At 55.2% G+C, this 56,313-nt stretch carries 56 protein-coding genes and 1 tRNA gene (1 of these 57 only partly in view); 41 read left to right on the forward strand and 16 right to left on the reverse strand.

All coding sequences use genetic code 11. The features are described from left to right. The 4 genes from RRY12_05220 to RRY12_05235 all read left to right on the forward strand — a co-directional run. A partial coding sequence (locus tag RRY12_05220; GenBank protein ID MEG2184055.1) for a pyruvate:ferredoxin (flavodoxin) oxidoreductase occupies positions 1-522 on the forward strand: 522 nt, incomplete at its 5' end. An 8-nt stretch (positions 523-530) separates the two neighbouring features. Beyond that, positions 531-2,120: a pyruvate carboxylase subunit B gene (locus tag RRY12_05225; protein ID MEG2184056.1), complete on the forward strand. Its 1,590-nt coding sequence runs from the start codon at positions 531-533 to the stop codon at positions 2,118-2,120. Between the two features lie 154 nt (positions 2,121-2,274). Continuing rightward, a complete protein-coding gene (locus RRY12_05230) occupies positions 2,275-2,802 on the forward strand; it encodes a prepilin-type N-terminal cleavage/methylation domain-containing protein (protein ID MEG2184057.1) in 528 nt (175 codons plus the stop codon). Positions 2,803-2,828: 26 nt separating this feature from the next. Further along, positions 2,829-4,355 carry a catalase gene (locus RRY12_05235; GenBank protein ID MEG2184058.1) on the forward strand — a complete coding sequence of 509 codons (1,527 nt, stop codon included), beginning with the start codon at positions 2,829-2,831 and terminating at the stop codon, positions 4,353-4,355. Between the two features lie 72 nt (positions 4,356-4,427). Here RRY12_05235 and RRY12_05240 read toward each other — a convergent pair whose 3' ends face one another. Then, on the reverse strand, positions 4,428-4,853 hold the full coding sequence (locus RRY12_05240; GenBank protein MEG2184059.1) for a protease inhibitor I42 family protein: 426 nt from the start codon (positions 4,851-4,853) through the stop codon (positions 4,428-4,430). A gap of 120 nt (positions 4,854-4,973) precedes the next feature. On the opposite strand from RRY12_05240, the gene RRY12_05245 reads away from it, so the two are divergent. From RRY12_05245 to eamB, 5 genes are all read left to right on the forward strand, one after another. Continuing rightward, positions 4,974-5,291, forward strand: a complete 318-nt coding sequence (locus RRY12_05245) for a hypothetical protein (GenBank protein ID MEG2184060.1) — start codon at positions 4,974-4,976, stop codon at positions 5,289-5,291. Positions 5,292-5,310: 19 nt separating this feature from the next. Next, positions 5,311-6,312: a dihydroxyacetone kinase subunit DhaK gene (locus RRY12_05250; protein MEG2184061.1), complete on the forward strand. Its 1,002-nt coding sequence runs from the start codon at positions 5,311-5,313 to the stop codon at positions 6,310-6,312. 19 nt (positions 6,313-6,331) lie between these two features. Further along, a complete protein-coding gene (gene dhaL / locus RRY12_05255; protein MEG2184062.1) occupies positions 6,332-6,967 on the forward strand; it encodes a dihydroxyacetone kinase subunit DhaL in 636 nt (211 codons plus the stop codon). Between the two features lie 22 nt (positions 6,968-6,989). Beyond that, on the forward strand, positions 6,990-7,862 hold the full coding sequence (gene lsrF / locus RRY12_05260) for a 3-hydroxy-5-phosphonooxypentane-2,4-dione thiolase (GenBank protein ID MEG2184063.1): 873 nt from the start codon (positions 6,990-6,992) through the stop codon (positions 7,860-7,862). A 97-nt stretch (positions 7,863-7,959) separates the two neighbouring features. Further along, on the forward strand, positions 7,960-8,553 hold the full coding sequence (eamB, locus tag RRY12_05265) for a cysteine/O-acetylserine transporter (protein ID MEG2184064.1): 594 nt from the start codon (positions 7,960-7,962) through the stop codon (positions 8,551-8,553). A 21-nt stretch (positions 8,554-8,574) separates the two neighbouring features. Here the strand turns inward: eamB and RRY12_05270 are convergent, their stop codons facing one another. Continuing rightward, entirely contained in the window at positions 8,575-9,465 is an 891-nt protein-coding gene (locus tag RRY12_05270; GenBank protein ID MEG2184065.1) for a LysR family transcriptional regulator, read from the reverse strand. Between the two features lie 101 nt (positions 9,466-9,566). Between RRY12_05270 and RRY12_05275 the strand changes: the two genes are divergently transcribed. The 3 genes from RRY12_05275 (at position 9,567) to RRY12_05285 (ending at position 12,506) form a co-directional block, all read left to right on the forward strand. Beyond that, positions 9,567-11,735 carry a mechanosensitive ion channel gene (locus tag RRY12_05275; protein MEG2184066.1) on the forward strand — a complete coding sequence of 723 codons (2,169 nt, stop codon included), beginning with the start codon at positions 9,567-9,569 and terminating at the stop codon, positions 11,733-11,735. Between the two features lie 273 nt (positions 11,736-12,008). Then, positions 12,009-12,161, forward strand: coding sequence for a hypothetical protein (locus RRY12_05280; GenBank protein MEG2184067.1), 153 nt, complete (start codon positions 12,009-12,011; stop codon positions 12,159-12,161). A gap of 198 nt (positions 12,162-12,359) precedes the next feature. After that, positions 12,360-12,506: a hypothetical protein gene (locus RRY12_05285; GenBank protein ID MEG2184068.1), complete on the forward strand. Its 147-nt coding sequence runs from the start codon at positions 12,360-12,362 to the stop codon at positions 12,504-12,506. A gap of 135 nt (positions 12,507-12,641) precedes the next feature. On the opposite strand, the gene amrS is transcribed toward RRY12_05285, so the two are convergent. From amrS to RRY12_05305, 4 genes are all read right to left on the reverse strand, one after another. Next, positions 12,642-13,505 (reverse strand): AmmeMemoRadiSam system radical SAM enzyme, encoded by an 864-nt coding sequence (amrS, locus tag RRY12_05290; protein ID MEG2184069.1) that lies wholly within the window; start codon positions 13,503-13,505, stop codon positions 12,642-12,644. Continuing rightward, a complete protein-coding gene (gene amrA, locus RRY12_05295) occupies positions 13,474-14,865 on the reverse strand; it encodes an AmmeMemoRadiSam system protein A (GenBank protein MEG2184070.1) in 1,392 nt (463 codons plus the stop codon). The genes amrS and amrA overlap by 32 nt, the downstream gene beginning before the upstream one ends. Before the next feature lie 100 nt (positions 14,866-14,965). Then, positions 14,966-15,631 (reverse strand): 3-oxoacid CoA-transferase subunit B, encoded by a 666-nt coding sequence (locus RRY12_05300; protein ID MEG2184071.1) that lies wholly within the window; start codon positions 15,629-15,631, stop codon positions 14,966-14,968. Then, positions 15,615-16,322: a 3-oxoacid CoA-transferase subunit A gene (locus tag RRY12_05305; GenBank protein ID MEG2184072.1), complete on the reverse strand. Its 708-nt coding sequence runs from the start codon at positions 16,320-16,322 to the stop codon at positions 15,615-15,617. Before RRY12_05305 ends, RRY12_05300 begins: the two co-directional genes overlap by 17 nt. Positions 16,323-16,498: 176 nt before the next feature. Between RRY12_05305 and RRY12_05310 the strand changes: the two genes are divergently transcribed. From RRY12_05310 to RRY12_05330, 5 genes are all read left to right on the forward strand, one after another. Then, entirely contained in the window at positions 16,499-18,106 is a 1,608-nt protein-coding gene (locus tag RRY12_05310; GenBank protein ID MEG2184073.1) for a M20/M25/M40 family metallo-hydrolase, read from the forward strand. 94 nt (positions 18,107-18,200) lie between these two features. Further along, positions 18,201-18,671 carry a GNAT family N-acetyltransferase gene (locus RRY12_05315; GenBank protein ID MEG2184074.1) on the forward strand — a complete coding sequence of 157 codons (471 nt, stop codon included), beginning with the start codon at positions 18,201-18,203 and terminating at the stop codon, positions 18,669-18,671. Then, positions 18,671-20,227: a DEAD/DEAH box helicase gene (locus RRY12_05320; GenBank protein MEG2184075.1), complete on the forward strand. Its 1,557-nt coding sequence runs from the start codon at positions 18,671-18,673 to the stop codon at positions 20,225-20,227. Before RRY12_05315 ends, RRY12_05320 begins: the two co-directional genes overlap by 1 nt. Before the next feature lie 33 nt (positions 20,228-20,260). Continuing rightward, positions 20,261-20,662 carry a DUF3842 family protein gene (locus RRY12_05325; GenBank protein ID MEG2184076.1) on the forward strand — a complete coding sequence of 134 codons (402 nt, stop codon included), beginning with the start codon at positions 20,261-20,263 and terminating at the stop codon, positions 20,660-20,662. Between the two features lie 146 nt (positions 20,663-20,808). Next, positions 20,809-21,798, forward strand: a complete 990-nt coding sequence (locus RRY12_05330) for an energy-coupling factor ABC transporter permease (protein ID MEG2184077.1) — start codon at positions 20,809-20,811, stop codon at positions 21,796-21,798. Positions 21,799-21,875: 77 nt separating this feature from the next. Here RRY12_05330 and RRY12_05335 read toward each other — a convergent pair whose 3' ends face one another. Beyond that, positions 21,876-23,690: a M14 family metallopeptidase gene (locus RRY12_05335; protein MEG2184078.1), complete on the reverse strand. Its 1,815-nt coding sequence runs from the start codon at positions 23,688-23,690 to the stop codon at positions 21,876-21,878. A gap of 60 nt (positions 23,691-23,750) precedes the next feature. Next, positions 23,751-24,377 carry a hypothetical protein gene (locus RRY12_05340; GenBank protein MEG2184079.1) on the reverse strand — a complete coding sequence of 209 codons (627 nt, stop codon included), beginning with the start codon at positions 24,375-24,377 and terminating at the stop codon, positions 23,751-23,753. Between the two features lie 391 nt (positions 24,378-24,768). Between RRY12_05340 and RRY12_05345 the strand changes: the two genes are divergently transcribed. Beyond that, complete coding sequence (locus RRY12_05345) at positions 24,769-25,200, forward strand: Lrp/AsnC family transcriptional regulator (GenBank protein ID MEG2184080.1); 432 nt, start codon at positions 24,769-24,771, stop codon at positions 25,198-25,200. Between the two features lie 212 nt (positions 25,201-25,412). On the opposite strand, the gene RRY12_05350 is transcribed toward RRY12_05345, so the two are convergent. Continuing rightward, positions 25,413-26,507 carry an aromatic amino acid lyase gene (locus tag RRY12_05350; protein ID MEG2184081.1) on the reverse strand — a complete coding sequence of 365 codons (1,095 nt, stop codon included), beginning with the start codon at positions 26,505-26,507 and terminating at the stop codon, positions 25,413-25,415. Positions 26,508-26,520: 13 nt separating this feature from the next. After that, a complete protein-coding gene (locus RRY12_05355; protein MEG2184082.1) occupies positions 26,521-27,756 on the reverse strand; it encodes an aromatic amino acid lyase in 1,236 nt (411 codons plus the stop codon). Positions 27,757-28,059: 303 nt separating this feature from the next. Here RRY12_05355 and RRY12_05360 point away from each other — a divergent pair, with 303 nt between their 5' ends. Beyond that, the gene (locus RRY12_05360; protein ID MEG2184083.1) at positions 28,060-31,134 is read left to right on the forward strand and encodes an AAA family ATPase; all 3,075 of its coding nucleotides are present in this window, start codon (positions 28,060-28,062) and stop codon (positions 31,132-31,134) included. Between the two features lie 198 nt (positions 31,135-31,332). Continuing rightward, positions 31,333-33,657, forward strand: coding sequence for a diguanylate cyclase (locus RRY12_05365; GenBank protein ID MEG2184084.1), 2,325 nt, complete (start codon positions 31,333-31,335; stop codon positions 33,655-33,657). On the opposite strand, the gene RRY12_05370 is transcribed toward RRY12_05365, so the two are convergent. Continuing rightward, on the reverse strand, positions 33,654-33,890 hold the full coding sequence (locus RRY12_05370) for a hypothetical protein (protein MEG2184085.1): 237 nt from the start codon (positions 33,888-33,890) through the stop codon (positions 33,654-33,656). The genes RRY12_05365 and RRY12_05370 overlap by 4 nt on opposite strands. Positions 33,891-34,148: 258 nt before the next feature. Between RRY12_05370 and RRY12_05375 the strand changes: the two genes are divergently transcribed. The 7 genes from RRY12_05375 (at position 34,149) to RRY12_05405 (ending at position 41,044) form a co-directional block, all read left to right on the forward strand. Further along, positions 34,149-34,826 (forward strand): GntR family transcriptional regulator, encoded by a 678-nt coding sequence (locus tag RRY12_05375; protein MEG2184086.1) that lies wholly within the window; start codon positions 34,149-34,151, stop codon positions 34,824-34,826. Between the two features lie 15 nt (positions 34,827-34,841). Further along, positions 34,842-35,990, forward strand: a complete 1,149-nt coding sequence (locus RRY12_05380) for a DegT/DnrJ/EryC1/StrS family aminotransferase (GenBank protein MEG2184087.1) — start codon at positions 34,842-34,844, stop codon at positions 35,988-35,990. Between the two features lie 55 nt (positions 35,991-36,045). Next, positions 36,046-36,735 (forward strand): zinc metallopeptidase, encoded by a 690-nt coding sequence (locus RRY12_05385; protein ID MEG2184088.1) that lies wholly within the window; start codon positions 36,046-36,048, stop codon positions 36,733-36,735. Between the two features lie 66 nt (positions 36,736-36,801). After that, positions 36,802-38,121, forward strand: a complete 1,320-nt coding sequence (locus RRY12_05390; protein ID MEG2184089.1) for an RsmB/NOP family class I SAM-dependent RNA methyltransferase — start codon at positions 36,802-36,804, stop codon at positions 38,119-38,121. Positions 38,122-38,143: 22 nt separating this feature from the next. Beyond that, positions 38,144-39,358, forward strand: a complete 1,215-nt coding sequence (locus tag RRY12_05395) for a PASTA domain-containing protein (protein MEG2184090.1) — start codon at positions 38,144-38,146, stop codon at positions 39,356-39,358. Next, entirely contained in the window at positions 39,337-40,056 is a 720-nt protein-coding gene (gene rpe / locus RRY12_05400; protein ID MEG2184091.1) for a ribulose-phosphate 3-epimerase, read from the forward strand. Before RRY12_05395 ends, rpe begins: the two co-directional genes overlap by 22 nt. After that, complete coding sequence (locus tag RRY12_05405) at positions 40,046-41,044, forward strand: DUF4115 domain-containing protein (protein MEG2184092.1); 999 nt, start codon at positions 40,046-40,048, stop codon at positions 41,042-41,044. The genes rpe and RRY12_05405 overlap by 11 nt, the downstream gene beginning before the upstream one ends. 87 nt (positions 41,045-41,131) lie before the next feature. On the opposite strand, the gene RRY12_05410 is transcribed toward RRY12_05405, so the two are convergent. After that, positions 41,132-41,482, reverse strand: a complete 351-nt coding sequence (locus tag RRY12_05410; protein ID MEG2184093.1) for a hypothetical protein — start codon at positions 41,480-41,482, stop codon at positions 41,132-41,134. Between the two features lie 148 nt (positions 41,483-41,630). On the opposite strand from RRY12_05410, the gene RRY12_05415 reads away from it, so the two are divergent. The 9 genes from RRY12_05415 to RRY12_05455 all read left to right on the forward strand — a co-directional run bounded on the left by RRY12_05415 (position 41,631) and on the right by RRY12_05455 (position 50,216). Continuing rightward, complete coding sequence (locus RRY12_05415) at positions 41,631-42,638, forward strand: capsule biosynthesis protein CapB (protein ID MEG2184094.1); 1,008 nt, start codon at positions 41,631-41,633, stop codon at positions 42,636-42,638. Continuing rightward, a complete protein-coding gene (locus RRY12_05420) occupies positions 42,628-43,074 on the forward strand; it encodes a poly-gamma-glutamate biosynthesis protein PgsC/CapC (protein ID MEG2184095.1) in 447 nt (148 codons plus the stop codon). The genes RRY12_05415 and RRY12_05420 overlap by 11 nt, the downstream gene beginning before the upstream one ends. Continuing rightward, entirely contained in the window at positions 43,065-44,114 is a 1,050-nt protein-coding gene (gene pgsW, locus RRY12_05425) for a poly-gamma-glutamate system protein (protein MEG2184096.1), read from the forward strand. Before RRY12_05420 ends, pgsW begins: the two co-directional genes overlap by 10 nt. 39 nt (positions 44,115-44,153) lie before the next feature. Continuing rightward, complete coding sequence (locus RRY12_05430) at positions 44,154-44,801, forward strand: lactate utilization protein (protein ID MEG2184097.1); 648 nt, start codon at positions 44,154-44,156, stop codon at positions 44,799-44,801. Positions 44,802-45,272: 471 nt separating this feature from the next. Beyond that, positions 45,273-45,824, forward strand: coding sequence for a DUF6305 family protein (locus RRY12_05435; protein MEG2184098.1), 552 nt, complete (start codon positions 45,273-45,275; stop codon positions 45,822-45,824). 6 nt (positions 45,825-45,830) lie between these two features. After that, positions 45,831-47,132: a C4-dicarboxylate ABC transporter gene (locus RRY12_05440; protein ID MEG2184099.1), complete on the forward strand. Its 1,302-nt coding sequence runs from the start codon at positions 45,831-45,833 to the stop codon at positions 47,130-47,132. Positions 47,133-47,149: 17 nt separating this feature from the next. Next, positions 47,150-47,314: a hypothetical protein gene (locus RRY12_05445; GenBank protein MEG2184100.1), complete on the forward strand. Its 165-nt coding sequence runs from the start codon at positions 47,150-47,152 to the stop codon at positions 47,312-47,314. 10 nt (positions 47,315-47,324) lie between these two features. Continuing rightward, complete coding sequence (locus tag RRY12_05450) at positions 47,325-48,488, forward strand: succinylglutamate desuccinylase (GenBank protein ID MEG2184101.1); 1,164 nt, start codon at positions 47,325-47,327, stop codon at positions 48,486-48,488. Positions 48,489-48,572: 84 nt separating this feature from the next. Continuing rightward, a complete protein-coding gene (locus RRY12_05455) occupies positions 48,573-50,216 on the forward strand; it encodes a C69 family dipeptidase (GenBank protein MEG2184102.1) in 1,644 nt (547 codons plus the stop codon). 101 nt (positions 50,217-50,317) lie between these two features. Here the strand turns inward: RRY12_05455 and RRY12_05460 are convergent, their stop codons facing one another. The 4 genes from RRY12_05460 to RRY12_05475 all read right to left on the reverse strand — a co-directional run bounded on the left by RRY12_05460 (position 50,318) and on the right by RRY12_05475 (position 53,572). Next, positions 50,318-50,665: an XRE family transcriptional regulator gene (locus RRY12_05460; protein MEG2184103.1), complete on the reverse strand. Its 348-nt coding sequence runs from the start codon at positions 50,663-50,665 to the stop codon at positions 50,318-50,320. Next, entirely contained in the window at positions 50,666-51,022 is a 357-nt protein-coding gene (locus tag RRY12_05465; GenBank protein ID MEG2184104.1) for a type II toxin-antitoxin system RelE/ParE family toxin, read from the reverse strand. A 119-nt stretch (positions 51,023-51,141) separates the two neighbouring features. Then, positions 51,142-51,342, reverse strand: coding sequence for a heavy-metal-associated domain-containing protein (locus tag RRY12_05470; GenBank protein MEG2184105.1), 201 nt, complete (start codon positions 51,340-51,342; stop codon positions 51,142-51,144). 16 nt (positions 51,343-51,358) lie between these two features. After that, positions 51,359-53,572, reverse strand: coding sequence for a cation-translocating P-type ATPase (locus RRY12_05475; GenBank protein MEG2184106.1), 2,214 nt, complete (start codon positions 53,570-53,572; stop codon positions 51,359-51,361). Positions 53,573-53,657: 85 nt separating this feature from the next. Between RRY12_05475 and RRY12_05480 the strand changes: the two genes are divergently transcribed. The 5 genes from RRY12_05480 to RRY12_05500 form a co-directional block, all read left to right on the forward strand. Beyond that, positions 53,658-53,744, forward strand: a tRNA-Ser gene (locus tag RRY12_05480). Between the two features lie 171 nt (positions 53,745-53,915). Further along, positions 53,916-54,281, forward strand: a complete 366-nt coding sequence (locus RRY12_05485) for a hypothetical protein (protein MEG2184107.1) — start codon at positions 53,916-53,918, stop codon at positions 54,279-54,281. 5 nt (positions 54,282-54,286) lie between these two features. Then, the gene (gene kdsB, locus RRY12_05490) at positions 54,287-55,024 is read left to right on the forward strand and encodes a 3-deoxy-manno-octulosonate cytidylyltransferase (GenBank protein MEG2184108.1); all 738 of its coding nucleotides are present in this window, start codon (positions 54,287-54,289) and stop codon (positions 55,022-55,024) included. 79 nt (positions 55,025-55,103) lie between these two features. Then, entirely contained in the window at positions 55,104-56,219 is a 1,116-nt protein-coding gene (locus tag RRY12_05495) for an iron-containing alcohol dehydrogenase (protein MEG2184109.1), read from the forward strand. Between the two features lie 6 nt (positions 56,220-56,225). After that, positions 56,226-56,313, forward strand: the 5' portion of a protein-coding gene (locus RRY12_05500) for a DegT/DnrJ/EryC1/StrS family aminotransferase (protein ID MEG2184110.1). It continues 1,076 nt past the right edge of the window; the window shows 88 of its 1,164 coding nt (coding positions 1-88); the start codon lies at positions 56,226-56,228; its stop codon lies off the right edge, out of view.

Below are 56,313 nucleotides of genomic sequence, written 5' to 3' on the forward strand. Positions count from 1 at the left end.
GGCCAGGCCTCCAAATCCACCCCGCGCGGCGCCGTCGCCAAATTCGCAGCCGCCGGCAAAAAAATGGGCAAAAAAGATTTGGCCCTCATGGCCATAAGCTACGGCAACGTCTACGTAGGGCGCGTAGCGCTTGGCGCAAACGACGCCCAGACCATAAAAGTATTCAAAGAAGCCGAAGCCTACGACGGCCCCTCCCTCATCATCGCCTACAGCCACTGCATAGCGCACGGCATAGACATGGTAAAAGGACTTGAGCAGCAGAAAAAAGCCGTAGAATCCGGCCACTGGGTGCTCCTCAGATACAACCCGGACCTGGCGGCCCAGGGCAAAAACCCCCTCGTCATAGACAGCAAAGAGCCCACCCTGCCGCTTGAAGACTACATCTACAGCGAAGTAAGATACAAGAGCCTTAAAGCCGCGGCCCCCGAAGAGGCGGCGCTGCTGCTTGAAGAAGAGAAAAAAACACTAAAAGACAAGTGGCGCTACTACAAACACATGGCCGCTATGCAGATGGAGGATTAAGTTTAAAAATGTCCGAAATTGAAATCAAGCAAGAGATCAAAGACAGCTGCGGAAACGTAATCGCGACGAAGATCACGAAAAGCTCTGAGGCCGGCGCCTCAAAGTCTGAGCAGCGCCCGGCGGCAAAAGCCGCGCGCGCGTCGGAAAGTATGCCCAAACAGCAGGTGACCGTCACCGAGGCCAAAAAGCCCGAAGCGCCGAAGAAAAAGGCGCGCGTCGGCATCATGGAGACCGCCTTCCGCGACGCGCACCAGTCGATAATGGCGACGCGTCTTCGCACCGACGACATGCTCCCTATCTGCGAAGCTATGGACGAAGTCGGCTACCACGCTATTGAGATGTGGGGCGGAGCGACCTTCGACTCAGCGATGCGTTTTCTCAACGAAGACCCGTGGGAAAGGCTGCGCCAGATCAAAAAACGTCTTAAGAACACAAAGACGCAGATGCTCCTTCGCGGACAGAACATCGTCGGCTACCGCCACTATTCCGACGAAGTGGTGCGCGAGTTCGTAAAGCGCGCCATCGGAAACGGCATCGACATCGTTCGCGTCTTTGACGCTCTCAACGACCTCCGCAACATGTCCATCGCGGCTGAGGCCGTCAAAAAAGAGGGCGGCGAGCTCCAGATGACGATCTCCTACACCATCTCGCCCGTCCACACCCTCGACCTCTTTGCGAAGCAGGCTCAGGAGATGGCCGACATGGGCGCGGACTCCATAGCGATAAAGGACATGGCGGGGCTTCTTTCGCCCGTCGCCGCAGCCTCACTGGTCAAAGCCATCAAGAGCAAGGTAAACCTCCCCGTCCAGCTCCACAGCCACTACACCAGCGGCATGGCGGCAATGAGCTACATGGCCGGCCTCGAAGCTGGAGCTGACGTAATAGACTGCGCCATCTCGCCCTTTGCGATGGGCACCAGCCAGCCCGCCACAGAAACGATGGTGGCTGCTCTTGCAGGAGGGCCGCTCGACACGGGCCTCTCGCTCGAAAAGTTGCTGCCGGTAGCCAACCACTACCAGATGCTGCACGACAAATATAAAGACATAATCATGGGCGTAAGCGGCGTCAACATCAACATCCTGCTCTACCAGATACCGGGCGGCATGTATTCCAACCTCCAGAGCCAGCTCAAAGAGGGCGGATGCCTCAACAAGTTCAAAGAGGTGATGGAAGAGGTGCCGCGCGTGCGCAAAGAGATGGGCTATCCGCCGCTCGTGACCCCGACAAGCCAGATAGTCGGCACGCAGGCCGCGATGAACGTCATCTCAGGCAAACGCTGGAAGATGGTGCCAAACGAAGTGCGTCAGTATTTCCGCGGCTATTACGGAAAGACGCCCGCGCCCGTCGACCCAGAGATACAGAAGCTCGTGCTCGGCGAAGAAGAGCCGATCACCTGCCGTCCCGGCGAGAAGATAGCGCCGGAGATCGAACAGGCGACGAAAGAGATCGGCATGTGGGCGACGCAGCCGGAGGACATCTTGAGCTACATCCTCTTCCCGCAGGTCGCGAAAGATTTCCTGCCAAACAAGTTTGCGCGCGAGAACTTCGTGAACATCGGACAGGAGCCGCAGGAGGATCCCGAGGCCTACGCTATCTAGCCAGAACGCGGCATAAAAACAAAAAAGCAATATCAACGGTCCCGAAAGCTAAAATTTGCTTTCGGGATTTTTTTGAAATTTCTTGCTTTATAAACTAGAAAGATTATAATGTCCTTAATGTTGTTATCAATGTTTTACCAAAAGGAGGCCTAAAATGGCAAAGAGAAACTTTAAATCCCGCAGAAGGGCGTTTACCCTCGTTGAGTTATTGATAGTCATAATCATTATTGGCATACTTGCCGGCATGATGATGCTGTCGGCGGGCGCCGCAACGGACAAGGCGACGGCGACGAGGATAATTTCAGATACACGCACAATGAAGGCGGCGGCTGTAATGTACAAGGCTGACTACGGCAGCTGGCCGTTATGGATTTATGATGTAGACAAGTATGTGAACAAGGATGCCTCCGGCGACACGTCGGTGCTGCCGGGAAAATATTTTGACGTGGACCCGGTAGGCGACGGCTACTGGATAGGGGCCATGAAATTACCGGACGGCGGAGTGTTCGCTGTAGCTCAGCTCACCGCCGTGAGCGACGCCGTAAAAAAATCACTTGAATCAGCGGCGGAAGGCGGCGGCCTATATGGCGTAGGTGCTGTACACGGAGGAAACATTACTACAGCGTCTCTTAAACCATTTAAGGCTACGGACAAAGGCCTCGTCATGATAATCAGCAAGTAACTGCACCAAGAAGGGGGTACTTATAAATGGACGAAAACAAGAACAAGAAACTTACTAACGAAGTTGGCGCGCCCGTATCAGACAATGAAAACTCAATGACCGCGGGGCCGCGCGGGCCTGTCCTCATGCAGGACGTATGGCTCATGGAGAAGATGGCGCACTTCAACCGCGAAGTGATCCCGGAACGCCGGATGCACGCGAAGGGCAGCGGCGCCTACGGAAAACTTACCGTGACGCACGACATCACAAAGTACACAAAAGCCAAGCTTTTTGAAAAGATCGGCAAGGAGACGGAACTCTTCGTTCGCTTCTCAACGGTCGCCGGAGAACGCGGCGCGGCCGACGCGGAGCGTGACATTCGCGGCGTCGCAGTCAAGTTCTACACGGAAGAGGGCAACTGGGACCTCGTAGGCAACAACACCCCCGTATTCTTCATCCGCGACGTCCATAATTTCTCAGACCTTAACCGCGCGGTCAAGCGCGACCCGAAGACCAACATGCGTTCTGCGCAGAACAACTGGGACTTCTGGACGATGCTGCCGGAGACGACGCATCAGGTGACGATAACCATGTCAGACCGCGGGCTTCCGCTCTCCTACCGTCACATGGACTTCTTCGGCGAACACACCTTCAGCATGTACGACGCGGAGAACAAACGCGTCTGGGTGAAGTTCCATTTCAAGACGCAGCAGGGCATCAAATGCCTGAGCGACGCCGAGGCGGCGGCGGTCATAGCCAACGACCGCGAAAGCCATCAGCGCGACCTCTTTGAGTCCATCGAAAAGGGAGATTTCCCGCGCTGGACGATGTACATCCAGGTGATGACCGAAGAGCAGGCCAAAAATCATTACGAAAATCCGTTCGACATCACAAAGTGCTGGCGTCATAAAGAGTTCCCGCTCATCGAAGTGGGAGTGCTAGAGCTTGACCGCAACCCTGAAAATTATTTCGCCGAGGTGGAACAGTCGGCCTTCACGCCTGCGCACGTCGTGCCCGGCATCGGTTTCTCGCCCGACAAATTCCTGCAGGGACGTCTTTTTGCCTACGGCGACGCGCACCGTTACCGCCTTGGAGTCAACCACGACCAGATCCCCGTCAACCGCGCTAAGTGCGAAGTGCACAGCTATCACCGCGACGGCATGATGAGGACGGACGGCAACTACGGCGCGACGAAGGGCTATTCACCGAACTCGATGGGCGAATGGGCCGCGCAGCCTGAATTTGCCGAGCCGCCGCTTGATCTTGAAGGCGCCGCGTGGAGATTCGACCCGAAAGACGACCCGACCGACGACAACTTCCGTCAGGCCGGCGAGCTCTACCGCCTGATGACTGAAGAAAAGCGCGCGATACTTATCGACAACACCGCGCGCAACATAGCGCCAGTGACAGACAACATCAAATACCGCCACGCGGTTCACTGTTTCCTCGCCGACCCGGAATACGGCGAGCGCCTCTCAAAGGCGATGGGCGTCTGCTTCAACAAGGTGCAGGAGCTGGCGAAGCTCACCAACAACGAGCTGAACGAAGCCACTAAAGAGGGCGCGAGGCTGTAAGGCGCCGGCTCTTCCATAGTGACGATATAAAAGCAAGGCCCCGGACTTCGCGTCAAGCGCCGGGGTCTTGCTTTAATTTACCTTGATGTTTACCGCTACGATGAGGCAGACGGTCGGAGGCTCCGACGGTTTGCCGTATTGCAGGTAAAAGCGCGAACGGCCGCTTGCCGTGGCGCGGTATATCCTTTTTTCCAGACCGCCCGCGCCGTCTTTGTCGTTCGGGTAAGTGGGCGGCAGATAGGTCACTGAAACGAGCGAAAGGCCCGGGGGCATCGCGCCCACCTCGGTCCAGATTGCGCCGGTCGTCGGGTTGGCGTCGAGCACAAGTTCAAAGTCGCGGTCCAGCACGCCTTCTACGTTTTTCGTAACTACGTCCGCGCTTTTCGTATCGGTGAACGGCAGCTCGCGCGTAACGCGCCGCACCGCCGCTTCGCAGACGCCGGAAAGAGCCGCCGTCATTGCGAGAGCCGCAAGCAGCAGAAAAATTGTCTTCCTCATGGCATCATCTCGTCTGTTATAAATTATTGCCGCGCTTCGATTATATCGCAGGCCGCCCCGCTATGCTACAATATTGTGACAGGTATCGAAGTATTAATAATATTTAAGGAGGGCTTACACATGGCGCAATATATGCATCTGGGCGTGCCGGTAACGGAGCCGCAGCCCAACGAGGTTTATTCCCCGGAGATGAAACTCTTTCTCACAGACCCGAAGGATCACCCCTATCAGTACGAGTGCCTTCGTTTTGAGGCGGATTCGCAGATGCCGGAGGATCTAAAAAAATATCCTCACGTGGCGTACAAAGTGGAGGACCTTGAAGACGAGCTTTCGAGATGCGAAAAGATAGTTCTGCCGGCGACGCCTGTCGACGCGCATACGAAAATAGCCTTCGCGTGGCGCGACGGCGTGCTCTTTGAACTGATGCAGTGCGATTGATATACAGGAGGTAATTCTTATGGCGATGAAAAAATTCATAAACAACTCAGATACACTGGTAAAAGAAACACTTTCCGGGCTGGAACTGGCCTTCCCGCACAAAGTCGAAGTGCGCAAGAACAATCTGGTCGTCAACAAAAATCTCGACAAGGCCGACCGCGTGCATATCGTGACGCTGGGCGGCGCCGGCCACGAACCGGCGCTTGCTGGCTTCGTAGGCGACGGGATGTTTGACATCTCCGTGGTGGGCGACGTATTTGCCGCGCCTGGCCCCGCCGCCTGCTTTGAGGCGCTTTCGCTCGCCTCGCAGCCGAAGGGAGCGCTCTTTATCGTGCTCAACCACGCGGGCGACATGATGACCGCAGAGATGACGATGGAGCAGGTAGAAGACGCCGGCCTCAAAGTGGCGCGCGTCACGACGCAGGAAGACATCTCAAACGCTCCGCGTTCCGACGGCGCAAACCGCCGCGGGCTCGTCGGATGCGTGCCTCTTGCGAAAATTGCGGGCGGCGCGGCCCTCTTGGGCAAGGAGCTTGAAGAGGTGCGCGCGGTGGCTCAGAAGTTTGCAGACAACATGGCCACGATAGCGGTAGCCTGCCGCGGCGCGACCCATCCGGCAAACGGCGCGGAAATATCACACTTCTCCGACGACGACATGGAAATCGGCATGGGACAGCACGGCGAAGGCGGCGGCGGACGCATGACGATGAAGAGCGCGAAGGAGACTGCGGAGATAATGACGCAGGAGCTTATCGACGACCTCGGCCTCAAAAGCGGCGAAGAGGTGATGCTCATCGTAAACGGCTCCGGCGCTACGACGCTGATGGAGCAGCTCATCGTATTCAAAGACTGCTGTGAATATCTGAAGGGCAAAGGCATCAAGGTAGTCGCGTCTTACGCGGGAGAGGTGCTCACCGTTCAGGAGGCCGCAGGCTTCCAGCTCTTCGTGGCGCGCATGGACGACGAGATGCTCAAATACTGGCAGGCCCCCTGCAATACGCCCTACTACACGGTGCGGTAAGCGCCGGGATGAAGTGTTGATGATGGAAAAACTGGAATACGCGCGTTTCGTCAAAATGCTCGAAGAGGCGGCCTCCGCCATCTCCGCGGCAAAGGACGAGCTGACGGAGCTTGACTGCAAAATAGGCGACGGCGACCACGGCACCACTATGGTGAAGGTGATGGAGCAGGTAAAAGAGACGGCGGCCGGTTACGAAGGCCGCGACTTCAAAGGCCTGCTTTCCGCGATAGGCGCGGCGGTGCTGAACATGGGCGGCGGCGCCACAGTGCCGCTCTTTGGCTCGCTCTTCTCCGGCATGGGGCGCGCGACGCCCGACGGCGCGTCGGAGCTTACAAAGGACGAACTTGCCTGCGCCTTAAAAAGCGGCGAGGCGAGGCTTTTGAAATTCTCAAAGGCTCCGCTTGGCGCAAAGACGCTTGTTGACGCGCTGACCCCGGCGGTGCAGACCTTCGCTGAGTTCCCCGGAACGGACATAGCGGCGGCGCTTGAGGCGGCGAGGCTTGCGGCGCACGAGGGCTGCATGAAGACGATGGACTATGTCGCCACCTTCGGGCGCGCGAAATACATGGGAGAAGAGGCGCTCGGCGTCCCCGACCCGGGTTCGGTCTCAGTATCAATAATATTCAAGGCCTTTGCGAAAGCCGCGAACGATTGACGAAAAAAACAGGAGTACGAAAATGGTAGATAAAATAGGAAACATAATGGCGCACGACTACGGCCTCGACCGGCCGGTAAAGCAGGCGAGTTTTTACGTAAAGGGAGCCGAACACTGCGGATGGGGCATGAAAGACCGCCTCTCGCGCATCTTCGACCCAAAGAGCGGACGCACCGTCATGCTTGCCTTCGACCACGGCTACATCATGGGGCCGACCGCCGGGCTTGAACGTCTGGACCTCGCCATCCCGCCTCTTGCTCAATACGCGGACGTTCTGATGGCGACGCGCGGCGCGATAAAGACCTGCGTCCCCCCTGACTGCGGCAAAGCGATAGCGCTGCGCTGCACGACAGACACCAGCGTCCTGCACGAGGACCTAAGCTACGGACATGTGGGCGTAAACGTTGAGGACGCGATACGCCTCAACGCCTCCTGCATGGTGGTGCAGACCTTCGTAGGCTCCGCAAACGAAGTAGGCAGCCTGAAAAACCTCTGCGACACTATAGACGCAGGCAACCGCTACGACATCCCCGTAATGGGAGTGACGGCGGTCGGCAAGGAGATGGAGCGCACAAAGCGCTACTTCCAGCTTGCGACGCGCATCTTGGCGGAGCTTGGCGCGCAGATAATAAAAACCTACTACTGCGAGGGGTTTGAAGAGGTTACGGCGGCCTGTCCCGTGCCGATCGTCATAGCCGGCGGCAAAAAAACGCCGGAGCTAGAGGCGCTCCAAATGGCCTGCAACGCCATCCGCGACGGCGCAGCTGGCGTGGACATGGGACGCAACATCTTCCAGTCCGAAAACCCGGCGGCCATGCTTGCCGCAGTGCGCGCCGTGGTACACGACGGCGCGTCGGCAAAAGATGCCTACGACCTCTTTTTGTCGCTGAAATAAAAAACAAATAAAAACCGCGCGCGGCGCCCCGCAAACGGGGTCCCGCGCGCGGACTCATTTCTCCGAGAGCCAGCCTGAGGGAGGCGCAAGCTTGCAGATGGAAAAATTCAATGTTACCGCCTTTTTAGCCTATGTCCTTATCTGCGCCTACACTCCCGGCCCGAACAACATACTTTCGATGTCGGCGGCGGGCAAGTACGGTTTCAAACGGACGCTCCCGCTGCTTGGCGGCATCTTCACCGGCTTTGTCATAGTCATGCTCCTTTGCGCCTATTTCAGTGTAGCGCTTGCCGCCGTCGTCCCCAAGGTTTTGCCTGTCATGAAATGGATAGGCGCAGCCTACATCCTCTGGCTTGCGTGGCATATATGGAAAGATACGGGAAAAGAGACGCATAAAGAAGCGAAGCCCACAGAATGCCGCTTTATCACGGGATTTATGCTTGAGTTTGTAAATGTGAAGATAATGCTTTACGGCGTCACATCGCTTACGTCGTTTGTCATGCCCGCCTTCAAAGATACGGCGACCGTCGTTGCCTTCGCCGTGCTTCTGGCTGTCATAGGCTCCTCCTCCAACATAACATGGGCACTTTGCGGAGAGGTCTTCGACCGCTTCTTCCGCCATCATCAAAAACAGCTCAACGCCGTGATGGCGCTGCTTCTGGCATACTGTGCCGCGGGGCTGCTCCTTTAAGATAAAAATTAAATTTTATTTTTATTCTTCCCGCACCGAGCCGTCAGGCGCCACCATCTTTTTTGTGTATTCTATGAAACGCCGGGAGGCGGGGGATGCCTCTTCAAAGGAGCGGACGCAGAGCGCGAGGTCTCGATGGATGGCCGGGGCAAGAGGCAGCATCGCAGCGCGGCCCCTGTACGCCTGCATGACAAGCTCCGGCAGGATGCTTATCCCAAGGCCGTTTTCCACCATCGAGAAGGCCGTGTGGTCGTCGTGCGAGGTGAATTTTATATTCGGAGACAGAGAATATTTTTGAAGTATTCTGTTTGTGTCGTAGTCAAAGCCGCGCGTAAGCAGTATAAAATCAGCGCCGTTGAAGGCTTCAAGCGGAAAAGCCTCCGCCGCGGCCATCGGGTGGCCGAACGGAAGAATGGCAAGAAAGGCGTCCTTTTTCAAAATGTGCCGGTCGTACCCGCGTTCCGGCTGCACGCTCATAAAGGCGAGGTCGACCGCCCCGTCCTCAAGCGCCGCCTCCAACTGGCCTATGCCGCCCTCCGTTATCTCTATTTTTATATTCGGGAAATCTCGCTGGAAGCGTTTTATTATCTTCGGCAGCCAGTAAAATGAAATGCTCGTGAATGCGCCAATGCGCAGCGTGCCGCAGATGAGCCCGTTTATGGAGCTTACCGTCTGCCCAAGCTGCTCGTTCCATTTCGCCATCTCCCGAAGGCACGGCAGCACGCGCTCGCCCTCCGGCGAAAGCCGCACTCCGTCGCGCACGCGCAGGAAGAGGCGAAAGCCGAATTCCTCCTCGACGCCGCGTATCATGTGGCTGACGCCGGACTGAGTGTAGCCGAAGGCCTCGCCCGCCCGGGTGAGGTTTTTGCACTCCGCCGCTTTTATGATGACCTCGTATTTTCTGATCTCCATCTGCGCGCCTCCTTCATAAAAACTGATGTTGAAATAAATCATTTATCCGCCCTTTACTATATAATGATATTATATATCGACCTTGATACGGAGGGATACAAATGCGTTCGGCGGCCTTTAAAAAATTTATTTTCGCAATGATATTGATACCATTTCTTTTGATCTTCCCGCACGCCGCCACAGCCACAGGTTCGCTTGACGACTTGAACGACGAGATTGCGCGCTACCAGACGGAACCCCTGAAACGCGCGCGCGAAATAGAAGACGGCCTGCGAAAAATGCGCGAAGTAGAAGACGGCCTTGCACGTCAGTATGACGTAAAAATGTCGGACGTGCTCGCCTACGAGTACGAGCTTGAATGGCTGGTAGACACTTACTACAGCCTATACTTCCTCCAAAAACGCGGAGACGCGAAAAGCACCTTCGTACTTGACGACGCCGAAATAAACGAACTCGCCGCAAAAAAACCGCCCTACACCTTCTCATTCTACCTTGGCGTAGCAAACGACATGGCGACCTGCACCGAAAAATTCATGGAAAACCGCGAGGCGTTCGTAAGCGGGCAAAAACACGTACAGCAGCTCAGCGAAGAAAGAAAAGATGCAGAGCGCGCCTATCGCCGCTGCCGTGAAAAAACGCTGCTTTCTTCTGAAAACAGAATAAAATACAACTTTGAGCTGCTTGTCATCAAGGCGAAGCTCGAACGCAGCGTGGCAGACCATACCTTCTACGAGCTGGCCATGAAAATTTCGGAGTCGCGCGGCGCCGAGATGAAAGAAAAGATAGACATGCTCGCCCCCATCCTGAAGAACATACGCGCCAATATCAAAATGGACAATGAGACCTTTGAGTATCTCGACTCGATAGCCTTTGGCAAAATGAGGAACATCCACAACATCACCGAGATGCTTTCACATAAATTCAACGAACTAAGCGAAACGAGACGCTACGCGGAGCGGCCCTCTCCGTTTCTGCGCTACAGCATACTGACCGAACAGACCCTGGTGGAAAGAGAACTGCTCTTTGTGCTGGACCTTGCCGAGGAATGGGCCGCCATGAGGCTCGTCTGGCGTTCAATGGGCGAAATGTTCACCGAAAAACTTACCGCACAGGAGCAGCGCGCGGTAAAAGCGAGGATAGAGGAGCAGACGAGCCAGGCGCAGAACGCTCTTGAATATGCGAACAAAGAGATGCAAAAAATACGTTCTGCCGAGGACGAAGTGCAAAATCGCTTTGGCGACGGTGATATAGCGCCCTTTTCCAAAGAGGCCAGAGAGCGCGACCTCTTTATGGAGAACCTAGAGGCGCGCAAGGAGCGTTATCTCTCCTACATCGTCATGCTTGGCGCGATGCGCAGCCATTACGAAACGCTCAAAGAAGAGACGGCCAGGATACTGGGAGAAGGCAGCGCAAAGGAAGACATAACGGACACATGGGGCGAAAATATCTCCTCAATGCTCGACTACGAGCTATGGAACGTCGGAGACTATCCAATCACCGTGGAGAAGATTGCGCTCGCCGCCTTGATTTTCGCCGTTAGCCTCTGCGTCACGCTGCTTTTCGTGAAGCTGCTCAAAATACATCTTAAAAAATCGCGTTCCATGAGCCGCCACAGCGCGCTGCTCGTACAAAACCTCGTCTTTTATTTCGGTGTGGCCGTCTCGTTCCTGCTCACCCTCTGGATGCTTCACATCCCTCTCACCGCCTTCGCCTTCATGGGGGGCGCCGTCGCCATCGCCATAGGTCTCGGCACCCAGAAAATAATGGGAGATACGCTGAGCGGGCTTCTGTTGCTCTTCCAGAAAAAGCTGCGCATCGGCGACGAGGTGATAATAGGCGACGTGCAGGGCGTAGTACACGAAATAACGCTGCAAAACACCGTACTGCTCTGCGAAGAGACGAAACACATGATAATACCGAACAGCCGCGTGCTTGAAAGCTCCGTGCTGAACCTCACGCTCGACAGCACCGTCATGCGCACGGAGCTGAACATCCCCGTCTCGTATGACGCTGACATCGAACTTGCCCTTCTTCTCATAAAACGCGTGCTCGAAGACAACAAAAGCGTTTTGAAACAGCCGCCCTTCCGCATCCTATATTCCGACGCTGGAGACGGAAGGATCGTCATCAAAGCCAGATTTTTCATCGACATCAAAGTGACCTTTGAAAGCATCATAAAAAGCGCCCTGCGGCTCAGCATAATAAATTTATTCAAAGAGCACGGCCTTTCGCTGAACACTCCCAAAAACGATGTCAGAATAGTTTCGTGACATGTATGACTATTGTAAATATTTAGACAAAGATGTCATATAAAGGCTCCCGTCGGCCGCGCCGCCCTCTCATATTGATTTACCGCATATATGGAGAGATAAATTTCGACGTGTCTTAACAAAGCCGCTGACAGTCAGCTTTTTTCATCTAAGCAAAACTACTGTGAAATTGGCATATATATAAATATTTCGTTTTACTTTTAATTTGCCGTTGCATATACTGGCGATACTTTAAAGAAACATAAGAGCGACGGGTTGAAGGGGGTAAGTATCATGCCGATAGGGGAATTTATTCTAATAGCGACGATGAGCATAACGGCACTTGCGTCTGTCCTGTTTACATTCTACATGCTGAAAGTTACGATCTGGAGCGAACCAGACGTTGTAAAGATTCCGGCCGCCCAGGCCCACAAAGCGGGTTGCTGAAATAATTTTCCACTCCCTAGGAAAAGACATGGCCTTCCATTTTGGAGGGCCAAAATTTTTGCCGCGCGGCATGAAAATAATTCATGTCACGCATTATATCTTGTCGTTTTACTAATCTTAAGCGTGCTGATATTATAAACCCATCAAGAACGGCCGTTCTGAAAGTTTTAATTTAGACATTCTAAGGAGGTTGTGATCATGATGGGATTCGGAGAATTTTTGATGATAGCGCTTACAGCCGTTACGGCCGCTGGAAGTTTTGTTTTCGCGCTTGTAATGTCGGTCAAAGACGTCTGGCTTGAAGATGCGGCCAAGGACGTTCAGAAAGTGGTAAAGGCCGCATAGGCCATTTGCATAAAGCTTCTCTTCCTAAAAAGGCGGTGCAAGCCCCTTTCCCTTAAAACCCCTCCCGCCGGCGCAGGCCCAGCGGGAGGGGTTTTGTATAGATGGGAGGCTTTGCCGCGATACTCAAGGCGGCGCCTACACGTTGCCGATGATCACCGTCTTTAGTTTTTCTTTTGCCGTCTCTGCAAGTTCGCGCAGCGTTTGCGCAGATGTGGCGGCGCGGTCTGTGACAAGTCTTCGCGGGAAGAATCTCGTTATGTGCAGTGGTATGTTTTCATCTACTGAGGCTATCCACTCCGCCATGCGGCGCATCTCCTCTTCTGCGTCGTTTTTTCCTGGCACTATGAGCGTCGTAAGCTCTACGTGAGCGTTGGCCGCGGCGGCCGTGATGAAGCGTTTCACCGTTTCAAGGTCCCCGCCAAGCCATTTGTAGTAGTCTTCCGTGAAGCCTTTGAGGTCGATGTTCCACGCGTCTATGAAGGGCAGCACCGGGGCAAGCGCCGCCTCCGTTACGGAGCCGTTGGTGACGACGACGTTTTTCATTCCGAGGGCGCGCACCTCTTTTGCGCAGTCGCGCACGTATTCCCAGCCCACCATCGGCTCGTTGTAGGTGTAGGCGACGCCGATGTTGTTCCGTTCTCTTAAGCTGTACGCAAGCTCCGCAAGACGCGCCGGAGGCAGCTCCTCCGTGACGAGCGTATCAGGGCCCGCGCCAGCCAGTTCGTAGTTCTGGCAGAAGGGGCAGTTGAGGTTGCATCCGAATGTGCCGACGGAGAGTATCATGGAGCCGGGGCAAAAACGCGCAAGCGGCTTTTTTTCTATTGGGTCGAGCGCCACCGACGCCACGCGGCCGTAGCTGAGGCTGACGCTTCTTGCGCCGTGGTTGGCGCGCGCGTGGCAGAGGCCGCTTTGCCCCTCTTTTAGCTGGCAGTGGTGGAAGCAGTATGGGCAGCTTATCGCGGTATCGTTAGTAATGGCGCACCACCTCAAATCTTTCAAGGCTTACCGTTTCGTCGGGGCGGATGCCGGCCTTTTGTTTCGCTATTTCTATCTGCTGACGCACGCTGCCGACGCCCTCCAGGTTTGGCAGAAGCAGCCCCCGTCTTGCGCCGCGCGTCACGATGACGCCAAATTTTTTTACGTCAAGCTCCGACTCTGAGGCTATAGGCTCCGTGGGGCCGAGAACGTCTACGGAGCAGGTGATTTTTTCCAGCTCGTCGGGGCGCACCGGCTCAAAGCGCGGGTCCTGCGTCGCGGCGCTTATTGCGTTCTGGATTATCTCCCGCGCGACGGAGCTTTGTGTTGGCGATGTCGTTCCGATGCAGCCGCGCAGCCGTCCCTCTTTTTTGAGCGATACAAAGACGCCGGCGCGTCGTTTCGTCAGTTCTGGAGGAAGGCCGGAGGGTTCGGAAAGTTTCGTGCCGTTTTTTACGTATGACTCTATTGAGGCGCGCGCAAGCCGCACGAACTGGTCTTCGTTTTTGCGAAGGTCCGATGTGCGCCGCGCCTCGTTTTCTTCGTACAGCGCGAGAAAGCGGCGGCTTTCGTCGTTCGCGCCGGCGGTGAAGGTGCAGACGCCGTAGCCTACGCCGAACGGCCCCTCGTAAGAAAGTTTTTCGGCCTTTACGTCGCGCCCGTCGAAAGCGCCCGCCATTATTACGAACGAGCGCTGTCCGCACTCTCCCGCCTCTTCACACTCCTCTTCGGAGAAATCAAAAAGCTCTCCGAAGGCGCCGCGCCCCATCACGTCCATGATGCGCGCGTCGTATTTCGGCCCCGCTTCGTTGTAGCCGTAGGGGCCGTCAGCGGAAAGCCTGTGCGAAAGATCTCCGCTTGCGATGAAGACGGTGTTTCCGCCGAGCTTTTCCGCCGTCTCTTTTATGAGTATGCCAAGCCGGTAATGTTCCTGCGCCGTGAGGCCCGAAAGCCCGATGCGCACAAATTTTGTCTGCGAGAGGTCCATCGTTTTTTCAAGAAAATATAGCGGGACCATCGTCGCGTGGTCCAGTTTTTTGTCGCGTTCGCCGAGCGTGCCCGCGGGAAATCCCTCGCGCTCAGCTGCGGCCGAGAGCGCCTTCGTGAACTCGCGGTCGTAATCCGCGCGGAAGGCGGCATTTGGCGCGCCGAACTGGGCGAAGCTGCCGGAGGCCCCGCCGCCGGGCGATATGTGGAAGTAGTCCGCGTAGGCCGTGGCGTGCGGCGAGGTGATTATCACCCTCTTCGGCGCCTGCTGCGCGACGAACGCGGCCGCTTTTTCACAGGCTTTTGCCGTAGCCGTTATTTTGCTTTCCTCGCCGCGTCCCACAGCCGGCACTATGAGCGGGGGGTGCGGGAGCATTATTCCTGCTGTTATCGACATTTTTATCACCTCTGATAAATATTGTTCTATATTTTTAAGGCGATCATAGTCTTTTGTCCAAAAAAGTTAATGGCAAATCTACGCGTTAACGGCAGCGCCGCTACTGGTATCTTACGAGCCTCGCGCTCACGTCGAGCTTCATCTCAGTTTTGTCCAGCAGCTCCTGCATCGGGCAGTCGGCGGCCAGCTCCGTCAGCACCATGCGGCCGTAGATACATTCAACGACGCAGTATTCTGTCACTATCATGTTTACGACGCCGCGCCCAGTAAGGGGCAGAGTGCATTTGTTGACCAGCTTGCTCCGGCCGTTTTTGTCAAAATGGCGTGTGGCTGCGTACACCTTCTTCGCGCCCGTTACGATGTCCATCGCGCCGCCCATGCCGGGCACTCGCACCTTTGGGATCATCCAGTTCGCGAGGCTGCCCTCGGCGTCCACTTGAAGCGCGCCCAGTATCGTCACATCGATATGGCCGCCGCGCATTATCGAAAAGCTAAGGTCTGCGCCGATTATCGCGCCGCCCGCAAGCACGGATATCGGCGCGCCGCCAGCGTCGATGGTGCGGAGGTCGTGTTTGTCCTTTGTCGGCCCCGCGTTTATCACTCCGTTTTCCGTTTGCAGAATGAGCCGCACCCCTTCGGGCACGTAGTCGGGCACGAGCTGCGGTATGCCTATGCCAAGATTGACGAGCGCGCCGTCTTCAAGGTCTTCCGCAAGTTTTTTTGCGATGCGCATGCGCGCCTCTTCTTCGCTACGTTCTGGAAGCATATTCGCCGTCTCCTTTCAGCACGAGGGCGTCAATAAAAATTCCCGGCGTCACGACGTGTTCCGGCGCGATGCCGCCAAGCGGCAGCACTTCGTCCACCTCTACGATGACTTTTTTTGCCGCCGTGGCCATTGTCGGGTTGAAGTTTCTGTTTGTGCCGCAGTATATCAGGTTGCCGGCGGCGTCGGCCTTGTAGGCGCGGATGAGCGCAACGTCCGCTTTGAGCGGCCTCTCTATTATGTACCGCGCGCCGTCGAGCTCTATCGTTTCGCGCCCCTCTTCATATACGGTCTCTATCCCCGTCGGCGTAAGCACGCCTCCAAGTCCCGCGCCGCCCGCGCGGATGCGTTCGACGAAGGTCCCCATCGGGATCAGTTCTATTTTCAGCTCGCCCGTCGTGTATAGCTGCTGCGTGCGTTTGTTGAGGCCGATGTGCGAGGCTGTCAGCGAGCGCAGCTGTCCGTTTACGACGAGCGCGGCCACTCCTACCGGGCCTTTTACCTTTGTCTCGTAATAGCTGGTGTCGACGCAGATAAGGTCTATATCATAGGCGTCGGAGGAGGCGAGCGCCTCAAGTACGGTGTAGGGCGCGCCGCCGAAGTTGAATCCGCCCACCATGAGCGAAGCGCCGGGCTTTACGAATGCGGCGGCTTCCTGCGGGGTGATTATCGGTTTTATAAATGGTTTTGCCATGAAATAACTAACATCCTTTCCGGTAACACTGTTTAAAGTGTTACCGTTTCGCGCCGCAATGTCAAGCGGGGATTTCTAGCATTGGCGCCATCTGGCAGACGTGCGGCATTTGTAAATTTTTTCAAAAACCTCAGACTCTATTGTGCTATCATTTACCACAAACGGAGGCGGTTTTTATGGACAGAGAAGAACTTTTGAAACTTATCAAGGAACTTGTCGCCATTCCCAGCGTCACTGAGAGCGCGTGCGAAAGCGCGCCGGGAGAATGGCTGTATGCGCGCCTTTCCGCGCTCTCCTATTTTAAAGAACATCCAGATTTTCTGAAACTTATAGATACGCCGCTTGAAGGCTCTCAGCACCGGCTCAAATCGCTCACGGCGCGTGTAGACGCGGCAAAGAAGACGCGGCGCACGGTGCTTTTGATAGGCCATTACGATGTGGTGGACGTCGCCTGCTACGGCGAGAACGCGGATGCCGCCTTTGACACGGAACGGCTTGCCGAAATTTTTAAAGCTGACGATGAGACGCTCTACGGGCGCGGCACGATGGATATGAAGTGCGGCGCGGCTATAGAGACGGCGCTCATTGAAAGTTTCGCGAAGGACGAATCGCTCTTTGACGTAAATCTGGTCATGGCGCTGGTCGGCGACGAAGAGAACGCCTCGGCCGGAATGCGCGGCCTGCTTCCCGCGCTCTCTGAGATGCAAAAAGAGGGGCTGGAATTCATTGCCGCCGTCAACACGGAGCCGGGAGAGGCGGGGCAGTCCGGCGCGGTAGGTCCGATGGTATTCTTGGGCACGCTGGGCAAGCTGATGCCAGCCTTTTACATCAGAGGCCGCGACGCCCACGTAGGAAATTGTTACGACGGCTTTTCTGCGCTGCTTGCCGCCTCGCGCCTCGTCTGCTGGGCCGAGGGCAGCCCGCATTTGGCAGACCCGCTGCACGGCCGCTGTCAGCCGTCGTGGATATGTCTCGATATGCGCTCGATGCGCGATTTTTACAGCGTTACGGTGCCGGACCGCGCCTACGCCTATTTCAACTGTTTCACCGCATCAGAAAGCCCGGCTGACGTCACGGCGCAGATGAGATACGCCGCGGCCTACGCCATAGACCAGACCTCGCAGCAGATGACGGCCTCCTACCGCGCTCTGCTTGCTTCGGGATACGCCGGCTCTGCGTTCGTTCCGCCGAAGAACTCCGTCTACACGCTGGGCGAGCTGAAGACGATGGCTGCGGCGCGTCTTGGCGACGGTTTTTACACGGAGCTTAAAAAATTCACGGATGAACTTCCAAATGGCGACATGAGACAGCGAGGCATAAAACTTGCGGAGTTCATCGCGGAACGCTCCGGCGCTGTGCCTCCGTATATAGTCTGCTTTTTCCTGCCGCCGTGGCTGCCCGTGCGCACGACGCTTACGGACGACCCGCGCGACGCGGCGGCTATAGCGGCCGTGCGCTCGGTGGAACGCGAGTGTCTTGAAAAATACGGCCTCGAAATGCGCGAGGTGGAATTTTTTGCGGGGCTCTGTGACTTGAGCTACGTCGGCGCGAAGCTCTCAGACGAAGATGTCGCGGCCTACGCCGAGAACGTCCCGGGCTGGGGCGACCTCTACTCGATACCGCTGCCCGAGATGCAGGCGCTGGGGCTGCCGGTCATAAACATGGGGCCAAGCGGCGAGTCTCCGCATAAAAAAGAGGAGCGGCTGCATCTGCGCTACTCGCTGGAAGTGCTGCCGCATCTTCTTGTCTCGCTGATAAAAAGGCTGGCCGGCCCTTGTGCCTAAAATGCCTATCTTTTGCGCGGCAGTAAATGTTATTTACAAAACGCCTGTTATGGTAGAATGGGAGTAAGTACTGCATAAGGAGAACGATGGCATAATGTATGACGATGATGTTCGAATACGTCCCGCCAAGCCTGAAGAGGCCGAGGAACTGTCGGATATAGCATGGAAGTCTAAGGCCTACTGGGATTATCCCGTGGAGGTCATGAACAAATTCAGGGATCTGCTCACCGTAGATCAGGATTTCATCGAGCACAACCCCTCCTACCTTATAGAGCACGAGGAGAGCGATGAAAAGGTCGGTTTCTACGCGCTTGAGGAGAAGGACGGAAAAGTATGGCTGGAGCATCTGTGGGTGCTTCCCGATGAGATAGGCACGGGGCTTGGCGGCACGCTGCTTTGTCACGCCTGCGAGATGGCGGAGACGATGGGCTACGAAGAAATGTATATAATATCGGACCCGAACGCCGAGGAGTTCTATCGGCACATGGGAGCTGAAAAAATAGGAGAGGAAGCGACGGATGGAATGCCGGAACGTATTCTGCCCGTCCTCAGGATCAAAATTTAATGCTCTATAAATGGCAGGAAAAGGCGCTCGCCGCAATCGACGGTAAAAACGCCATCTTATCCGCGCCCACCGGCAGCGGAAAGACATGGGTGGCCTATATATGGGCCGGCCTCATGGCGCCAGACGGCACGCCTCTTTTGCCCGAGGGACGCGTCATCTTCACCGCGCCGATAAAGGCGCTCTCAAACGAGCGCTACCTTGATTTAAAATCTATGGGCTTCGACGTAGGGCTTGAAACCGGCGACTTCAAAAAGAACGCCGGAGCCGAAGTGCTCTGCTGCACGCAGGAGATATACACGTTGAAATACGCGCACATCCCCGGGCAGAAGGTTATCGTCGATGAATTTCACTTCATTTTCAACGACCCGGAGCGCGCCCGCGCCTATATAGACGGTCTGCGCCGCACCTCCGACGCAAGCCGGATACTTGTCATGTCAGCCACCTTCGGCAACCCCGACCGTGTGCGCGATTACCTTGAGGAGATGGCGCGCCGCGAATTTATACTCTTTGAGACGGAGCACCGCTCAACAAAGCTCGTATTCCGCCAGCGCGGCCTGCGCTTTTCACAGATACGCGACGCGCTTGTATTCGCCTTTTCAAAAAAGGGCGTCGAATGGATAGCGGCGCAGATAGCGAAGACGCGCCACAAGGCGGGCGCTCCAAAGCGCGCTCGTCTGCGCGAGATAGCGGAGATACTTGAGGTCGAAAAAGTCCCCGAAACGATGCTTCGCGGCGTCGGCATGTACTTCGGCTCAATGCTGCCGAAAGAAAAGCTGCTCGTCGAGATGGCTTTCCGAGAGCGCATAATCGACGTCGTAGCCGGCACCGACGCGCTTTCGCTTGGCGTCAACCTCCCCGCGGAGACTGTAGTCTTCGGCCAGATGGCGAAATTCATCGACGGCCCGCTCACAAAGAACGAATTTCTCCAGATGGCGGGGCGCGCGGGACGCAAAGGCTTCTTCGACACGGGATACGTCTCCTACATCCCGCGCAGCAAATGTGAAAATTTCGATTACGACACCGCCATACTATATCTTGAAACGCTGGACAAGCCGCGCGAAGAGGCGAAGATAAGGCTGCTTCCCGCCATAGGCAAGCTGCTGAAAAAAGAAATATCGCTTGACGACGAGGCGTCGGTCATAGCGGACTGCTCAATGCCGCGCAGATCCGTCCGCTCCGTCAAAAAAGAGGTGGAGCAGGCGCTGCGCGAGATAACGCAGATGCTTTTGCAAATAAAAGACGAAAAAGAGCGTACGAAGGTGCGCAAAATATTGGGCGACATCTGGAACGATGAGATGGAGCGCGAGGTCAACATAGCCATCGCGCGGCTTTTCGCTCAGTCCGAAGCGCCGGACGCCATAGCCTGTGCAGAGCTGCTCAAAAAGAGCGAGCGCAACTACCTTCAGGCGCTGCTTAAGATAAAACGCTTCGCAAACCGCCTGCCGGAGCAGTACCGCTTCTCGCACATGGAGGAGATAGACGCGCTGGTCAACAAAATAGACGCCTCCGTCTTCGGCTTTGAGGACAAGATACACCAGATACGCCTGACGGAATAAGAATAAAATAAACATCGAACACAGGAGGCCCGCATGAAAATACTTGTAATAGACGGGCAGGGCGGCGGCATAGGAAAACAGGTCGTCTCCGCGCTGCGCGCAAGGTTTCCCGAACACGGCGTCACCGCGGTGGGCACCAACAGCATAGCGGCCGCCGCCATGCTGAAGGCCGGCGCGCAAAAAGCGGCCACCGGCGAAAACTCCGTCGTCGTATGCAGCAGAGACGCCGACGTGATAATAGGCCCCGCCGCCATCGTCATAGCGGACTCGCTGCTCGGCGAGATAACGCCCGCGATGGCCGCGGCTGTAGCGCAAAGCCGTGCTGTGCGCATACTCATCCCGGTAAACTGCTGCAACAATATAATAGCGGGGGTCGCCGACCTCTCGGTGGGACGCCTCATTGAATGCGTCATGGACGAAATAAAAATGTTATAATAAACAAGTCCGTCCACGAAGGGCGGCGCGCGCACGAAGCGCGAAGTGATGTCCAAAAAACAAAACATAACGGTTGCCATGAAGGCGCTTTATCTCCGGCAGGAGAGGCCTGTAATGGCAATTTTTATATTTGGAGGTAATGTACAATGCATATGGCTGACGCTCTTCTTTCGCCCTCGGTGGGACTTGTGATGTGCGCCGCAAGCGCCGGCGCCGTCGCGTGGTCCGTCTCGAAAATAAAAAAGGAAGGTCTCTGCGACCAAAAGATACCGCTCATGGCTGTGACGGGAGCCTTCGTCTTCGCCGCACAGATGATAAACTTCACCATCCCGGCTACCGGCTCTAGCGGACATATCGGCGGCGGAGTGCTGCTTGCCGCGATGCTCGGCGGCGCGCCGGCGCTGCTTTCGATAGCCGCCGTTCTGATGATCCAGGCGCTCTTTTTCGCGGACGGCGGACTGCTCGCGCTTGGCGCCAACATCTTCAACATGGGAGTCATTCCCTGCCTTTTCGTCTACCCGCTATTATTCGCGCCAATAGTAAGGCGCGGCCTCACGAAAAAAAATATAATGGTAGCATCGATGCTTTCAGTCGTCGTAGGCCTCCAGCTCGGCGCCTTCGCGGTCGTCCTTGAAACGCTCGCCTCCAGCATCACCGCTCTGCCGTTTTCGACCTTCGCGCTGCTGATGCAGCCGATACACGCGGCGATCGGCGTAGTCGAAGGGCTTGTGACGGCCTCCATACTGTCGTTCGTTGCGCAGGCGCGTCCGGAAATACTCGAATGCGGCAAGCTTTCATCGGACGTCTCCGCGGTTTCGTTCAAAAAGGTGCTTGTGGCGCTTGTCGCAGCCACAGCCATAACGGGCGGCGCGCTTTCGCTATTTGCCTCCGCCTACCCAGACGGCCTAGAATGGGCGATGGAGAAGACGGCCGGAGCCGCCGCGCTTGAAACAAGCGGCCCAGTTTTTGCCGCAGCGTCCGCCGTGCAGGCAAAAACCGCGCTGATGCCCGATTACGCCTACGCCGGCACAGAGAGGGGAACATCCGCCGCCGGCCTCATCGGTAGCGCGCTCACCTTCGCCGCGGCGGGCGGTGCAGGCTGGCTCATATCAAAAAACAGACAAAGGCGCGCGTAGCTTTCTTGTAAATAAAAAAATATCCCCGCTGGCTTGAGACTCTGTCAGCGGGGATATTTTATAGAGATATTGTCTTATTATTTCTTTCTGCGTAACACCAACACTCCGCCAGCTGCAACAAGCAACGCTGCGAAAGCTCCGGCAGCCGCCGCGTTGCACCCGCTTGAACCGCCGCCGTTGTCTGCTGGTTCATCTTTAGGAGCTTCCCAGTCTAAGGGCGTCTCCGTCACCTGTTCAAGGTTATTTTTGTCGATTACAGCGTAGTCCGCGAGAGATTTCATTACTGGGAATACTCTCGCAGCTTTCTTCTTGTTTATGCCAGTGTCAAAGAAATTCCAGCTGGCGAGGCCGTCGTTTGATTCGGGTTCAAGAAGGACGCCGGCCAGTTTACCGTTGCGCTGTGATGTGGTTACTACATACGTACCCGCTGGTATGCTCTTTTCTGATTCCGCCCAATCGCCGCTTGTCAGCAGACGTCGTGTATGTCCCTCATAATAACCGAATGCGGGATCGATTTCGTGATCAAATTTCTTAAACTCGTTGACCGTAACCTTCACGTCGCTTTTCAGACGCGCAACCTCTATATCATGAAGCAGGAGATTGTTGATAACATTAAAATATCCTTCAGGAATGAAGTAATAGGCAGGGAGGTATCTCTGCGTAATAGGCGTGAAAGTGCTGAGGTGCTTCAGCTGATATGTCTTTGGCTTGCTGAGGTCGGCTTCCCATGGCGCGGTATATTCGTAGGAATCTATCGAGATCATCTCGGTCACGTCGCGGCTTGTGGTGAGCACGATCATCTCTCCGTTAAGGCCGTTCTTTTCTCTTCCGGTTTCCTTGTCGTTAAGCTTCTGGACAAAATTCTTGACCTCGTCCTTATGTTTTGAGAGAGCCGAGATAGTTCCGTAGATACAGGAGTACTGAGTCTCTACACGTGTTTTGTAGGGGTCCCATGAATAGCATTCAAGCAGAACGGAAACCATCTTCCGAAGCCCCACATAGTTGAAGGCGTATCTAGGGAGGTCCTCATCTGCGGTTTTCGACCAGTATCCCCCGTTCGGGTCGTCGATCCACCAGTCTTCTCCAGGCTTGAAAAAGTTGCCGTAGGGACGCGCAGTTCTGCCAAACTTAACGTCGAGCATTGAGCCTTTTCCCATCGCGGAAGGGATAAATACTTTTGAGTTAAAGTCTGAGAGTTCTTTATCCGTATTAGCATTATATGACCAGTGATAAGTGACGGCATGGCGTATCCTTGATCCGTTAGTCGTGTGCGCGTCAAGTATTAGTGAAGGCTGCCATTTTTTCATAACCTTCATTATGGCCTTGTTTTCGGGCTGCTCTAGTTTTGTAAAGTCGCGGTTGAGATTGAGACCTTGCGCCGTGAGACGTGAGCCGACGAGCTTAGGTTCGGGCTGGGAATCTATTCTGTGTTCACCAAGCATGTCGTTTCCGTCAAGGTTGTGATTTGGGTTGATTATAATGACTACGTCTTTGAGTATATCGTCATGCTTTCCCTGAGCGATCTCTCGAGCGAGGATGAGAGAGGCCTCTTTTCCTTCTATTTCACCGGAATGTATATTGTTGTTGAGATAACATACGACCTTGTCCTTTCCGACCTTTTCTGGCGATGCTGGAGCCGGATTGCCTATGACCATGACGATCATCTGTTTGCCCATGGGGGAGTATCCGATGTGTTCAACGCGGATTCGACCTCCGCTCTGCTTGGCAACATTGTTGCAGAAATCAAGAACTTCTTTGCTGGATGAAGTTTTGGTATAATTTGACGCTTCCGCCGGAGTTTTCATTTCATCCAGAGATACGGCAAATGCCATGCCGCAGCTTATCAGGCCGACTAAAGCGGATATTAGAGCAATACAAAAAATTTTCTTCATGATAATCTCCCTTCTTCAAGATCCATTGATTCAGCGCATACATTTCCCAACTCAAGCGGTTTAATCCTCTTTTTCTATTTTTATCGCTATCACTCCTTTGTACTCTCGATAAAGGTTGGCGGCTCTGGCCTCGTAAAGCACATTTGTACAGTCCTTAAGAGGCCTTCCGTTTTTTTTTGATAAAAGGAGGTAGAATGCCCTCTCTCTTTCAACAAAACTTTTCCATGCTCTGTCGACTGCGCGGAAGCTGGGACGCAGCGGTTCTCCCCTGTCGTAGGGAACGCGCTGATTTACCGCTTTGAATGACCTCATAAGATGCTCTCGCGTCTTTTGAGAGAGCCAGTTGGAGTTGTTCCGCGCAAGCGAGTTGATTTCTAATTCTCTTTGGTCAATTATTGCTTGCAAATTATCTCTGTATATGTGAAAAGCCTTGCCGTGAATTTTGAGTTCTTCGTCAAATATGCCAAGATTCTCTTTTTCACTCTCGAAGTAGTCTATAAAGGCCAAATGCGAAGCGAAGTAGGCTTTTTTTACATCGTTATTTTTTATTGAGGCTAAAAACTTTTCGTGTTTTAAAAGCATGGAGCGGTAGGCTGCTTCAGGAAACTCTCCCGCGGCAAGCTCACGCGAGGGCAGAAAGACGAGCCCCATGATAATTAACACGCGCAGTACAGTTTTGATTAACATTAGATCTCTCCTTCCAAACTAGAGTAGAGCTGACTCTTCTGTCAGCCCGTTTAGGTGGATGCTAGAAAATGTCTATTTAGCATATTTTTTCTTAACTAAGTGTAATATTTTAGTGATTTATTGGATATAATTTTATTTTTGAGATATTAGCTTTGGGTCTGTTATTTTATCGTTTTAGAGGGAAAAAACAAAAAATTATTTTGTACACGGTTCTATTGAAATATCTTTTGAAAAAATAAAGCAATCTATCCGCTGCGCCGTTTCCTAAAACAATCTCAGGGAAGGTGCTTTGATAGTGCAAATACTCACTATATTGCTCATATTTGGTCCAGCGTATATACTTTGCAAAATCCTAAGAATTCAACATAGCAACATAGAAAGAAGGTAAAAAATGATACGCTATGATATTTCACCAGACAACGACGACATTGATAATGAAATAATCTCTGAGTTGGCAAAGAACTGCAAGATAACCTGCAAGGCGTTATCAGAACGTGTCAACATCTCTATACCGCGAATCTATGAGCGTACTAAAAAATTAGAAGAGAAGGGGTATATCAAAGGGTATCACGCTGAAATAGATTTCAAGCAGCTCGGATATCAAGTTCATACCTTTGTTTTGATAAAAACGGACAAATATGTTGGGGCGATGCTCAATGAATTGAAGAAGATCGATTTTGTATATGATGTGTGGGTCGTATCTGGGGAGTATCACTATATGCTCGATGTATACACCCAAAATATGGACGACTTGTTTAGCCTGTTAGATTATTTGTATAACAACATTGGAAGAACACAAACTCTTTTTGTAATGGAACATTGAAGGTCCGCTATTTAGAAATCCTGCTCTATTGTGCAGTCAAAACGCCTGCGCCAGCACAATATTTGCGGTATTCAATTTTGTCTTGATAATAAAACCGTCTTTGATCTTAAATTTCCGCTGCAAAAAACCTCCAATGGAGCGCTCTATACTTTCGCACTCCATTGGAGGTTGCATCATATACTCGGCTACAAGCTAAATCTTGCCGGTGGTTTTTATGCCGTCATCAGGTCGGCTAAGATATCTATGCCGCTGTCGGCTTTTCTTGCTGCGGAATAACTGAATTCGACGTGGTCTTCCTGTCCGCCCTTGGTGGGGATGGAATCTGCGCTGACCTGCATCGTCATGCCGCGCAGCCTGTTTAATAGCGCTGCCGCGCGAGGCGTTTCGCCGTTTGCTTCGACTAGGTCGTAGGCCATCTCCGCTATTACTACGCTTAAGAGGTCCATCGCGTATCCCACCTGCGTGTTGCTGCAGTTGCAGCCCATGACGGCCTCATAGCTTCCGTCTTCGAGCTCGAAGAGGTTCGGGTTGTCGCAGGTGATGTTGTTTTCAAAGTCCAGTATCCTGCCGACGAAGGCCGCGGTCTCTTCGCAGGCCGCTATCTTTTCGCTGCTGGCTTTGCCGCCTACCGCGGCGCGGTATTTTTCAAAGAGGCAGGAGAATTTGATGAAGGAGACGACGGCGATACTCTGGCTCATTGTGGAGCCGTTCATCTGCGCGAGGACCTCTTTGCATTCGAGGACGAAGGTCTCAGCCATTCCCGCCGCGCGATATGCTTCGGAGGCAGGCACGACTTTGCCGTTTACGATCGCTCTTGCGCCTGGAAGCCCAGCCACGGTCATTATGTTCTGCGCGATGGGCGCGAGGTCGCTCAGTCCGGTGGAGCCGTCGCCGTGCACCGCGGGCGATATCCCGCGGTTGAACATCTCAAGCAGTCTTTCTATCAGTTCCACACGCACGGCGGAGTAGGCGCGGCAGAGGATGTTTGCGCGAAGAAGTAGCTCCGTCCTTGTAACGACGGCGGGCAGATAATCTCCAAAGCCGGCTCCGTGGACGTAGGGCAGAGTCCTGTTCCATTCGATATGTTTGTCGGGCGGCACAGGCACGTCTTTCAGCGCGCCAAGGCCGGTGTTGATGCCGTATACGGCGGGCGCGCCTACTTCAAGCCATTTGTCTATCTGTTTGCGCGTCTTGAGGCAGCGAGCGCGCGCCTCGTCCGAAATTGTCACGTTTGGGCGGTCGTCGCTCAATATTTTCGCAACGTCGTCTACAGTGAGTGTATAACCGTCTAAAATATATGTTCCCACAACGATTCCTCCCTTACTTCAATGTTCCGACGGCGGATTCGGCCGCCTTCAGTATTTCGCCGCCGGCCGTCAGGTGTTCCGCCGCTATCATGTCGGGCGCCGTAAAGCGGTTTTCTACCATCATCGGAATCTCCTCGCGCAGGCGTCTGTAGGCCGCTTTTGTGCCGGCTCCGAACGCAAATTCGGGGATCTTGGCGTGCACGATGTCAAGCGCCTGTGCGGACATCAAGATCTCTACCGCCATGACGCGGTTCAGCTTGAGGATAAGTTCAAAGAGCCTGCTTACGGCGAAATAGGCGTGGCAGGAGTTCGTGCGCTTTATCGCCGCCGTCGGCAGCGTCAGCAGTTTCAGCTCCGCAGTCTCCGCCGCCTGAGTCGATTGGACGATGGGGAAGCCGTAGTTGATGCCAAGTTCGTCCGCTACGAGGTTCATCGGCAGCCCGTAGGAGAGCCTTGTGTCGTTGAGGCGGAAGCCGCGGCGTTCGCTGATGTGCGCAAGGTCGGCAAGGGCCGTCGCAAGAGCGTTCATCGCGTATTCTGTCCTGTATAGCTCCGCTGCGCCGCTGTTCCAGTCTTTTACGACCTGCTCTTCGCACCAGTGGAAGATGTCGCGCGCTCCGCCGTGCGTCTGCGGCGTCGCGCGCACGCAGATGGCGTCCTGCACACGGGGTTTTTTGTCGTACCCGTAGGCGTATCTGCCTTCGTCCGTCGTAAGCTGCGAGCCTTCGGTGATGCGGCGCACGTTTTCGGCGGTTTCGATTTGTCCGGGGAAGGGGCGTCCCAGTTCGTGGAGCCTTTTGTCAAAAGCGCCTAATTCACCGCGTATGGCTTCAAGGTTCATGGATACGGCGACGTCGGCCGTCTTCACGGCAATATCGGCGCGGGCGCAGATATATGCGGCCATGCCCAGCGTCACGCAGTTGCAGCTTTTAACAAAGGCGCGTTCGCCGCAGGAGAGGGCGGCTTCTTTTGCAAGAGCCTCCGTCAGTATCGCGGCAAGAGTCTCTTCGTCGGCGCGGTCGAAGGGCAGCTCCGGCAATGAGCCTGACGCAAGACATTTCTCCGCCGCTTTCTTAAGATCGGAATAATTTTTCTCGGCCGCGCCTTTTATCAAAAGTTCCAAGATAACGGCAACACAGCCAATCGGAAGATTTTCAGCCATTGTGCAGCATCCTGCGCTTACGACGGCTTCTTTTGCGCCGCAGCGCTGCGCTGATTCAAGATCGTGGGCCCACAGCAAATTTTCCAATTTTTACACCTCCACAATAATATTTGACCTGGTTGTTTTACGAGCTGGTCCCGCCTTCGCTTTATTAAAAAATAACGCGTCTGCCGCAGACTGGCTCCTATCTTATGAAAAGGCCGTCGAACTTTCGTGGAATTTTCGTCAAAAAAATATCTAAAAAAGCCGCGGCGCGCGCAATGAAATTTGACGCTGGCTCTACGCTGCGCGGCAACGCCGCATTTACAACCGCTGAGTTCGGATATAGAATGAAAAATGTAAACGTCCTTTATCCGCCAATAAAATATTTATCCGCCGAGGGGAGCCCAGATGGAGACAGGAAAAATCGCAATCAAAATGATGGGCTCACCTCAGATAGCCGTAGACGGCGCGGCCGTCCGCTTTCCCTTCCGTCACGCCGACGCTCTTATCTATTACCTCGCCGTCAACAAAGAGGCCTCGAAAGCAAAGCTCTGCGATCTTCTCTGGGGAGACAGATGCACCGACGAGAAGGCAAAGTCAAACCTGCGCAACACCGTTTATGTGATCAGAAAACAGCTTGGCGCGGATTTTATTACGGAGCCGGCCCGACAGGTGATGGCGCTCAACAAAGCGCGCGTCGTAAAAATGGACGTAACGGGCGCGCCGGACGACGGAGCCTCTTTGGAGCGCTGGGAAGAATTTTTGCGGGATTTCTATCTGAAGGACAACGATGATTTCAACAACTGGGCGGCGGAAACTGGGCGTTATATCAAAAATAATTACTGTAAAGAAAAAAAAGAAAAGATAACGGCAGCCTTTGAGGCAAAAGATTTCAGCCTCTGCCGCAGTCTCTGCGGCCTGCTTGCGGACGCGGATAGATATGACGAATTTGGCTGGCGCTACCTGCTGCTGTCGTTGGGAGAGCAGAGGGAGTACGCGCTTGCCGCGAAGAGCTACGAAGAGCTGAAAAATCTTCTGTGGAAGGAGTTCCTTCAGGAACCGGAAGAAGAGACGCAGCAAACGGCGCTTGAAATAAAAAACAGACGCTGCGCCGCCGCAGAAAGCGCGCAGGGCGTCTCTTTCGCGGGCGCAAGAAACAGATTTTTTTACGGACGCGAGGCGGAACTAAATCAAATATCGCGCGCGCTTCGTCTGTTCGTCGAAGAGGCGCAAACGACAAGCTTTCTCGTCAGAGGTGAGATGGGTATCGGAAAGAGCGCGCTCATGGAGCGGGCCGTGGAGTCCGTACCGCTTGCCGGCCGTGCCGCGCTCATTTCGGTGCGCTGCTATCAGGCGGAGGAGACCTTTCTTCTCAAACTCTGGTATGACCTCTTTGAACAGCTGCTGAAAACCATCTCGCACGACACCTCCGCCGCGGCGCAGGTGCTGCGCCGCGCTGTGCTTGCGCTCTTTCCAAGCCCGGATTCGGTCGTGCCGCCCGCAGACGAACTTTTTACGGCCGGTCAGGAATATTTTATGGTAAAGGCGCTCGTTCGGTACTGCGCCAACAACCGCCTCATACTAAAAATAGACGACATACAGTGGGCCGACCCGGCCAGCCTCGCCCTTATACGCAACATCGTCACGATGGACAAAAACCGCACCATTTTATTTGTCATGGGCTGCAGGAACGACCAGACCGCGGAGACGGAGCGGCTGACGAGCGGCCTGAAACTCTCCGGCTTTCTGGAAGAATATGAGCTGCCGCGCTTTACTCCGGCGCAGACCGCCGATTTCGCTCAAAATTTCCTGCCGGACTGTAAGTTTGACGCGGCCTTTAACCGAGCGTTCTTTCGAGAGACGGAGGGCAATCCGCTTTTTATCACCGAAATGCTGAACAACATCTCTTTCAGCGGCTCGCTTGCGGGATTTACACCTAAACTGGGCGACGTCATCCGCCAGCGTATCTTGAGCATCGACAAAGAGGCGCTGCAAATACTTGAACTGATCTCCATGATGCCGGACGGCGCCACCTTTGAAACTCTGTCGAACATCTCTCGCACAGATGAGCGGAGGCTGGTCGAGATACTTGAACGGCTTATCGCCAGAAAGTTTATTTTCGAGGAGACGGGCTCCGGGGGCGTAGTCTTTCGTTTCACGCATCAGAAAATAATGGAATACGTCTACGAGCATATTTCCTTTATCAAAAGAAGGCTGCTCCATGAAAATATAGCCCTCTACTTTGAGAGCATCCTTTCGTCGCAGGCGCACGGAGCTTTCGTCTTTCCAAAGCTCATCTACCATTTTGAAAAGAGCCGCCTCCTTAAAAAATATCTCGAATATGTCATAAAAAATATAATTGGCTATTTGAATATGGCGCAGGAATATTTCCCGACAGGAGGCAGCGCGGCCCAGCCCTTTATCTTAAGCGGCGCGGGCGGCGTCTCTGTGCTGAAGCTGAATAATATCGAACGGTATTTCCGTTCCGTCGAGCAAAAAATAACGGAAAACCTCGAATCGTTCAGCGATGAAGAGGGGCGTATGCTGCTTTCGGAGTTTTATAATCTGCAAGGGCGCCACTACACGCATAATTTGAATTACAGCCGCGCTGCGGCCTGCATCGCAAAGATAAAAGAACTCAACGAAGAATGCAGGACGGAGGCCCAGCGGAGCTGCATCCTAAAGGCGAACTATCATTTAAGCTCAATTTGTATGGACAGGATAGATATAGAGCCGCTGCTGCGCGCGGCGGAAGAATCGCTGCGGCTCGTCGAAGAAGAAAACGGCCCGCTGAAAGCTACGTGGCTGCGCATAAGCGGAATGTCGAAGGTGCTTGCGGGACGCTGCGAGGAGGCGCATTCTCAGCTGCGTGAGGCCGAGGCGCTCTTTGTCTCCTTTGGCGACGCGCGGAGGTACCGCTATTCCATCTGCGCCTGTTACTCGTGGATGGGCGAAGCATGCCGAAAACGATTTGACTTTGACGGCGCAGACGCGTGGCACGAGCGCGCCGTTACGCTATGCGAAGGCGCGGAGCTGCTTGGGGGCGCCGCTCTCTTTTACACGCTCTACGCGCAGTCGCTCGCCGACAGATGTCTAGTTGGCGGCGGCAGCCGTTTGGAGCCGCTTGGCTGCGTGCTGCAAAAGGCGCGCTCCGTCTTTGATAAATTTCACCTGCGCTGGTACAGGGGCACGGCCTTCGCCTATTCCGCGCTTGCGGCCTACGAGGCTGGGGCCTGCTGTGACGCCGCGAAATATTTGACCGCGGCGCGCGGCGCGGCGGAGGTGCTTGACAGCGACTACGAACGCTGCGTAGTAAACCGAATATCCGCGCAGATAAAAAAACGGATGGCGGAGGGCGGCGAAACGCGGGCGGAGCTTTCCGCCGCGGTGAGCGGTGGATTTATCTTCTACAAAGAAAGCGCTATGCGGATAACGGAGCGCCTTTTTCTTCCGATAGAGGCTGAACATCTGCGCCGCCTGTAATGCGTGCTCCAAACCGCGTCTTTTGCACAAGATTTCGCCGTGTTGTAAAACTTTCGCAATGACTTTATAATACCTTTATAATCAACGTTTCGTTTGAACAGGGTACAGGCAGACGGAAGGCGTTGCCTTCTCGTTTTGTCTGCGCCGTTTTTAAATTCTCTGCCGACGCGTCGGGCTGACACGAAGGAAGTCTTTGAATTGACAAATGGCAGTAAACGAGTGCTTCAAGCTGCGGTCATACCGCTCCTCATAATCATGGGAGCGGTTCTTGCCATATCCATCAACTACCACATCGCGAAAGACCGCGAAGTCAAGCGCGCCCAGAGGATACTTACGGACTCCGCGCGCGAACAGGTGCATAGATTCAACGCGAAAATGGAAGGGAAATTTTCCGTCGTCAAAATGACGGCGGAATATCTGAGCGACCATAAGGGCGACATCACGGCGGAGCGCGACATACTCAAAGACGCGGAGTACGTCGGAGGCTTTCGCTACGCCGCCGTTAGCTGGAAAACCGACCCTGTCGCGCGGCTCGGCTCCGGGGGGCGCATGGAACTGGCGCAGAGCGATTTTTATAAAAAAGCGCTTGAGGGCGTCACCAGCCTCGGATATATCGGCAGCAGCCATCAAGACAGAGGCGCGCTTTTTATATACGCGGCTCCGATATGGCGTTTGGGCGTGGTCGAGGGCGCGGTAATGGGAGCCTACGACGCCGACCGCCTTATTCCAGCCATAGTCTCCGAAGCCTATGACAGACGCGGCTATTCCTTCATCTGCGGCGCGGACGGCCGCGTGATCATCGGAAGCTGGGCCAAGTCATACCTTTTGGGAGGCGGGCGGCGCGCGACGGGGCGCGTCAATCTGCTTTCAGTGTTGGAAAGCCGCGCGAAGATGGCGCCCGGTACGCCGCTTGAAAGTTTAAAAAAGAAACTGCGTGACGGAAAGAGCGGCTCCGTCGCCTATACGATAGCCGGAAAGAGCCGGTACGCCGTCTTTGAGCCGCTGTACATCAACGACTGGTTCCTCTTCAACGTCGTAGACGCTTCGATAATCACGGCGCAGGCGGCGCAGAATCTTCGCGGGGCGCTCTTTATGGGCGCATGCGTCTTCGTTATGGCTTTTTTCATCGCACTCTATATGCTGCGGCGAGAGCGCTACAATACAAAAATAATAGCGGGCGAACGAGAAAAACTCCGCGTAAGCGAAATGGAATACCGCGTCGCCGCCTCGCACAGCACGAAGGCGATAGTCCGGTTTGACATCAAGGCACGCATCGCCTACACGCTGGGTTATAACGCCGACACAGGCGCGTCGCTTGAAGAATTTCCCGGTCTGCCCGACTCCGCCATCCGCGCCGGCATTGTAGCGCCTGAATCCGTCGATGCGTTTAAGGGGCTCTACGACTTGATGGCGGCCGGAGAACCGACTGGCGGCTGCGTCGTGCGCATGAAAAACAAAGACGGAGCTTTCGCGTGGGTGCAGTACACCTACACGCTCGTAAGCGACGACGCTGGAAAGCCCTCCTGCGCCATCATAACAAGCGAGGATATTACGGAACGGCGCGAGCGGGAGATAGCCTATCAGAAATGGGAAAATACTATCTGCGCCATCCCGGATGAAAAGATGGCGCTCTTTGAGTTCAACCTGTCGCGCGGAGGCTTTGAACGGCGCGAAGGAAAACTTGCGCTCTTCTTTGCCGAAGACGAAACCGCGAACTTCAGCGCAAGCGCCGCGCGCTTCATAAACGAGCTCGTCTGCGAAGAGGACAGGGCCGCGTGCGCCGAAGCGCTCAACCGTGAAAAACTCATTGCCGCCTTCCACGACGGCGTAAGGTCTTTTGTTGCGGACGTCAGAGTGGCGGATAAAGAGGGCGGGTACAAGTGGCGCAACCTCGACATACAGACCGCGGCGCTTTCTGGCTCGTTAGACATCAGAGTATATCTGCTTTTCACGGACATAGACGAGGAAAAACGCGCTCATATCGAGGTCGCGCGCCGCGCCGTTGAAGATTCGCTGACGCATCTCTACAACAGAGGCGCCTTCACGGAGATGATCGTGCGCATGACGAAAGACGAGGGTGCGCCCTTTGCCTTCGTCATCATTGATATAGACGGCTTCAAGCGGGTCAACGACACATTGGGCCACAACGCAGGGGACCGTCTGCTCGTAGAGGCGGCAAACCGTCTCTGCACCATGGTGCGCAAAGAAGATATAGTCTGCCGCTTGGGCGGCGACGAATTTATCGTCTGTTTGAAAAATATCGCAGACGACGCAGGAATAGAAAAAAAGGCGCGCGAACTATGCGGCGGTCTGCGCATTTCGGCGCATGAGGAAGGGGTCTCTGTATCGGTTTCGGCGAGCCTTGGCGTAGCGCTCTATCCAAGAGACGGGCGCAGCTTTGAAACGCTTTACAAACGAGCGGACGCCGCGCTCTATCATGTGAAGCGCGGCGGAAAAAACCACGTCGGACTTTACCGACCGGAGATGGAGGACATTGCGCGCTCCGTGCGGACGGAGGATTAGTCCAAGCGCTCCTCTTTTTCTCGTTCTATTCTATTTTCTTCTTCTATTTCGTTCAGATAGATCTTCCAGATCTTAAGGGCGAGCCACGCGCAGAAACAGCCGCCGACAAACCCCGCGACAATGGGCACGGGCTTCGGATGTCCCATAGCCCAGCTCCCAAGGCCGCCGAGGGCGTAGCCGAAGGCGATGATCGTAGCAAAAGAAAGGCATAACACAGTCAGTCGTTTTTTCATTGGCTAATTGTACGGCACAATCCCCCCGCTTGTCAAAGAACGCAAAACAGTCCGCGCCGCCCGTCACAAGAGAACCGATGTGACAAGAAAACGGCGCGGAATGCGGCGTGTAAAAACTCTTCGCAACGCCGCGAACGCCGCCCTACCTCTGCAAAGTCTTTCCCGCAATGTTGCACATGCCGGTTTTTATGGTAATATTAATTGTTCATGTTCCGCATTTTTGCGGAAATGGGCGGTAAGGAAGCATCTGGGGGGACTATGGCAGTTATGATTGAACGTTCTAAAATTTATAATACATCATCTGATTTCGTCTATCTTGACCTTCGGGCGAGGATAGTAAATAAGGAACTAAAGCCGTCACAGAGGCTTCTTGAGGTCAAAATCGCAACAGAGATGGGCGTGAGCCGCACTCCCGTACGCGAGGCGCTGCGGCGTCTTGCCAACGAAGGGCTAGTCCGCATCGTTCCAAACAGCGGCGCGCGCGTCGCCTCTCCCACGTCGGGAGAGATGGAGAGCGCCTACAGCGTGAGGGAATATCTCGAAGCTATGAGCGTGGAGCTTGCCTGCCGCAACGGCATCGACAGGCGTATGCTTGAAAAGGCCGAGGAGATACTGGGAGCGGAGGAGACGGCCTTCGCCGCAAAGGACATCGACGCGTTCCTTGAGGCGAACAACGCCTTTCATCGCCTGATAGCGGCGGCCGCAAAAAATTCAGTGCTCAGCGAATATGTTGACAATATCATGCTCCGCACCAACGTTTATATGTTTTTCTTCAATCAGTTCAACGAGAAAGAGAATTTTTCCTCTGCGGAGCACAGGGCTATCCTGCGCGCCATCGCGAAGCGCGACAAGGAAAACGCGCAGGATAAAATGAGGGAACATCTGCATAACTCACACAAGCAGCTTTCGATGCCTGAAAGCCGAAGAGCATATTGATACAGGAGGATTATTATGACTGAAATCACAAAAGTTCCGTCTTTCGATTTGACAAGAAATTACGCGAGAGTAAAAGAAGAAATAAATGTGGCGGTGCTGCGTGTGCTTGAGACACAGCATTTCGTCCTCGGCCCCGAGGTGGAGGCCCTTGAAAAAGAAATAGCCTCTTACCTTGAAGTCTCGTCCGCGGTGGGATGCGCCTCCGGTACGGACGCTCTGGTGCTTGCTATGATGGCGCTCGACCTGAAGCCGGGCGACGAAGTTATCACCACTCCCTTCACTTTTTTCGCGACCGCAAGCTGCATCACGCGCACCGGCGGAACGCCGGTCTTTGCCGACGTAGACCCTGTCACATACAACCTGAACATGGAGGACGTGCTGGCAAAGATAACGCCGCGCACGAAGGCCGTCATTCCGGTGCACCTCTTCGGGCAGATGTGCCCGCTTGAGGATATCCGCGAAACGCTCAAAAGCCGCGGCATCGCGCTCATTGAAGACTGCGCGCAGGCCATCGGTTCGCATAGAATGATCGACGGCCGTGTAAAGCACGCGGGTTCCGTCGGTGAAATGAGCTGCTTCTCGTTCTTCCCGACGAAGAACCTCGGATGCTACGGCGACGGCGGCATGGTGGCGATAGCCGACGACGAAAAGCTCGCGGCAAGGGTGAAGAGCCTGCGCGTGCACGGCGCCGGAAAGACCTATTATCATGACGAGGTTGGAATTAACAGCCGCCTTGACGCGCTTCAGGCGTCGATACTGCGCGTGCGTCTGCGCCACCTCGAAGGATGGAACGAGGAACGCCGCATCGTCGCTGAGCGCTATATGCTCCTCTTCGGTGAAAAGAACCTCCTCGACGTCATAACGCCGCCGGCGGAGCTTGCGGGCGGACGTCACGTCTATCATCAGTATGTCGTGCGAGCCAAATCCCGCGACGAACTTCAAAAATTCCTTGAGGGCCGCGGCATAACGACGCGAGTCTATTATCCGCTGCCGCTGCATCTTCAGCACTGTTTCTCAAACCTCGGCTACAAGGCGGGAGATTTCCCCGTGGCGGAGATGCTGAGTTCAGAGGTGCTGGCGCTTCCAATGTTCCCGGAGCTTCTGCCGGAAGAGCAGGAGCGCGTGGTCAATGAAATTGCTGATTTTTACGCTAAGAACAAATAAAATTGACCATTATAGACTATAATAGTATCAACTTTAGAATTAGGAGGTAATTCGGATGATGTATCCGTTTTTCGACCCCACGATAATAGTGCTGATACCAGCTTTGCTTTTCTCGCTATGGGCGCAGTTCAAGGTAAAGGGCGCCTTTGCGAAGTACAGCGAGGTGCGCGCCGCAAGCGGCATGACGGCGGAGCAGGTCTCGCGCCGGCTGCTTGACGCAAACGGCCTGACAAATATCCGCATAGAGCATGTGCATGGCGAGCTCACGGACCATTACGACCCGAGCGCGAAGGTGCTGCGTCTTTCCGACAGCGTCAACGCAAGCCGCAGCATAGCGGCCATCGGAGTCGCCGCGCATGAGGTCGGACACGCCATCCAGGACAAGGAAAATTACGGCTTCCTGCGCCTTCGCAACGCGATAGCGCCCGGAGTGCAGCTCTGCTCGACGCTCTCCATGCCGCTTTTCTTCATCGGACTCATATTCGGCTCGCTGAATCTGCTGAACTTTGGCATCCTGCTCTTCTGCGGCGTGCTCGTCTTTCACCTTGTGACGCTGCCGCTTGAGTTTGACGCAAGCGCGCGCGCTCTGAAGCTGATGAATGAAACACATACGCTTTCTGGTTCCGAGCTTACCGGCGCTAAGTCCGTGCTTGACGCGGCGGCGCTCACCTACGTGGCCGCGCTCGTAATGACGGTGCTGCAGCTTGTTCGTCTTCTCGCGCTGCGAAACATGCGCCGCGATTAAAAAATGTAAATAACAAAAGGGAGGCGGCATTAAGTTGCTGTCTCTTTTTTTAAGGAGCTGAGGTTCATGAGAGGATTAGAGGCCGCTCTTTCTATATACGGCGAAGTTCGCGGCGGCGCGTTTGCGTCGGAGGCGCTTCGCAAGGTCTACACCAACATAGCGCCGAACGACCGCACGCTCGCGGCGACGCTTGTCTACTGCACGCTGCGCAGGCAGGCGCTGTGGAAGACGATGCTTGTGAAATTTTGCAAGAGAAACGCGCGCGACCTGCCGGAGCTTACGACAAACGCGCTCATGGTGGGCATAGCCGGCATCATGGAGCTGAAACATTTCGCTCTGCCGGTGCTCATAAACGGTATAGTACAGGCGATAAAAAACAACGGAGACGAACGCGACATAGGCCTCGTCAACGCCGTTTTGCACACCGTGGCTGACGAGGGCGTGAAGTTCATGGAGAACCTCAGCAAAAGCTCTGCTCTGCGCGACCAGGCGCTTTACTGGGGCGTCCCGGGATGGGCCGCCGCGCAGTGGTCGAAAGAACTTTCTATCGCCGAGGCCAAGAAGCTCGTTCGCGGCAGCGGCATGAGGACCTATCTTTCTCTGCGTCTTTCAAGCGGCGTCGACCGCGAAAAATATATTGAGGAATACAACGCGACGGGCCGCAAGGCATGGGCCTCGCCGTTTCTTGAATACTCCGTGCGCACGGCGGCCAATCCCTATCCGGTCGACCTTCCCGGTTTCGGCGAAGGCCGGATAATGCCGCAGAGCGAATCGTCGATGCTAATTGCCGAGCAGCTTGCAAAGCGCAGACAGGAGGGCCTTGTGCTCGACATGTGCTGCGGGCGCGGCGTAAAGACGGGACAGCTTGCCGACCTGATGCCCGAAGCTAAAATAGAGGCGTGGGATCTTTCCGAGGGAAAGCTCAAATCCGCGCGCTTTGAGATGATGCGCCTCCACGCGGAGGACCGCGTCAAATTCAAGCACGGTGACGCGCTCCTGCTTGAGCCGGACGAGGCGCCGTCCATGATACTTCTTGACGCCCCCTGCACCGGAAGCGGCACCTGGGGCAGACACCCCGAAAGCAAATGGCGCTGCACGCCGGAGCAGGCCGAAGAAAACAGCAAGCTGCAAAAACAGCTGCTTGAGCGCGCCGTGGAGATGCTGAAGCCAGGCGGCGTCATAGCCTACAGCACATGCAGCCTCTTCCGCGATGAAAACGAAAAAGTCGCCGCCGACATCATCGGACGGCATCCTGAGATAGTCGAGCTGCCGATAGGCCGCACCGCCAAGTTCATGCAGAAGGGCAAGCCGTACGGCACGATAATAATGCCGGCTCTGCCGTGGGTGGACGGTTTTTATATGGCGCTCTTGTCCAAAAGGAAATAAAGGGAGTAACGGAGGTTTTGTAATGGGTAAATTGCATCGCTGGGGAATGATATTTGCCTTTCTCGTAATAATCGGCTGCGCCTACATTGGTATAAAGATGGTTTTTATCGAGGATAAGGATACCGACGTTCCGTCCGTAACGGGAATGCAGTTGGTCGACGCGGTCGACGCGCTCCAGTCAAAGGGGCTTCTTGCCAAGGTCGACAAGGTCGATTCCCCGATGGCGGCGGAGACTGTGGTCTCGCAGAACCTACCCGCTGGGGAGAAGGTCGCTAAAGGCAAGGTGATCCTGCTTCGCGTAAGCAAAGGCGGGGCGATACAGCTCATCCCCGACGTGCGCGGCATGAGGTTTGAAGAGGGCGTCAAGAAACTAAGCGACGCCGGCTTCAAGGTCGACAAGGTCGTGCGCGTCACAGATAAATTAAAACAAGACGGCTGCATAATAGCGCAGAACCCCGCCTCTCCGCAGCAGGTGGCGGCGAACTGCATGGTCGGCCTTCTGGTCAGCAGCGGAGTGAAGGGCGAGAACGCTTTCGTCGCCGTGCCGGAGCTGACAGGCAGCGATCGTCAGGCGGCTATTGACATGCTTGAACAGCTAGGCCTCAAGCTCGGTCAGAGCGCCGAGGCGCCTTCCGCCTCCGCGCCAGTGGGCAGCGTGCTGAACTCAAGGCCGCGCGCCGGAGCCAAAATTCCGGCGGGTTCGCTCGTAAACCTCACCTTCGCAAGAGCGCCGCTGCCGACTGAAACGACGACGGAGGTTCCTCCCGCGGCCGGAGATCGTGACCCGGAACGCGCGGAGGCCGTGCGCAAAGTCGTCATACAGGAGACGACGCCCGCGGTCATACCGTCAAAAGTTCCCGCTGTGAAGGAAGAGCCGGCAAAGAAGACGGAACCGGCCAAGCCCGCGGAACCGGCGAAACCGGCGCAGACAAAGCCCGTGACGCTTCCTGACGCCGCGAAGGCGGAAAAGCCCGCAGTAAAAGCGCCGGAGGCGCCAAAGTCCGCGCCTGCGGATACGGCCTCTAAAAAAACGGCGAAGGTGCGTTATCAGGCGCCGCCGCTTTCCAAGCCGCTCTCATTGAAGATAGAGATAACGGACGCCTCCGGCACCCGCGTCTTAAAGGACGGCCTGGCGCAGAGCGGAGAATATATCTCAATGAACGTGCCCTATTCGGGAGAGGCGCGCATAACTATTTTCCTTGGAGGAGATTTCGTATGGCAGGATCGCTTCAACTAAAAGAGCTTAAGGGCGGCAGAGATATGATAATTTCACCATCTCTGCTCTCCTGCGACATTCTGAACATGGAAAGCCACATAGAAAAACTGGAGGGAGAGGCGGACTGGCTCCATGTGGACGTAATGGACGGCCACTTCGTGCCGAACCTGTCCTATGGTCCGGCGCTGGTCAAAGCGCTGCGCAAAAGATACCCGAGCGCCTTCCTTGACGTGCATATAATGGTAGAGCCGGCGGAGGACTTCCTCGACATGTTTCTTGAGGCCGGCCCGTCGTTGCTTACAGTCCACGCGGAGGCGGCAAAGCACATCCACCGCGTGCTCCAGAAGATAAAGGGCGCGGGTGTGCTCGCCGGAGTCTCCATCAACCCCGGCACGGCGGCGCAGCCTCTTGACCCTGTGCTGCATCTCTGCGACCTCGTCCTCGTAATGTCGGTCAACCCCGGCTACGGAGGCCAGTCTTTTATACCGGAGACGCTTGAGCAGGTGCGCTGGCTTGCCGGCAGGCGCGCGGAACGCGAGCTTGGCTACATCATCGAAATAGACGGCGGCATCAGCCCCGCTAACATAAAAGAGGCGGCGGAGGCCGGATGCGACGCGGCTGTGGCCGGAAGCGCGGTCTTTGGAAGACCGTCGCCCGCCGAAGCTGTTCGGGAGATGCGGCGCGCCGTTGCCAGGGAGGCTCTCTCAAATGAATACTGACAAGACGGCCGCCGAAAGGACTCCTGAACAAAAGAAAGCGGACGACGCGCGCGTCCTCGGCGCGAAACTGCGCGAGATCCGCGAAGCGCAGGGCCTCACACTGGACGACGCCTGCGACGCCTTAAAAATACAGCAAAAATATCTGTCAGCGATAGAATCCGGCTCGCTGGAACTCCTGCCCAAAGGCCCCTTCTGCCGCAGCTTTCTGCGCCAGTACTGCGGATACCTCAAGGCGGACGACCTCTGGAAACGGTACGACAAACTGACAAATAAAAAAAACGAGGCGCTTGACGCCTACAACAAAGAAGACGAAGAGGCAAACTATACAAGCAACCCTAAAATATTCCGCAAGAGTTCATACCTATGGGTCTATATGGTAATTGTCCTCTGCCTCGGAAGCGCGGCTTGGATAACGTGGCAGTACAGAAGCGAAATAAAGGTCGGCGCGACCACTCCGCTTGACGGAGGCACTGCGCCGATCGTCGAGTCAAAGCAGCACGAACAGCCAGCGCCGGCTCCCGCGCCCGTCTCGCAGGAGGCCTCCGCGCCCGCCGCAACGCAGCCCGCTTCGGTAGATTTGGGCTGGATGGACGGCAAAGTGCCAGTGAAGGCGGCGCCTCCCAAAGCGCCTCTCTCATCTGATGCGGCAGCTGTCACGACAAGCGTGGATGCAGCTAGAGTGCCTGCGCCCGCCGCAAACGTCCCTCCGGCCGCGGGGAACGCCGTGCTTAGAGTGGCTCCGACCGTTACGATATGGATAAAGGCGACGGTAGGAGGCAAGTCCAAGTTCGAGGGGCTTCTGAAACAGGGCGAAACAAAGGACTTCACGCCCGATGCCGACACGCCGTTGCGCGTGCGTTACGGCAATCCGGCTAAGACGAACATCTCGTGGATGGGATCTGCCGAAGCGCCTGTGACCCGCTCGGGCAGCCCGGTCACCAAATATTACTGGAGCGACGGGACCGTTACCGATACGAGAAACCGCTGACGCGCGGACGGTTTGAAATAATAGACGAGGCGGCGCTTTCATGTGCAAGCGCCGCCTCGTTCATATTTTTTAAATTTTTTTAAAAGCCTACTGCGCGGTCAGCTCTTTTGCCGCTCCGCCCATGATGTTGCAGGTGAGCTCTATCGTCAGTTTGTCGCCTGGTTTGACGTCCTTTAGCTGGACCTTGTCCGAAAAGCCGGCGTTGGTCGGCTGCTCCGTATATTTTTTCAGCAGTACCTGTTTGTTGCCGTCCATTACGGTCATCGTCATGATAAAATGTTTTGTCCTGTCGTTGACCGGATGCTGCGCCGTTACGGAAAGCGTGCCGCTTCCCTTGTCCCAGCTCGCGCTGATATCGGTCGGCGGATGGGCAAAGGCCGCAGCCGCGCTCATTACAACGGCAAAGACAAAAGCCGCCAGAATTTTTTTATATCTCAAAGGAAACGCCTCCTTCTTATTAGCTCTTTGAGATATTATACATTATATTTGTGAAAATTATGTGAGAGCAAAATTGACGAACTCGCGGGAGACGAAATGGATCTAAAATGAAAGAACTGAAAAACGATTTAAAAAGAAGCGCGCGGCCATGAAGCCGGAAATAAGAATAGCCGTCACAGGCGGCCGCGGAAAAAGCGGCGTAACGCGCCTTATACACGCGGGCCTTGCCGCCTGCGGTCTTCGCGTGCGTTCGCGCATAACGGGCGTGCTGCCGCGCGAGCTGTCGCGCGACGGCGAGCGCGCCATCATGCGTTCCGGCGCCGCCTCCGCCTATGAGGCCGGATGGTGGTTTCGGCGGCTGCCGCAAGACACGCAGGCCGTAGTCTGTGAAAACAGCGCCGTTACACCTGCGCTGCAGGGGCTTCTTCCCGCCTTTATAGCGCCTTCGGTCACGGTGCTCACAAATACCGCACTGGACCACACGGAGCTTTGGGGCGCCGATGAAACTTCCGTGCTGCGCGCGCTCTCTGAGGCGCTGCCGCGCGGAGGCAAAGTCGTGCTGCCGGAGGCGCTTGCCGTGCGGTTAGATATGCGCCTGCTTGCCGAAGAACGTGCGCTTTCTCTCTTTCCCGTCGCGCCCGACCCCAGCCTTCCCCATCCGTTTTCGATCAACATCGCGCTTGCGCTTGCCGCCTGTTTTTTATCCGGCGCGGACGAGGCGGTGGCGCGCGCCGCGATGGAGAGCCTTCCGCCCGACATCGCGGACTCCTGTATAATAGAAACTGGCGGTGCGCAGCTTGCATTCGCCTTTTCAATAAACGACCTGCAAAGCACGGAAAGCTATTTCACGCAGCTTGGCTGGGAGGTTCGTGACACCGTATGTCTTTACAATCACAGGGCGGACAGGAGCGCGCGCTTTGACGCCTTTTATCCGTGGATGAAGACAGCCGCGTGGCGTGAGGTGCAGATAATAGGCGACAGACCTCCGCGGCTCAGGGATAAATATGTGCCGCTTTGCGGCACCGCCGCCTTTGAGGCGCTTGTAATAAAAAATAAAAAGAGCTTCGGCTGCGGCAACACCGTCTACGGACTGCCGCTGGAATTCAAACTAGAGACCGAAGCCGGAAAGAAGATGCGCGGCATAGATGGAAGATAATTTAACGCTTATCCTAGCGGCCGGAGTGGCCGCCTCGATGATATGGCACAGGCGCACGGGGCTCTCATCGGGAGGCATAGTATCGCCGGGCGTTCTGGCAATGACGATGGGCGACCTACGCCGCGTCGCGGCTGGCATCGCCGTGGCGGTGGCGGTGGCCCTTGTTCTGCGGCTCATCCGGCACTTTAGGCCGCTTTTTGGACACGAACGCACAGGTACCGCGATGCTGCTTGCGCTTGTCATACGTTTTGCCGCGGGAGGCGCCTCCGCCGACCCGCTGTGGTTCGGCTGGGTGGTGCCGGGACTGATCGGCGCGGACGTTGAAAGACAGGGCGCGGTGCAGACGCTTTCATCGCTCTTTATCACAGCCTTTGCCGCGCTCTTTTTCGTAACGCTCGCCAAAGCCGCGTCGGAGTACCTTCTGCAATGGATATAGCAGATTTTCGCGGGTATAAGGCCTCCGTGCGCCGCAAGCGGCTTGCCGCGGGCGCGCTGCTTGTTGTTGCGGCGCTTCTTATGGCGCTTGCCTGGTATCTTTCCGGCTCGTCGCTCTCACCGGAGGAGGAAAAGCTTTACGCGCGCGTCACACGCGCCCACCAGTCTATAACCGCCTTCAAAAAAGAACTCGGCATCTCGACGCCAAAGGCGGACGACCCTCACGCAACGGGCCTGATAGGGCTTGAATGGAGCCCGCTTACTACCACGATAGGGGCGCCTGCCGCGAAACGTACGGCGGCGGACGCAAGATGGGCCGTCATCACCTCGCGCTGGCTAGACACTCTGGGCGTCAAGCGCGGCGACAGCGTAGTGGTGCTCTCTTCCTCATCTTTTCCCGGCATGATACTGAACGTGCTTACGGCGCTTGAAGCGCGCGGCGTGAAGGTGACGATGCTGCTCTCGCTCGGTTCTTCCACCTACGGTGCGAACGATCCGCGCGCTACGTGGCCCGACATCGCGGCGCGCCTGCGAAAAGAGGGGCTGCTGCACACCGCCGCCACCTATTATTCTTATGGCGGCGATGAAGACAACGGCGGCGGGATAAGCGGCGAGGGGCTCCAAATGATGCGAGATGCCGCCGCGCGCTACGGCGTGCCGCTTGTCCCAAAGAAAAATCTGCGTGAGATGGTGGCGTGGAAGATGTCGCTCATAAAAAAAATAGATCCAAAGGCGGTGATCAGCATCGGAGGCTCACATTCGTCAATGGGCGACGACGACGCCGTACTGAAGCTTGAACCGGGCCTCCATCTCAAACCGTCGCCGTATGCCGGAGACGGACTCATCGGAGCTTCGCTTAATGCGGGCTACCCGGTAATACACCTGCTCAACATGAAAGAGCTATGCGCGCAGAACCACGTTCCGTTTGACGCCGCGCCCTCCGCGCTGCTCTACGGCGGCCGCTCCGCGCTCTTTTCGCTTGCCGGTCTTTTTATATTTTTTGCCGCGCTCTTTTGTTACCCGCGCTGGAAAATGATATAAAATACAAGGTATAAATAATTAATAAAGGGGTGCATCTATATGGACTTCCAAGAGGCAAAAAAAGAAAGTGCAAAAAACAAGGCGCTCGTACTCTGCCGCGCTCTTGAAAAAAAAGGCTACAGGGCTGTATTTGCGGCGGATAGAGACGAGGCCGTTAAAACGGCGCTTGAAATGATACCGGACGGAGCCTCCGTCGGCATTCCCGGCACTCTCACCGTGCGCGAGCTGGGACTTCCTGCGGCGCTTGAGGCAAAAGGCTGCCGCGTTACGCACCATTGGGATCCGTCGTTCTCAGCGGAGGAAAGAAACGCCGCATTCATCGCGGAGAATCTCTCCGATTGGGTGGTGACCAGCACAAACGCCGTAACGTTCGACGGTACGCTCGTCAACATCGACGGCACCGGCAACCGGGTCGCCGCGATGGCGTGGGCGCCGGGCAAGATACTCTACATAATAGGCGTGAATAAAATAACGCCGGACCTTGAGACCGCAATAAAGCGCGTCCATAACGAAGCCACGCCGCCAAACGCGCTGCGCCTCGGCAGAAAAACGCCCTGCGCCGCGACGGGTATCTGCGCAAACTGCGAAGGCCCAAACAGGATCTGCAACATACTTTCCATAATAGAACACGCGCCCGGCGGCCGCGACTGCCGCGTCATAGTGGTCGGCGAGGAGCTCGGTTACTAAAGCCACATCCGCGCCGCCTCTGTCCCACAATAGGCAAAAATGCCTGAAAATCAAAAAGACCTCCCGCCTTTCCAAAGACCAGTGGAAAACGGGAGGTTTATTTTTTTCATCCTACGTAAAATAATAAACATATATTTTTGTTAATATAAAGATAAAAGCAAACCTAGTGCTTATGTGGCGCAAATAGGCATATATTTGGTAGTCTTTGTGAAAAAAAGTTAATTAGTTAATGAACATATTCTAATTTTAAAAAACGCCTATTATAAAATACTTAATAATGGATATAGGCGTATTAACGTTTGATTTTTGTGCAAAACTACGTTGTTTAATAATCGATAATATGTTATCATTTGTCGCGCAACAACAGGAATTTGTCGAACCGCGAGAATCGCGTTTTTTCACGGTATTTTCACACAGCCGAAAAAAGGCCTTTTTGCGGTTTGATAATAATCTTTAAGGAGGTTCTTCAATATGAAGAAAGTTTTATGTTTAATGACGCTGCTTTTAGGTTTTGCGACATCGGCATTCGCTCTTGAGATCCAAACGCCGATCATCGCCACAACGTGCGGCCAGACGCCCGGCGCGATGATGGTCAAAATGTCCGCAAACCAGGCCAAGGTGACGCCCGCCGAGCACAATAACGGTCTCACCGCAGCCGACCTCGTAGGCAAGAATTACAAGACGCTCATCGTAACGGCCGGCACCAGCGGCAAGGGAATGGGCGCTGCTGGCACCGACATCGACAAAGAGATCAAACGCTGCCAGGCTCTCATCAAAGAGGCTAAAAAGCTTGGGATGACCGTCATCGGAGCGCAGGTGGAGGGCATGGCCCGCCGCACCGACGCCTCTGACGAAAAATCCATCAAGGCCATCATGCCGCTCTGCGACGCCATCCTCATCGTGAAGGACAGCGACAAGGACGGATTCTTCACCACATACGCCAAGCAGATCAAAAAGCCCCTTATCGTAGCGAAGGATTCCCTCGAGGTCGGTAAAAAACTGGCAGAGATGCAGAAGAAGTAGTCCACGATGTTCGCTTACGCCTATACTATCTTGGCCATAATAGTAGCGGCCTTTTTAGTAGCAAAATTCTTTAAACTATCAACGGAGCTTTCTATGCTCTTAGCAGCGTGCGCCGCGGCTTTATACCACGGCGTCACCTACGCGGGCGACATCTTCCCCGTGCGCTACATCGTTGAAGGCATGTTCACCTATTTCGACGTCTGCCTCATCTTCATAACGGCGACCTTTTTCATGTCGCTCATTAAAGAATCTGGCGGCGTCGCCTTCATCGTGCGCAAAATAGTGGCGAGGTTCAGGACGCGCCGCATGGTGTGCCTGCTGCTGCTCACGCTGGTCATGCTGATCCCCGGAGCGCTCACTGGTTCGGGCGCTACGACGGTGCTTACGGTGGGCGCGCTTGTCGGTTCCGTGCTTGCCGTGATGGGCGTCAGCGCTGAAAAACGCGTAGCCGCGATATTCCTCACGGCGGCTATGAGCGCGGCGGCTCCCCCCATCAATATATGGGCGATGATGGCGGCGGCCGGCGCGAACATGCCCTACGTCGGCTTCACGTGGCCGCTTGCGATACTTTCCGTCTTTGGCGCCGTCTTTTCCATGTTCTACCTTGCGTGGGGCGGAGACGCCATCGACGAAAAACAGGTGCTTGCGCTGCTGCCCGAGCCTCCTGAGAAGATGAGCTGGATGCGCGTCATAATCCCCTTCATCGTTCTTGGCGCGCTCATCGTGGCGGGACGAGTCTTCCCATTCAGCTTCCCGATACTGGGCCTTCCGCTCATATTCATGATAGCGGCCGGCGCGGCCATCCTGCTCAGCCCCATCAAGCTGGACATCTGGAAGGTCTCCTGCGACACCGTCACCAACCTTCTGCCGCTGGTCGGCATCATGGTGGTGGTAGGCGCGCTCAACGAAGTGATGGCGATGACAGGTGCGCGCGGACTGATTTCGCTGCTCATAGTCACGCTGCCGATCACCACGCTCTTTGCGACACTCTTTTTTATACTCCCCATCTCGGAGGGTATGCTGCAGTACGCCGTAGCCCCGCTCATCGGAGTGCCGCTCATAATGCTCTTCAACATGAAGGGGCTCAACCCGATAATCTGCCTATCCGCGATGGCGACGCTCTGGCCGCTTGGCGACTGTCTGCCGCCTACCGCCGTAGTCGGACGCGCCGCGGTGATGGAGCTGGACTACAAAGGCAGCTACTACGCGGGCTTTGTAAAGAGCTGCATCGTACCCTTCATAGCCATCTCTGCCGTCTGCACGCTATTCCTTGTTTTCAGCAAGGAACTGTCGTTCTTGGCGCAGTAGGAGAGGGAGGAATATAGATGCTGGCAGTCAATACTTTCATAATGTACTGTTACTACGCCATCGCCGCCTATTTCGGCGCGGCTATGGCATGGCAGGCCTATAAGACGAAGAACCCGCAGCAGGCAGTTCTTTACATCATAGTGCTGATACCGTTCGTTCTGCGCCTCATGCGCCTTAAGTAGGGTGATTTAGATGACCAAATTAAATGCAGTAAAGATAATAGCGGCTGTTGCTGCCATCGGTGCCATCGCCGTCTCAGGCAAAGAGTTCCGCGACATGTGGAACTTCAAGGAGCCCTCTGTCATCGGACCGCAGACCATAGTCAAAAGACTTTCGGACTACGAGCCGACGATGAAGGGCACGACCAACGACAGCAACATTTACATCATCGACAGCGGAAAGCCCGGCGGCACCGTCATGGTACTCGGCGGAACTCATCCAGAGGAGCCGGCCAGCAACATTTCGACCGCACTGCTTCTTGAAAACGCGAAGCTGGACAAGGGACGCCTCATCATCGTCAACCGCGCAAACAGAAGCGCGTCGCTCGCCACGCGTAGCGGCGAAGCCTATCCCTCATACGACCACGTCAAGACCCCTTGGGGCGAAAAGACCTGGCGTACCGGAGACCGCGCGGCAAACCCGCTAGACTCATGGCCCGACCCAGAGGTCTATATCCATTATCCAAGCAGGCAGATGCTCGCCTACATGGATATACGCAACTTAAACAGAGCGTGGCCGGGGCGCAAGGACGGCCTCATAGCCGAACGCACCACGCACGCGCTGATGCAGCTCATCAAAAAAGAGAAGGTCAACCTCGTCATGGACCTTCACGAAGCCGAGCTTGAATATCCCGTTATCAACACCATCGTCACGCACGAAAAGGGACAGGACGTAGCCGCGATGACCTCTATGGGCCTCACGGCCAACGAGTTCAAAGTGCCGCTCAATATGGAGTTTTCGCCCAAGGCGCTGCACGGCCTCTCTCACCGCGAGATAGGCGACCACTCCGACGCGGCCTCCATCCTCTTTGAGGTGGCCGAACCGTTCCTTGACCGTATCCGCGGCATCACCGACGAAAAACTGCTGATGACCGGCAAGGATGATTTCGTGCGTAAAGCGGGCGACCACAAGCTGCTCTATTCGCCCATCGACGAAAACGGTTGGCCCATCGACACGCGCGTAGGCCGCCATGTCTCCACCGTGCTTGACGCCATCAAAAACTACAGCGACATGAACCCGGACAAAGCCGTAGTCGTCGAAGGCGTGCCGAGATACAAAGAGATAATAGAAAAGGGGCTCGGCAAATTCTTCAAAAACCCCGCAGACGCGCCCGCGGACAAAGTCGTTTACGACTAAACCAAACCGGAAACAGCGGGGAAGCCGTAACCGGCCTCCCCGGGTTTTATCAAAATATTTTACAAAGGAAGTGTAGTGAGAATCATGAAATCGATTTTCAAAAAAGCTTCGCTCGTAGCCCTGTTCCTAATGCTCTTCACCAGCGCGTCGTACGCGTGCACAGTTGTGATGGCCGGGAAAAAGGCGACAGTGAATGGAGAAGTGCTAGTTTCCTACACCTGCGACGGCTGGTATGACAACCGTCTCACAGTGATCCCCGCGCAGAAATATCCAAAAGGCGCAATGGCTCCCGTCTACAAAAACATCTGCTACCAGTCGAAGCCCGACGTGAAGCTTGACAAGGTCGGCGAGATCCCCCAGGCGGCCCAGACCTACGCCTACTTCCACACCGGATACCCCATCATGAACGAAAAGTCGCTCGTTTTTGGCGAATACACATGGGGCGGCCGCGAAGAGAACGAATGCCCGACCGCGATGATGATGATCGAACAGCTCGAGGTCTTCGGACTTCAGCGCGCGGCCACAGCGCGCGAAGCCATCAAAGTGATGGGCGCGCTCGCTGAGAAATACGGCTACGGCGACGGCGGAGAAGCGCTCGCCATCGCTGACAAAAACGAAGTATGGCTCTTTGAGATCACAGGCCCCGGACCCCTCTGGAACGCGGAAAGCGGCAAACCCGGCGCAGTCTGGGTCGCCCAGCGCGTGCCCGACGACAAGTACGGCATGGGCTCAAACCGTTCCCGCATCGGTGAGATCGATTTCAACGACAGCAACAACTTTATGTACTCCAAGAACATAAAGACCTTCGCGCAGGAAATGGGCTGGTGGAAAGAGGGAGAAAAGTTCGTATTCCACAAGATATACAACCCTACCCCCTACGGCTCGCCCTACTACCAGCAGCGCCGCGAGTGGAGAGTCTACAACCTGCTCTCCCCCAGCATCAAACTCGACCCCAACGCGAAGGAACAGTATCCTCTCTTCCAGAAGCCCGAGAAGAAGCTGACCGTAAAAGACCTTATGCGCGTCAACCGCGACTACCTTGAAGGCACGCAGTTCGACCTCACAAAGGGTCTGGCCGCCGGCCCCTTCGGCTCGCCCACACGCTACCCCACAGGCAAGGCGCAGAAGCCCGAGAACCGTAAGAGCAACGACTGGGATCGCCCCATCTCCCTTTTCCGCTGCTCCTACAGCTTCGCCGCGCAGATTCGCCCCAACATGCCCGACGAGATAGCGGCGCTTACATGGTTCGGCCTCGACCAGCCTCACACCACAGTTTATATGCCGATATTTGCCGGCGTGACAAAGCTGCCCGAGAGCATGAACGTCTATGACCGCGCGAAGTTCAACCAGAAATCACTTTTCTGGGCCTTCAACCTCGTAGCCAACTGGGCGGACCTCAAACATTCCTACATGATCAAGGACATTCGCGCCGAGCAGACAAAGCTTGAAGACGGATTCTTCAAGACCGTGCCCGCCGCAGAGAAAAAGTTCATGGAGCTTTACAAGGCCAAGAACGTGAAAGGCGCCGACGCCTACATCACCACCTACGTCAACGACAACATCAACACCGTCTACACAGATTGGTGGAACCTCGCCTGGAATCTTATAGGCAAATATTCCGACGGCTACGTCATTGACGAAAACGGAAAGAATGTAACGGTAGGCTATCCGACAGAATGGCTCACCAAAGTAGGCTTCGGCGACAACGACGCCCAGCCTAAGAAATAACCCATCTCTAAATAAGTAAACGATAGACAGAGAGAGCGCGGAAGAAATATCTTTCCGCGCTCTCTCTGTTTTATGAAGCCCCTTCACAACCCTACTTGCCGTTATTGCGCTGTGGAGGGCTGTAAAAATGGCTCTTCATTATCGGGTGATTCGTACAGTTTGTAGCTGACGCCCTCGGGAAATGTGACAGAAACTTCAAGTTTTCCGCCCATTGCCTTTACGATCTTCTTCAGCGAACGGATGTGAAGGTCGTCCTGTTTTTCCATTTTTGACAGCGAAGGTTGTGCCATGCCAAGGCTTGCGGCAAGAGTTTTCTGCGTCAGATGACGGGCTTTGCGCACATCTTCAAGGCGCAGTGCAAAACGCATAGCCTCGGCCTTTGATTTTGCGTTTGCCTTAACCTCTTCCGGCAGAGCATCGCGCAGCTCGGAGAATTTTTTCAGCGACATTTATATCACTCCTTCGTTTTTTAACTCTTCCAACAGTTTATCAAATAATTTATCCGCTTTAGGAACGTGTTCCTCATACCATCTGTTTGCGCCGCCCTTGCAGCCAGCCAGCAACAAAACCGCTGTACGCCGCGGATCAAAGGCGTAAAGGATACGGTATGGATTTCCACCAGACTGTACTATCAGTTCCCGCATTTGCTTGTGCCTTGAGCCCCTTATTTCGCCGGAATACGGTCTCCCAAGAGATGGGCCGTGCTCTTCAAGCAAATCAACCACAGCCGCAACATCTTCATGTACGGCGTCATTTTGTGCGTCCCACCATAATTCAAATTCGTCGGTAACCTCAATGTCCCACATTATAATATAGCCTCCAAGCTAATTATAATAAAAGGGCCGGCCTTGTCAAGTGAACTTATGGTATTTTAAAATATTCGAGTATATTGTTAATAGATAATTAAAGCTGTACTGCGTTCAGTTTATTCCAGCCCTGCGTCGTAGCCGGCTTGGTCTATTATTTCGAGTACCTTGTCTGCGTCGGCCTCAATCTCTATCAGCGCCTTTTTTGTCTCAAGGTCCAGCGACTTTACGACGCCGCCAGCTTTTTCTACAGCTTCGCGTATCCTCTTTTCGCAGTGTGCGCAGCTCATATCCGGTATGTGAAGTTTGTATTCCGCCATGTCCATTCCTCCTGATCTATGATTGTTTTTCTTTATTTTCAGCGGAGCCCGCTATCCTCAGCGAGTTCAGTATAACTGTGATCGAGCTTGCCGCCATCGCGCATTCGGCGGCTATCGGGTGCAGAAGCCCAGCCATCGCCATCGGTATCGCGATTATATTATATATGAAGGCGCCGAAGAGGTTTTCCCGTATCACCTTCCACGTCTTTGCGGAAATCTTTATCGCGGAGACGATGCGCGAAAGGCCGCCCTTCATTATGACGATGTCCGCGCTGTCGACGGCTAGGTCCATGCCGCCGCCCATCGCTATGCCGACCTCCGCGCCTTTGAGCGCAGCCGCGTCGTTTATGCCGTCGCCGCCCATAAGTACGCGGCGGCCGGCGCTCTGCGCCTCGTGCACTAGAGAGAGCTTCTCTTCGGGGCGCACCTCCCAGCGTATCTCTTCTATGCCCGCCTCGCTTGCTATAGAGAACGCCGTCTCCTGCGCGTCGCCGGTTGCCATCATAGGCGTCACGCCAAGAGCTATGAGGTCTGCGATTGCGGCGCGGGAGTCTTCGCGTATCGGGTCGGTTATTGCGAAATAGCCGACGGGCTTTCCGTTTTTGCGCACCTCAACAAGTGTCATCGCCTGCGCGTCCTTTTTTGTCCACCGCGCCCGGTCAAGCGGCCTGCCTACAAACCATTCGTCGCCGCCCCAGCTGCCGGCCACGCCTTCGCCCGGAGTCTCGACAACGGAGTCGGGCTTTGCCGCAATGTGGATGCCTGTTGCCTCAGTTACGGCGCGCGCAAGCGGATGTCCCGAGGCTGACTCAAGCGCGTAGACATATTTCAGCGCCTCCTGCGGCGCCTCCCATTTTGTGACCTTAGGCTCGCCCTTTGTTATCGTTCCGGTTTTGTCGAGTATCGCAAAATCAACGTCCTTCAGCGTCTGGATGGCCTCCGCGTTGCGGATGAGAAGGCCGGAACGCGACGCCTCGCCGGTGCTTACGACGAGTGCAAGCGGCGTCGCTAGCCCGAGCGCGCAGGGACAGGCGATGACGAGCGTCGCAATAAAGGCGTAGGCCGCAGCCGCCGCTGGGGAGGAAAGGTTCGTAGGCCATGGCATCATCGAAGCAAGCGGCGCTATGAGCGCGTGCATCTGCGGATAGAAGAAATACCACGCGGCCGCGCTTATGCAGGCAAGCGCTATGACGGTAGGCACAAATTTCAGCGTCAGCCGGTCGGCCAGCGCCTGCAGCGGGATTTTGCTTCCCTGCGCCTCGCGCACAAGCTCCAGCATCTTTGCAAGGAATGTATCTTCGCCCACCTTCGTAGCGCGCACCGTGAGCACGCCGTACATGTTGAGCGCGCCTCCCGTCACCTCAGAGCCGGCGCGCTTCGTCACGGGAAGAGACTCGCCCGTCAGCAGCGACTCGTCTACGCCGGACTCGCCCTCGACTACGACGCCGTCAAGCGGGATGCGCTCGCCGGGATTGACCTGTATGAGCGTCTCCGGCTTCACCGCGTCCACCGGCACCATCACCGATTCGCCCTCTATCATCACGCGCGCTTCACGCGGCTGGAGCGTCAGCAGTGTTTTCACCTGCTTCGCCGCGCGGTCGCGCAGATGCGATTCTATATAGCGTCCCGTCAGGTGCAGCATCATTATCATGACGCCCACCGTGCCGAAGGATGGAATGTCAAATCCAAAGAAGCCAAGCAGAGCCGTCAGCCACGACGCGGCGGCTGAGAGCGCAATGAGCGTATCCATATTTGTATGGCGGTGGCGAAGCGCTATCCAGGCGCCGCGCATAGTCTTTCGCCCGCACCAGAAGATGGCGGCCGCGCCGAAAATTATCTCCATCGGGCCGTACCACATGAAGTGATAGCCGAAGAACATGTGCAGGAGCATCAAAAGCGACATCGGCACGCCTATTATGAGTATTTGGATGAGAGTTCTGCGCGCCTCTTTGTAGCGTATTTCGTCAATGTCCGCAGGCGCGTCGCGCACGATCTCATATCCGCTTTTTTTGACGGCCTCCTCAAGCTGCGCCTCCGTCACCTCCGGCGCGGCGAGCACAAAGGCGCTCTCCGTGGCGAGGTTGACCGAAACGAACGAGACGCCAGGCACTTTTTTGAGCGCGCGCTCGATGATGCGCGAGCAGGTGGTGCAGGTCATCCCCAATATCCTGAAGTTCCATTTGTTCTCTTCCGCGATCTTTTCCTTATTTATCTCCGTAGTTTCAGCCATCTGTTTATGCCTCGTTCTCCTAAATTTTTTCTATTATATAGCTTGCAATAAGCTTTAAAATCCGGTATAATTCCTGCTTGTTAATGGAGAGTTGTCCGAGTGGTCGATGGTGATTGACTTGAAATCAATTGGGTGAATAGCCCCGGGGGTTCGAATCCTCCACTCTCCGCCATATTTAACTTATCACGGCCCTCTATGGGGCCGTTTTTTACTGCCATAATAATCTATCACCTTTAAACAATATAACAAAGCGTCAAATACCTGTAATAACACTCCGTGCGCCCATAAATTTGATTTTCAATTATAATGGTCGTATTGAAACCTGCTATCTGGAGGAATGTTAATGAATATGAAAAAGTTTGCGGCGGCGCTTCTGATAATTCTCTGTTTTGCCTCGATGGCGGCGGCTTTCGGGAAGAAGGGCGTCATTCCTGAGGGAGACCCTATCTCCTACAGGGGGCTGCGCGTTTCGGAGAACGGCGTGAGCCTTACGCTCGTCAATAAGGGCGACAAGGCCGTGACCTTCAACGCGGCGCTTGTTTTCTTAAGCGACAAGCGCAAAGAGCTGGGCGACACCTATATTGAAAAGACGACGATCGAGCCGGGCGGCGAGGCCGTCTTTAAGGACCTCTTCCTTAAGGGCGACTATAAGGTTTGCAGAAAGGCCGCGACTATTGCCTGGACTATTTATCTGCTCGAGGCGAAGTAGGCGTGATGGATAAAAAGATAAAGACGCTCGCGGTGATCCCCGCGCGCTACGCGAGCACCCGTCTGCCGGGCAAGCCTCTCATTGAAATAGACGGCGTGCCTCTTGTGATGCGCGTCTTCAACAACGTGAAGAACTGTCCCTGCATAGACCGAGTTATAGTGGCGACCGACGACGAGCGCATTGCGGCGCTCGTTTCGGCAAACGGCGGGGAGGCGGTCATGACGCCCTCTGAGCTGCCAAGCGGCGGCGACCGCGTCGCCTTTGTGTCGCGGATGATGCCGTCGGAGTATGTGCTCAATATTCAGGTGGACGACCCCCTTGTCGGGGCGGATATGATAGAGCCGCTTGTGGCGGCGCTTGACGCGGACGCCTCCGTCATGCTTGCGCTGCTTGCGAAGCGCATAGAAAATATGGAAGAGGTCGAGGCGAAGGACATCGTGAAATGCGTCTTCGACAAAAACGGACGCGCGCTTTATTTCAGCCGTTCGCCGATACCATATCCGCGCAACGAGGGCGGAGTGTGGTACAAGCACATAGGCCCCTACGGCTGGCGCCGCGATTTTCTGCTGGATTTTGCTGCGGCCGAGCAGACGCCGCTTGAGAAGGTGGAGAGCCTTGAGATGCTGCGCGTGCTGGAAAGCGGCCACGCCATCCAGTGCGTCCAGACGCCGCGCGACACTATAGAGATAGATACGCCTGAGGATGTGGCGCGTATAGAAAAATATTTCGCCTCCAGACGCTAAAGCGGCCCTTTGCGCGGGATAATAATTAAAAGGTCAATCAGAATATAAATACAAGAGTATATTTTAAGGAGATATGACAATGAACAAACCTTCAACAATCAAGGAATTTACAGAACTGAAACCGTGGTGGCGCACGCCTGTGCCGACGGATATAGTGCTTTCAGACAACGGCGTGGACGAACTTCTTGCTAGGCTCAAAAAAGAGGGCCGCAGCCCCTTTTTCGTCGTAGACGGAGCGCTGGAGAGCCAGCCCGCCTTTGCTAAGATATTTGCCGCGGGCCCGCTTTTCGTCTTTGACGCCTCTTTCTCGGAGCCGCGGACGTCCGACGTCGACGCGCTGCGCGAAGAGATACGCAGCCTGCCGCAGCAGCCGGACACGCTTGTTGGAATAGGCGGCGGCGCCACGATGGACTTGACGAAGGCGACGGCCATTTGCCTTGCGAACCTCGAACCGGCGCAGCGCTATCAGGGCTACGACCTTGAGATGAACAAGGGCGCCGATATATGGGTGCTGCCTGCGCTGAACGGCACGGGAGCCGAGATAACGCCGATCGCGGTGCTGCGCGGCCCCGAAAAAAAGCTCGGCATCAACAACAGGTATACTGAATCGAACGTCGCGATAATAGACCCGCAGCTTTCAAGCGGAGCGCCGCACTTTAACAGGTTCTTCACGATGATGGACTGCTATTTTCATCACTATGAGATCATGATGAGCAAGACGAGCGCGCCCGATGCAATAGAGGACGCGAAGGATGGACTTGCGCTCTCAAAAGAGGTGCTCGCGCACGACCTCACTGAATACGACCTCGGCAACGCGATGCTTTCAGCTATGGCCTCTGTGCTCGGCGGCAGCAGTACGATCGGCGGCCGCGTAGGCGCCTCGCACGCCATCTCTTACGGCCTCAGCAACAGCGCTCCGCACCTTCCGCACAGCGTGGCGGTCACCATCGCAATGAGCGTGCTTGAGGACATCTATCCCGACGGATACTCCGACACATGCGCCTTCCTTAAGAAAAACGGCCTGGCTATGCCTAAGGCCTCCGACTACGGCATCGGCGAAAAGGATGTCGAAAAGATGACGAAGACGGCGCTCGGCATGGAAAAACTTTGGCACAGCTGCTTTGGCGACGGCTGGCGCGACATAGCGACGCGGGAGTACATCGAAAATATCTACAAGAGAATCATAGGAGCGTGATTTAGAATGCCAGGAACAGAGATATTCAATAATGACGAAGTGAAGGCGGCCGTAGACGTACTCGAACGCCAGATGATACACCGCTACGGTTCTC

This window comes from Cloacibacillus sp., from assembly GCA_036655895.1.
Classification (GTDB): domain Bacteria; phylum Synergistota; class Synergistia; order Synergistales; family Synergistaceae; genus JAVVPF01.

What these genes read in the sequence shown, in the direction of transcription:
- RRY12_05225 (MEG2184056.1), top strand. Translation starts at nt 531, where the DNA reads ATGTCCGAAATTGAAATCAAGCAAGAGATCAAAGACAGCTGCGGAAAC.
- RRY12_05230 (MEG2184057.1), top strand. Translation starts at nt 2,275, where the DNA reads ATGGCAAAGAGAAACTTTAAATCCCGCAGAAGGGCGTTTACCCTCGTT.
- RRY12_05235 (MEG2184058.1), top strand. Translation starts at nt 2,829, where the DNA reads ATGGACGAAAACAAGAACAAGAAACTTACTAACGAAGTTGGCGCGCCC.
- RRY12_05240 (MEG2184059.1), bottom strand. Translation starts at nt 4,853, where the DNA reads ATGAGGAAGACAATTTTTCTGCTGCTTGCGGCTCTCGCAATGACGGCG.
- RRY12_05245 (MEG2184060.1), top strand. Translation starts at nt 4,974, where the DNA reads ATGGCGCAATATATGCATCTGGGCGTGCCGGTAACGGAGCCGCAGCCC.
- RRY12_05250 (MEG2184061.1), top strand. Translation starts at nt 5,311, where the DNA reads ATGGCGATGAAAAAATTCATAAACAACTCAGATACACTGGTAAAAGAA.
- dhaL (MEG2184062.1), top strand. Translation starts at nt 6,332, where the DNA reads ATGATGGAAAAACTGGAATACGCGCGTTTCGTCAAAATGCTCGAAGAG.
- lsrF (MEG2184063.1), top strand. Translation starts at nt 6,990, where the DNA reads ATGGTAGATAAAATAGGAAACATAATGGCGCACGACTACGGCCTCGAC.
- eamB (MEG2184064.1), top strand. Translation starts at nt 7,960, where the DNA reads ATGGAAAAATTCAATGTTACCGCCTTTTTAGCCTATGTCCTTATCTGC.
- RRY12_05270 (MEG2184065.1), bottom strand. Translation starts at nt 9,465, where the DNA reads ATGGAGATCAGAAAATACGAGGTCATCATAAAAGCGGCGGAGTGCAAA.
- RRY12_05275 (MEG2184066.1), top strand. Translation starts at nt 9,567, where the DNA reads ATGCGTTCGGCGGCCTTTAAAAAATTTATTTTCGCAATGATATTGATA.
- RRY12_05280 (MEG2184067.1), top strand. Translation starts at nt 12,009, where the DNA reads ATGCCGATAGGGGAATTTATTCTAATAGCGACGATGAGCATAACGGCA.
- RRY12_05285 (MEG2184068.1), top strand. Translation starts at nt 12,360, where the DNA reads ATGATGGGATTCGGAGAATTTTTGATGATAGCGCTTACAGCCGTTACG.
- amrA (MEG2184070.1), bottom strand. Translation starts at nt 14,865, where the DNA reads ATGTCGATAACAGCAGGAATAATGCTCCCGCACCCCCCGCTCATAGTG.
- RRY12_05300 (MEG2184071.1), bottom strand. Translation starts at nt 15,631, where the DNA reads ATGCTTCCAGAACGTAGCGAAGAAGAGGCGCGCATGCGCATCGCAAAA.
- RRY12_05305 (MEG2184072.1), bottom strand. Translation starts at nt 16,322, where the DNA reads ATGGCAAAACCATTTATAAAACCGATAATCACCCCGCAGGAAGCCGCC.
- RRY12_05310 (MEG2184073.1), top strand. Translation starts at nt 16,499, where the DNA reads ATGGACAGAGAAGAACTTTTGAAACTTATCAAGGAACTTGTCGCCATT.
- RRY12_05315 (MEG2184074.1), top strand. Translation starts at nt 18,201, where the DNA reads ATGTATGACGATGATGTTCGAATACGTCCCGCCAAGCCTGAAGAGGCC.
- RRY12_05320 (MEG2184075.1), top strand. Translation starts at nt 18,671, where the DNA reads ATGCTCTATAAATGGCAGGAAAAGGCGCTCGCCGCAATCGACGGTAAA.
- RRY12_05325 (MEG2184076.1), top strand. Translation starts at nt 20,261, where the DNA reads ATGAAAATACTTGTAATAGACGGGCAGGGCGGCGGCATAGGAAAACAG.
- RRY12_05330 (MEG2184077.1), top strand. Translation starts at nt 20,809, where the DNA reads ATGCATATGGCTGACGCTCTTCTTTCGCCCTCGGTGGGACTTGTGATG.
- RRY12_05335 (MEG2184078.1), bottom strand. Translation starts at nt 23,690, where the DNA reads ATGAAGAAAATTTTTTGTATTGCTCTAATATCCGCTTTAGTCGGCCTG.
- RRY12_05340 (MEG2184079.1), bottom strand. Translation starts at nt 24,377, where the DNA reads ATGTTAATCAAAACTGTACTGCGCGTGTTAATTATCATGGGGCTCGTC.
- RRY12_05345 (MEG2184080.1), top strand. Translation starts at nt 24,769, where the DNA reads ATGATACGCTATGATATTTCACCAGACAACGACGACATTGATAATGAA.
- RRY12_05360 (MEG2184083.1), top strand. Translation starts at nt 28,060, where the DNA reads ATGGAGACAGGAAAAATCGCAATCAAAATGATGGGCTCACCTCAGATA.
- RRY12_05370 (MEG2184085.1), bottom strand. Translation starts at nt 33,890, where the DNA reads ATGAAAAAACGACTGACTGTGTTATGCCTTTCTTTTGCTACGATCATC.
- RRY12_05375 (MEG2184086.1), top strand. Translation starts at nt 34,149, where the DNA reads ATGGCAGTTATGATTGAACGTTCTAAAATTTATAATACATCATCTGAT.
- RRY12_05380 (MEG2184087.1), top strand. Translation starts at nt 34,842, where the DNA reads ATGACTGAAATCACAAAAGTTCCGTCTTTCGATTTGACAAGAAATTAC.
- RRY12_05385 (MEG2184088.1), top strand. Translation starts at nt 36,046, where the DNA reads ATGATGTATCCGTTTTTCGACCCCACGATAATAGTGCTGATACCAGCT.
- RRY12_05390 (MEG2184089.1), top strand. Translation starts at nt 36,802, where the DNA reads ATGAGAGGATTAGAGGCCGCTCTTTCTATATACGGCGAAGTTCGCGGC.
- RRY12_05395 (MEG2184090.1), top strand. Translation starts at nt 38,144, where the DNA reads ATGGGTAAATTGCATCGCTGGGGAATGATATTTGCCTTTCTCGTAATA.
- rpe (MEG2184091.1), top strand. Translation starts at nt 39,337, where the DNA reads ATGGCAGGATCGCTTCAACTAAAAGAGCTTAAGGGCGGCAGAGATATG.
- RRY12_05405 (MEG2184092.1), top strand. Translation starts at nt 40,046, where the DNA reads ATGAATACTGACAAGACGGCCGCCGAAAGGACTCCTGAACAAAAGAAA.
- RRY12_05415 (MEG2184094.1), top strand. Translation starts at nt 41,631, where the DNA reads ATGAAGCCGGAAATAAGAATAGCCGTCACAGGCGGCCGCGGAAAAAGC.
- RRY12_05420 (MEG2184095.1), top strand. Translation starts at nt 42,628, where the DNA reads ATGGAAGATAATTTAACGCTTATCCTAGCGGCCGGAGTGGCCGCCTCG.
- pgsW (MEG2184096.1), top strand. Translation starts at nt 43,065, where the DNA reads ATGGATATAGCAGATTTTCGCGGGTATAAGGCCTCCGTGCGCCGCAAG.
- RRY12_05430 (MEG2184097.1), top strand. Translation starts at nt 44,154, where the DNA reads ATGGACTTCCAAGAGGCAAAAAAAGAAAGTGCAAAAAACAAGGCGCTC.
- RRY12_05435 (MEG2184098.1), top strand. Translation starts at nt 45,273, where the DNA reads ATGAAGAAAGTTTTATGTTTAATGACGCTGCTTTTAGGTTTTGCGACA.
- RRY12_05440 (MEG2184099.1), top strand. Translation starts at nt 45,831, where the DNA reads ATGTTCGCTTACGCCTATACTATCTTGGCCATAATAGTAGCGGCCTTT.
- RRY12_05445 (MEG2184100.1), top strand. Translation starts at nt 47,150, where the DNA reads ATGCTGGCAGTCAATACTTTCATAATGTACTGTTACTACGCCATCGCC.
- RRY12_05450 (MEG2184101.1), top strand. Translation starts at nt 47,325, where the DNA reads ATGACCAAATTAAATGCAGTAAAGATAATAGCGGCTGTTGCTGCCATC.
- RRY12_05455 (MEG2184102.1), top strand. Translation starts at nt 48,573, where the DNA reads ATGAAATCGATTTTCAAAAAAGCTTCGCTCGTAGCCCTGTTCCTAATG.
- RRY12_05460 (MEG2184103.1), bottom strand. Translation starts at nt 50,665, where the DNA reads ATGTCGCTGAAAAAATTCTCCGAGCTGCGCGATGCTCTGCCGGAAGAG.
- RRY12_05465 (MEG2184104.1), bottom strand. Translation starts at nt 51,022, where the DNA reads ATGTGGGACATTGAGGTTACCGACGAATTTGAATTATGGTGGGACGCA.
- RRY12_05470 (MEG2184105.1), bottom strand. Translation starts at nt 51,342, where the DNA reads ATGGCGGAATACAAACTTCACATACCGGATATGAGCTGCGCACACTGC.
- RRY12_05475 (MEG2184106.1), bottom strand. Translation starts at nt 53,572, where the DNA reads ATGGCTGAAACTACGGAGATAAATAAGGAAAAGATCGCGGAAGAGAAC.
- RRY12_05485 (MEG2184107.1), top strand. Translation starts at nt 53,916, where the DNA reads ATGAATATGAAAAAGTTTGCGGCGGCGCTTCTGATAATTCTCTGTTTT.
- kdsB (MEG2184108.1), top strand. Translation starts at nt 54,287, where the DNA reads ATGGATAAAAAGATAAAGACGCTCGCGGTGATCCCCGCGCGCTACGCG.
- RRY12_05495 (MEG2184109.1), top strand. Translation starts at nt 55,104, where the DNA reads ATGAACAAACCTTCAACAATCAAGGAATTTACAGAACTGAAACCGTGG.